The organism is Streptosporangium sp. G12 (genome assembly GCF_052983175.1).
This window is the reverse complement of sequence record NZ_JBRIQO010000031.1, coordinates 1-57,029: the sequence shown is the minus strand read 5'-3', so window position 1 is coordinate 57,029 and position 57,029 is coordinate 1. Positions and strand designations below refer to the sequence as shown.

Here is a 57,029-nt window from a genome sequence, read left to right as displayed (position 1 = left end):
CCAGGAGAGCCCCAACGCCTATCTGAGGCGCGTGGAGGAGGTCCTGTACGTCTGCCCGTGGCAGAGCAGGCTGAGGTCCTGGCTCGCCTTCTCACGCTTTCGCGGGGCGACCCCGCCCAAGCTGATGGAGCGTTTCGTGCCACCCGCCGTCGCGGAGCAGACGGCCGACGACTTCGACCGGTTCAAGCGCCGCACCGACTCCGCCGCGCTGCGCACGCACATCCGCGGTTCCACCTGGCACGTTCCGACCTCGTGGTTCGTCCCCTTCGACGGCAACGAGCGCTGGCTGGTCATCGACGGCGGCGAGGGCAAGGGGGGCACGACCACCACGCGCAACCTGATCTACGTCACCTCCATGGCCCACGCCAGGCGCCGCAGCGCCCGCGCCCTGCAGATCATCAGGAGGCAGGTGGGCGAGGTCTCGGTCACCGCCGAGGTCGAGGACGTGGCGCGCTGGCTGGAGGAGTTCCACCCGCATTCGCTGGTCGAGCTCGACTACGGCGGCATCGTCAACCTCATGGACGACGAGACGCTCCAGGCCGACGAATCCGTGGCGGAGCTCGCGGCGGCGCTGACAGGTCTGGAAAAAGGCGAGGAAGAACTGGCGTTCGCCATGTACCAGCGCGTCATCCTCCGCTGGCGATCAATACAACTTCTCGAATCGGCAAACTGAGTCGCAAATCATCCCTTCGACCTGCGTAAGTAGGTCCGTCGATGACCGGGGATGCACCTACGAACTGAGTAGTTTGCCGTTTTCACTGCGATACCACGAAACGTGTCGCTAGAATCACCGAGCGTGACAACAACACGTGCACAAGAGAGATGAGTCGCTCAAAGACTCGCCAATCGCTCTACGTGGCTGTATGGTCACATCGGGTGATGCCGCATATGGCCCAAACAGCCGCACGCAAGGGCCATAGGCGGACATCCGTGACAAGCGTCAAGTCGCAGGATCGCTGTCGCCGGTCCACATGGAGGAGAGGCCGCACAAATGTCAGCTCGTACACCCGAGGCAGAGCCGCTGCTCACCCCGGCGGAGGTCGCAACCATGTTCCGCGTCGATCCCAAGACCGTGACCCGGTGGGCGAAGGCGGGCAAGTTGACGTCCATCCGCACCCTGGGTGGACACCGCCGGTACCGGGAGACTGAGGTTCGCGCGCTGCTCGCGGGGATTCCGCAGCAGCGCTCAGAGTAAGACGGGGGCCGTCACTGACCTAGGGGGATTGGTGCGCGCTCACCCTTTGAGCGTGTAGGCCACACGGGTTTGTGGGGAGCGGCGTCGCCCGCCCGGCGCCGCCCCAGCACGTACCCCGCCCTCCGGCGCGTGCTCCGAACGACCGAGCGCGTGCTCCGAAGGGCTCGGAAGTATCTTCCAGGGGGTTTCTCTCAGCCGTCCGCCCCGGGCCTCTCCCGGTCCGCAGGGCGGCTCGATCCACCTCTGACCAGGTTGTCCAGCAACTCGCCGACCTGCGAGTCGTGCTCGGCCGCCACGCCGAGCAGCGCCACCATCTGACCGATCAGCATGCGCTCCAGCGCCGGCCGCTCGATGTCGCGGCGCTCCAGCCAGTCGAGGCCCGCGGTCTCGACGGAGGCGATCCACGAGCGCAGCGTGACGCGGAGCACGGGGCCCGGCTCCTCGACCCGCATCTGCTTCATGATCAGTTTGAGCAGCCGGTGCCTGACCGCGTCGACGACCTCCCCGGTCTCACCGCTGCTGTTGGCGGGGCCGCCCTTGAGCAGCGCGGCGAAGCCCGTCGCGTGTTCCTCGACGAAGTCGAAGTAGCGGGTGAGGCCCCCGGTCAGCTCGTCCAGCGGATGTCCGCCCTGAGGTCTGAGCCTCGCCTCCAGCTGGGCCGCGGCGCTCTTCAGCGCGGCGACGTAGAGCTCCTGCTTGCCACCGAAGTAGTGGTAGACCAGGGCCCGCGACGCGCCGGCCGCGGAGGCCACGTCGTCGATCGACACGTATTCGGCGTCACGCCTGCTGAACAGCTCCAGGGCCGCCGCCATGAGCTCCTCGCGGCGCCGGTCGACGGTGAGCCTGCGCCGCGCCGGTCGCGCGCCGCCCGCCGCGGGTTTCGCCCGTTCGGCGGCTCCGGATGTCGACCCCACACCGCGAAGCCTATCGGAGCCGATCCGCCCGGCGCCGGGGTCAAGATCGGAGTTCCCTTCCGCGCAAGCCGTACCCCATTCGGAACTCGATCGTTTTGAGTGACAGGTGCCCATCCACCATCGCGGGGGAGAGCCATGTCAGGACCGCCGGTCAACACCACCGTCACCCGAGCCCGCGGGTTCGCCGAACCCGTTCTGTCCGAGGGGGGCGGCGGGCCACGCCCGAGACCCACGATCCGCAACGTGGCCGAACGAGCCGGTGTCTCCAAATCACTGGTCTCGCTCGTCCTGCGCGGATCGCCCCACGTCAGCGAACATCGCAGGCAGGCCGTGCTCCAGGCGGCCAGAGACCTCGGCTACCGGCCCAACGCGGTCGCGCGCAGCCTGGTCGAGGGCCGCACCCACCTGGTCGGGGCGCTCGTCGCCGACCTGCACAACCCGTTCTACGCGGAGTTCCTGGACGGCCTGCAGGAGAGCCTGCACGGCGACGGGCTGAGACTCCTCATCGGCAACAGCCAGTGGGACCCCGCCTTCGAGGACGAGGCGGTCGAGGCGTTCCTCGAACTGCGCGTCGACGGGCTCGTCCTGCTCGGCATCGCGCCCACCAGCGGGACGCTCATCGAGGCCACCGGCTACACGCCGACCGTGGTGGTGGGCGAGCGCGACATCGACCTCGGCGGCGTGGACATCGTCGTCGACGACGACCAGCTCGGCGCCCGCCTCGCCGTCGACCACCTCGTGGAGCTCGGTCACCGCAGGATCGCCCACATCGAGGCCTCGGGCATCTCCTCCGGGCGCTTCCGGTGCGAGGGCTACCTGGTCGCGATGCGCAGGCACTCCCTGGCGCCGTACATCATGGTCGAGGAGGGCGAGTCCAGCGAGGAGGGCGGCGCGAGGGCGGCGCACAGCCTGCTCACGCGCGATCCCCGGCCCACAGCGATCTTCGCCGCCAACGACCTGGTGGCCATGGGCGTGCTGTCCGCGGCCGCCGAGCTGGGCCTGCGGGTTCCCGAGGACCTGTCCGTGGTCGGGTACGACAACATCCACCGCGCCGGGACCCAGCCGATCTCGCTGACCACCGTGGACCAGCCGCGCCGCGCCATGGGCCGTTCCGCCGCCGCGCTGCTGAACGACCGGATCGGCGACCCCGGCAAGACCTCGCGCCTGCGCCAGGTCGCGCCGCAGCTGGTCGTACGGAACAGCACGAGTTCCGCCGAACGCTAAAGAGCCTGCCTGGAGCGTTACAGCACGCCCAGGCAGGCTCCATGACCTCCCAAAGACCAGGTCAACATCGTGAACGGCGGCGCGCCGCCGGTGTTGACTCTGGCCGAGACGAGGGGGGTAACAATGCGTGATCCGGAACTGGTGTCATGCGCCCAGCGGGCCGCCGCCGAACTCGAGCGGGCGTGGGCGCACTGGCGGGCCGCCCGGGGCCGCAACGGCGACGCCGGGGCCGAGTCCGTGGCCAGCTACGTGGCCCATTCGATCGACCACCCCTGGGGACGGCCTCGCGTGGTCCTCGGGCTGGACGCCGAGGACGCCAGGGAGCTCGCCGCGCTCCTGCAGAAGCTGGAGGTCGGCGAGCACGCCTGGTGACGGGCCCACGCCGCCGCCTTCCGTGACGGAAAGCACATTTGACGGGAAGGCGTCTCTGACGGGGAAGCACCACACGCCTCGTGACAGGCGGGTGAGGGGAGCGCCTCACGCCTCGTAACAGGCGGGCACATATCGCGACAACGGCCGTGTCATGCCCTCAGGCCACGTAAGTTGGGTGGTCGACGACTTCCTTGGGGGCGATGAGCGTGACCGGTAAAGCACTCGCGGCGACCCTTGTCCTGTGCGGGCTCGGCGTCGCCGCCTGCGGTGGAACCGCCGCGGGCGCGGACCTCGCGCGGGAGCGCGGGCCCGTTCCTCCCGCGGCCGGAACGGCCGCGGCCCCGGCGGCCGACGGCACCGCCGGCACCCCGGCAGGCCCGGCGGCCGGCGCGGCGGGCGATCCCGCCGCGAGCCCCGCCACCGGGCGCGGCGGCGAGGGCCGCGAGTCGCTCAGCGGCAAGGTCGTGGTCATCGACCCCGGCCACAACGGGCAGAACTACCGCCACCCCGCGGAGATCAACAAGAAGGTCAACGTCCTGACCCAGTGGAAGGCCTGCGACACCACCGGCACCGCCACCGCGAACGGCTACAGCGAGGCGGCCTTCACCTGGGACGTCTCCCAGCGTCTGGCCAAGATCCTCAAGAGCCGCGGCGCGACGGTGAAGTTGACCCGCGACAGCAACTCCGGCGTCGGGCCGTGCATCACCCAGCGGGCCGCGATCGGCAACAGGGCGAAGGCGGACGCGGCGATCTCGATCCACGCCGACGGGTCGAGCACCGCCAACCACGGCTTCCACGTGATCATGCCGGAGAAGATCGGCGGCCCGGTCGACCCGGTGGTCGGGGCCTCCAGGAAGCTCGGCCTGGACGTGCGGAACGCCTTCAGGCGCGGCACCGGCCTGTCGTACTCCACCTACATCGGCAAGAACGCCCTCGACTACCGCAACGACCTCGGCGGCCTGAACCTCTCCACGGTTCCCAAGATCTTCGTCGAGTCCGGCAACATGAGGAACCCCGCCGAGGCGGCCAAGTTCCAGCAGCCGGCGTTCCGGCAGAAGATCGCGCTCTCCCTGGCCAACGGGCTGCAGCAGTACCTGGGGCGGTAAGCCCCCCGGCCCGGCCCGTGTCAGCGGCCCGGCGGGCCGTCCAGGCCCAGGGCCTCGAGGTTGTCGCGGGCCGGGTGGCGGCGCGCGGCCGGGCCCGCGGCGAAGGCGCGCAGGATGTTCCCCGTCGCCTTGCGGACGAAGGCCCCGGCCCGGTCCGTGACGCCGTGGCCGCAGCGGGCGCCCCGCATGGCGCACACCCAGCGCATCGTGCCCGAGCTGAACACCGCGGCGCCGCTCGGCACGGTGTAGTAGGCGCTGTGCGCGACCGTGGCGCGGCCTCCGCAGTTCACCGGGGACACCGACAGGACCTCCATCGGGCGTGGCACGCCCGCGCCGACCCTGTCGGTCTCCACGCCCACCATCCCGGGGAAGGTGGTGCCGCGCCGCACCCCGGTCCCCCTGAAGATCCAGTTGCCGGGACGCCTGACCACGTAGGCGGACTCGGAGGGAAAGCAGTCGTACATCGGGCCGGTCAGCGAGCTCTCCGGCCTGGCGGTGGCGCGCCACAGGATCGTCCCGGGGTCCTCGGCGGCGTCCTTGTGGCAGACGACCAGGCGGCGCGGGCCCAGGCGCCTCGCGGCGAGGCGGACCCGCCAGTAGACGGCGTTGGCGCCCAGGAAGGCGAGGTTGGTGCCGTGGTCCCGGGCGGCCTCGACGGTGCGGCGCATGCCCGGCGACCAGTACTCGTCGTGCCCCAGGGACACCAGGCCCCTCGCCCCGTCGAGAACGCGCGGGTCGCGGTCCAGGTCCAGGCTCGTGACGTAGGCGAGCGGTACGCCGCGGCGCTCGGCGAGCTCGATGGCGTCGCGTTCCATGTCCAGGAAGAGCCGTGCCCCTGAGGCGTCGTACGGGCGGTCGAAGCTGACCGCCCGGGACCTGTCCCCGAAGCCGCCGGGCCCCTCGTAGAGGCTGCGGCCGCCCCAGCCGTTGTACGCCTGCCAGGTGGTGACCGCGTTGACGACGACCAGGCGCCCCCTGGTGGAGGCGGACCTGACGGTGAGGGGGACGTAGCGCCGTCCCCCGGTGGCGGCGTCCAGCCGGATCAGGTAGGAGCCCTCGGGCCAGCCCGAGGTGTCCACCTCGGGACCGGGTTTCCAGTGGGCGGCGGTCACCGTCCCGGTGGCGGCGATCGTCCTGGGCGGCGCCTGCCTCGTGCCGGGCAGCCCGGCCGCCCGCCAGACCCGCCTGGCCCCCGCTCCGCCGTACCAGCCCATCCGGAAGGCCCTGGCGGTGTAGCGGTCGGCGGTGGTCGAGACGTACAGCCGGAAACGCTCTCCGGGCAGCACGCTCACCCGGTCGGCGAAGCCCTCGATCTCGTGCTCGGCGCCACGCCGGCGCAGCCGCCAACCGGGATCTCCCGCCCTGGCGTTCTCCGCCACGGTGGTGCCGGCCCCCTCGGCGCTCCGCACCGCGGAGGAGGACTCCGAGGGAGTGGGCGAGGGCGGGGTGGGGCTCTCGACGGTGGCGGAACACCCGGCGGCCAGCATGATCGCCGCCGGTACCGCCACCAGGACCGCCGGCGGGGTGCGAGCCGGGTGCCTGGACGCTTGGAACATGAGCAGCAGCATGACCGCGCGAGGGTTCTCCCCCGGCTCTCCCGCGCGGTACTTGGGCGGTTCTTGGTTCCATGTCCGGAGTCGCCAGGGTAAAGGGCTTATTTCTCTGGCGGTTTGGCATGATTCAAGCCATGGACCTCCTGCCGCTTCCCTCCGCTTTCACTCCTGCCAGCGGTTTCCTCGGCCTTCCCCACGGGGTCGTCGTCTCCGGTCCCGCCGAACTGGTGGACGCCGTACGCCTCGCGCTCGCCGTGCTCGATCCGCGTCCCGGCGAGGCGGGGACGATCACGGTGGAGCCCGACGCGTCGCTCGGCCCCGAGTCGTACGCCCTGGACGTGACGGACGGGGGCGTGCGGATCGCGGCCGGAGACAGGGCCGGGGCCTTCTACGCGGGCCAGACGCTGCGGCAGCTGCTGCCCGCGGCGGCGTTCCGCGCGGTGGCCGGTGCCGGGGCGGGCTGGAGCGTTCCCCTCGGCCAGGTGCGGGACGCGCCCCGGTTCTCCTGGCGCGGGGTGCACCTGGACGTGGCGCGGCACTTCATGCCCAAGCGCGAGGTGTTCAGGATGGTCGACATCATGGCGGCCCACAAGCTGAACCGTCTCCACCTGCACCTGGTGGACGACCAGGGGTGGCGGGTCGAGAGCCGCCGGCACCCGCGGCTGCACGAGGTGGGCGCGCACCGCCCGCGCACGATCACCAGCTACTACCGGGAGGAGCCGGCCTTCGACGACGTCCCGCACGGCGGCTACTACACGCTGGAGGACCTCGCCGAGATCGGCGCCTACGCGCGGGCCCGCGCCGTGACGGTCGTGCCCGAGATCGACGTACCGGGACACGCCTCGGCGATCCTCGCCGCCTATCCCGAGTTCGACGCCCGCGCCACCGGCGGGCGCCGGCCCGAGCCCTTCACCGTGCTGGAGCGCTGGGGCATCTCCCCGGCGATCCTGTCCCCGCTGCCGGAGACGGTCGACTTCCTGACCGGCGTGATCGAGGAGATCACCGAGGCGCTGGGCGAGACCCCGTACGTCCACATCGGCGGGGACGAGTGCGTGCTCGACGACTGGGCCGCCTCCCCCGAGATCGTCGCGTTCCAGGTGGAGCTGGGGCTGGAGAGCGTGAGCGACCTGCACGCCTGGTTCCTGCGCCGGCTCGCGGACGAGCTGGCCGAACGCGGCAGCAGGGCGGTGGTGTGGGACGAGGCGTTCGTCAGCGGCATGCTCAGGCCCGACACGATCGTGATGCCCTGGCGCGGGCCGGGGGTGGCCAGGCGTGCCGCCGCCGCCGGGCACGACGTGGTGCAGACCCCGGTCTTCCCGCTGTACTTCGACTACGCCGAGGCCTCCTCCGAGGAGGAGCCCTTGGCGATCGGCGACGCGATCACCGTCTCGGACGTCGCGGCCTTCGCCCCGGCGCCGGAGTCATGGACGGCCGGGGAGCGGGAGCGCGTGCTCGGGGCGCAGTTCCAGCTGTGGAGCGAGCGGCTGCCCGACGGGCGCGCGGTGGACTACCGCGCCTGGCCCCGGGGATGCGCGCTGGCCGAGGTCACCTGGTCGGGCTCGGCCGGGAACGGGTTCGACGCCCGGCTGGAGGCGCACCTGGGCCGCCTCGACGCGCTCGGCGTCGAGTACCGGCCGCTGACCGGCCCGCGTCCCTGGCAGCGGGGCGGGACCGGTCACCGGCGCCACCGCCCGGGGGTCGTCAAGGTGGAGGAGACCATGAAGCACCTGGAGAAGATGACCCACGAGGCCGACTCGACCCGTCCCAGCATGTGACCGGTCTCCCGGCCCCTGAGGGCCGGGACGGCACGGATGACGGGGTGGAGAAGGGCGGTGTCCCGGCCTCCGCCGGGCCGGGCCGGTGCGAGTGACGGGGGCGCAGAGCAGGAACGGTGTCCCGGCCTCCGCGGGACCGGTCGTCGCGAGCGGCGGGGCGCGGAGAAGGAAGGTGTCCCGCGCCGCCCCTGTCAGGCGAGAACCTCGTAGCCCGCTTCCTTGACGGCGGCGCGGACGGCCGCGTCGTCGAAGGAGTCGCCGGAGACGTCGACCCTGCCGGTCTCGAGATCGACGTCGACGCCGGTGACACCCGGGACCTCACCGACCTCCTCCTTGACCGAACTCACGCAGTGGCCGCAGGTCATACCGGTGACGGTGTATGTGGTCGTGCTCATCGTGCCTCCATGTCCTGAAGTTACCCACCCAGGGTATAAGGTGAGCCGCCTTGCGGGCCGATGGGGTGAGGAGTCGGGACCCGCCGCGAAGGTTCGGGCCGCGACGGTTCCGACCGCGCCGCGACCGGGTCAGCTCACGGGGCTCCGGCTCGCGGTACGGCCGATGATCTGGCGGAGGTCGACCACGCCGTGACGACGGAGGCGGCGGGAGAGGTCGCGGTTCACGCGGTGCGCCCAGAGGGGACCCTCGTAGATCAACGCGCTGTAGCCCTGGACGAGCGTGGCCCCGGCGAGCAGGCGCTCCCAGACGTCGTCCACGTCCTCGACGCCACCGACGGAGACGAGCACCAGGCGATCGCCCACCCTGGCGCGCAGCCTGCGCAGGACCTCCAGGGACCGGGCCTTCAGCGGACGCCCCGACAGGCCGCCGCTCTCGTGGCTGTGGTCACGGCCCGCGGGCTCCGCACAGGCCAGTGCCTGCCTGCCGATCGTGGTGTTGGTGGCGATGATGCCGTCGAGCCCGAGGTCCAGGGCCAGGTCGGCGACCGCGTCCACGTCGGCGTCCGCCAGGTCAGGAGCGATCTTGACCAGTAGCGGGGTGCGCTTGGGCGTGGCGTCGGCGACCTCCTTCACCGCGCGCAGCAGCGGGCCCAGCAGCTCCACTGCCTGGAGGTCGCGCAGGCCGGGGGTGTTGGGCGAGCTGACGTTGACGACCAGGTAGTCGGCCAGGGGGGCGAGCTCCCTGGCGCCGGCCACGTAGTCGGCGACGGCCCCCGACTCGGGCACGACCTTCGTCTTGCCGATGTTGACGCCGACGATCGCGGGGACGCCCCGTGGCCTGGACAGCGACCGGGCCGCGGCGGACGCGCCCGCGTTGTTGAAACCCATCCGGTTGATGATCGCCCGGTTTCTCACGAGACGGAACATCCGGGGTCTGGCGTTGCCCGGCTGGGCATGGGCGGTGATCGTGCCGACCTCGACGTGACTGAAGCCGAGCGCGGACACGGCCTCGACACAGCCGGCGTCCTTGTCGAAGCCGGCCGCCAGCCCGAACGGGCCGGGAAAGTGCACGCCGAAGGCCTGCACGCGCAGCGCGGGGTCGCGTGGCGCGAGGCGGCGGTGAACCAGCCGCCTGACCACGGGTGTCACCGAGAGGACGCGGAGAGCGCGCACCGCCATGTGGTGCGCGTCCTCGGGGTCGAGGCGGCGGAGGACCTGCGAGAAGACGAATCGATACATCACCGATCAGGTTAGTGCCCCGGCGGGGTGCGGCTCGCGCCGACCGCGCCTCCGGGGTGCCTGATCAGGAGGTACCGATCGAATTCCAGCAGCCGCAGCAACCGGAGCACCGGCCCTGACGGCCGCACGATGATCATCTCTTGGCCCAGGCCGCGCACGTGTTCGTCGGCCCGCAACAGGGCCCGCGCACCCGCGCAGTCGATGAAGACCACCTGGGCCAGGTCGAGTTCGACCGTCGCCGCGGTGAGCCCACCGAGGACGCGCCACAGTTCGGCGCCCTTGACGGCGTCGAGATCACCGCGAACGGTGATCTCGACCCTGTCCCCGGCGGGTTCGGGCGACGTGAGCAGGATCACCGTATTTCGCCCGCCCCCTCACCGAGCACCTCGGCCGCCAGGTCGGCGACGCGGCGGCGGGTGTCGCGGGCCTGCTTGCGCAGGCCGGTGAAGGCCTGGGTGGCGGTCAGGTCGTGCTTGCCCATCAGGTAACCGATCGCCCGCTCGATGACCACGCGGTAGTCGAGGGCGTACTGGAGCTGGTCGGCCAGGGCGCTCTTCTCCTCGGCGGCCATCGCGGCGGTGAGAAGCTGCTCGATCACGTCCGCGTAGCCGTAGAGCGCCTGGACGTCCGACTCGTCCCACTCGTAAAAATCGGCCTGGTAGACGTTCAGGGTGCCCACCGGCTCACCGCCAAGACGCACCGGCACCCCGGCCACCGCCCGCACCTCCGGGTGAAGCCGGTCGGCGAGCTTCGGCCAGCGCGGATCGACGCGCACATCACTTGAGGTCACCGCGGAATTCTCCTCGTACGCGGAAACGCACGGCCCCTGGCCGAGATGGAGTTGTGCGCCCTCAAGACTGCGTCCCCGCTCATCGGTGGCGACCAAATAGCGGAGATCTTTACCTTCTTCGGCAAACATCAGTCCCGCACCCGCATATCCGAACAGCGAGTTCACCACATCCACGGCACGCTCCAACTGATGGACTATGCCTGTGGTGGACGAGGTCGTCTGAAGCCTTCTCAGGCTCGCGACCAGCGCTTCCGGATCAATGTGAGTCATACGTGTGGCGCCTTTCAGCGTCGACCTGGTTACTTGACGTGCACACTACGGCTTCCCTGGAAAAGGAGGTCTATGAGCCATGGTCTGAAGGACCATCACCATGAGCTCGCCGAGGCGCTCTCCCGTCCGGACTTTCGCGGGCTGCCATTCATGGCTCGTCCGGTCGTAAAAATTCAGCGTGCCGATCAACCGCTCCTCCGCCCGCAGGGGCACGGAGAGCACCGCCCGCACCTCCGAGACCCGCGCGGCCACCCCGGGGAACCCGAACGGCCTGGCCGCCCTCAGGTCGTCGACCGCGACGTCCTCACCTCGGGACAGGGCCTCGATGGCCGGTCCGGCCCCGATCTGCTCCTGGATCAACTCCAGCCGCCGGCCCTGGTCGTCGGACCCTCCGATCGCCCGCAACCGGTCGTGGTCGTCTATCAGCATGAGGGCCGCCCCGTCGGAGCCGAGGACATCGGCGAGAGCGCTCAGGGTACGGTCGACGAGCCGGGAGAATTCAAGGACCTGGGTCATGGGCGGGCTTCCTCCATGTCGAGGTAGCTCCGCGGACACAAGGCGGAATGATCTGCGGATCAGAGCCTAGTGCTGCCCGGCGACTCCGACCAAGCCGCCCGGCCTCGGCCGGGCGGCCGAGGCCGGACATCACCGTCAATACATCGTTAAGCATTCGGCAAACGATGATTGGCAGGGTAGGCGTTATGAACATCCTGTCACGTTCGGCCATCGTCCGGCGACGGCGCACCCTGGCCAACCTCGTGCTCAGCGACCTGGCCGACACCGGTGACGTCACCGTCCCCGCCTGGTGGGACGAGGAGATCCAGCGGGAGTTCGGCGGGCTGGGCGGATTCCTCGCCGAGCTGAGCCGCCAGTGGTGGACGGCCTACGCCGCGCATCTGGACGCGCTGATCGAGCTGGGTCTCGACGACCCCTCCCAGGCGTGGGACGACGTCACCGAGCAGATGCCGTGGCTGCGGGCCGTCCTCGACGCCTACACGGACGACGCGGCGCTCGCCGAGGCCGAGCGGCGGCACTGCGACGTCCTGCGCTGGACGACCCGCCGCGAACCCCGGCACGCGGCTTGACGCACTGACACATGGCATGGGAGGGCCCGGAGCCCGGAGTCCCCGCCTCGGCGGCCCGGAATCCCGGCGATTCACAGCTTCCGTACCCCTGAATTCCGCGCGCTCGGGGCCCCGCCGGCCCGATCCCCCACCTGTCGTGCGAGGAATATTCGCGAGGAATCGGGTAGCCATGAACGATGGTCAGATTTGCCGAGGGTAAACCTCAACCTCACAGAAATCCCGATGATCATGCTGCTGACCTGCGCCTGGGGGTGCGCCTGACGATGGCGCTGGCGGCGGTGGCGGTCTTCACGGTGCCGTTCGTGATCCTGCTCGTGCTCGTGAGGACCTCTTTCTCCCCGCTCACGGAGCTCGACGAGGGCATCGCCCTGAGCCTGCACGCCCACGCGCTGGAGAATCCCGGCTACACCACCTTCCTCAGCGTGGGAACCGAGGTGTTCGGTCCCTGGACGTGGCGCGTGCTGGTGGTGCTGACCGCCGTCTGGCTCTGGCGCCGGGGCGCGCCGCGCCTGGCGATCTGGGCGGTCGCCACGATCACCTTCGGCGGACTGCTGAACCTCGCCCTCAAGATGATCGTCGACCGCGCCAGGCCCGCGCTGCCGGATCCCGTGGCCTGGGCACCCGGCGCCTCCTTCCCCTCCGGGCACGCGATGGGAGCGGCGCTGGGCGCGTGCATCCTCGTGCTCATCCTGCTGCCCTTCCTGCGCGGCACGGCCTCGCGGATCACCGTCTGGGCCGTCGCGGCGGTCATCATGGTGTTCGTCGCGTACAGCCGGGTGGCGCTCGGCGTGCACTGGACCAGTGACGTGATCGCGGGAGTCGCGCTGGGCGTGGCGGTCGTGGTGGGGGCGGCGGCGGGCTTCGAGGCCTGGCGCCGGGGAGAGGGCCGCAGGCCCGCCGAACCGCACATGGAAGGCGTCGAGCCCGAGGCGTTCCGAGGAGGTCGTTCGGGGTAGCTGGCGCGCCATGTCGAAAATGTCGGTGGATTTCAAAGGCGTGGCGCGCCTCATCCTGGCGCCGCTGGCCATCATGGCGGTGCTGACGATCGGCGTCGGACTCCTCATCACCAAGGTCCTGCAGACGACGACCCTCATCGCGAACGACCAGGGGGTCAACGCGCAGCTGGCCGGAGAGCGTACGGCCTACTGGAGTTCGATCACCGATGTGGTGTCGAGCATGTCCGACACCCCGGTGATCATCGCCGGCACCGCGCTGCTGGCCGTCGTCTTCCGGCTGACCTTCAAGCGCTGGAACGAGTCGATCTTCCTGGCGCTGGCGGTCTTCTCGCAGTCGGCGATCTTCCTGCTGGCGACCGTCTTCGCCGAGCGCAAGCGCCCCGCCGTCGAGCACCTCGACCCCGCCCCGCCCACCTCCAGCTTCCCCTCGGGGCACACCAGCGCCGCGGTCGCCTTCTACTGCGGCATCGCCCTGGTGCTGACCGTCCACACCCACCGCTACAAGATCCTGAACGTGCTGTGGTGGGTGGTCGGCCTCGGCATTCCCCTGGGCATCGCCTACTCGCGCATGTATCGCGGCATGCATCACCTGAGCGACGTGAGCTGGGGCTTCCTGCTCGGCGTGGTCTGCATCGCGGTGGCGGCCAACGCCTTGCTGTTCCGGTCGGTGATCGAGGAAAAAAAGAAAAAAGTTCTGAGCACGTAGCGATCCCCGGCCGTGCCGGGGCTCCGGGGGCGGCGAAGATCGCTGGGACGAGGATCGGCGGGGGTGAGAGAGGGACATTCACCACCCGCCGGGTCGCTTCACATGAGACCGTTGTGAAGCAGCACCACCAAGGTTCAACCTGTCACCTCGTGTGGCTCAAAGATCACAATGTGCTACGAAGTAAGATGGAAACCTCGCCGGGAGATTCAAGTCTTCCCGTCGGGGCACGAGCAGCCAGCCGGCCGGACCGAGAGACGTTCGACGGCTACCCTCAAGGAAGGAAGCCGGCCATGGATCGCCAGTCCGTCGTCTGCCATAAATGCACGGGCGTTCTCCTCGCCACCGACTCTCGCACCTACACGGCGCAGCGAGGCCGCCTGATCGTGACCAACGGCTACTGCACCTGCCCCGCCGAGCAGGCTCCCGTGGAGCAGGCCGCCCAGCGGCAGCAGCAGCCCCAGCCCGCCGTGGAGCAGCCCACCTCGCACCGGCAGCCCACCCACCCCCAGCAGCACCCCCAGCAGCAGAGCGCGCCCGCGGGACAGAACTCGATGGTCGTCGCCTAACGTCCGCTCGGGGAGCGGTCGCGGCGTCGCAAGGGCGCACGCGACGGCTCGGCCTCCGGCGACCGCGCGCCGCCACCGCGACCTCGCAGGCCGTCCCCTCTGACTGATCTGGTCATATTCGCCGATCAGCCGCTGTCACGGATCCGGACACCTCTTCGGTCGTCCACCCTCTCGGATCCGGACACCTCTCCGATTCTCCGATCGTCCGCCTTCTCGTGTCTCTCGATCCGGACACCTCTCCGGTCGTCCCACGAGTCCGGACGCACTCGCCGATCGGTCGCCCTCCCGGGACCTCCCGGAACCGGCCGCCGAGTCCCCGGCGACGTCACGCGGTGGCGCTCAGCCGCTCAGCCCCCAGGCCAGCACCACGGACAGACCGCTCGTCGCGAGCAGGCCGACGAGCACCACTATGGCAATCACCCGACGGTTCATGCTTGAAAGCCTAACCAGGCATCCGGGTGGTCTCGCACGCCGGCGCACCCGGGGACCACGCGGGGCCCGGGGGAGAGTACGAGATCACGACGGCCAGCCCGTCGAGGGGACCTGCCCGCTCTCGGCGCGGATGATGTGGATGACCGCGTTGATGAGCGCCAGGTGGGTGAAGGCCTGGGGGAAGTTGCCGAGGTGGCGTCCGGTCACCGGATCGATCTCCTCGGCGTAGAGACCGAGGGCGCTGGCGAAGGAGAGGACCCTCTCGCAGAGCCTGCGGGCGCGGGTGTGCTCCCCGATCTCCGTCAGTGCCGAGACGAGCCAGAACGAGCAGATCGCGAAGGTGCCCTCCTCCCCGGTCAGGCCGTCGTCCGTGCTCTTCGTCTCGTAGCGCAGGACCAGGTCGTCGGCGGTCAGCTCGTCGGCGACGGCCAGCACGGTGGCGCGGACCCTGGGGTCGTCGGGCGGCAGGAAACGCACCAGCGGGATGAGCAGGAGCGACGCGTCGAGGGCGTCGGTGCCGTAGTGCTGCCTGAAGACCCCGTGCTCGCTGACACCGTGGGCGCACACGTCGGCGTGGATGTCGTCGGCGACCGCCTGCCAGCGCGCGGCCAGTTCCGGCTCCTCCCTGAGCCGGGCGAGCCTGGCGCCCCTGTCGGTCGCCACCCAGCACATGACCTTCGAGGAGGTGAAGTGCTGGGGCTCTCCGCGTACCTCCCATATGCCACGGTCAGGCTCCCGCCAGTGCCTGATGGCGGACTCGACCTGCCGCTTCAGGATGGGCCAGATCCGCTCGTCCAGGCGGTCCCGCGACCGGGTGTGGATGTAGAAGGAGTCTAGGACGGATCCCCAGACGTCGTTCTGGCGGTGCCGGTACGCGGCGTTGCCGACCCTGACGGGCCTGGCGCCCTCGTACCCGTGGAGGTGGTCGAGGATGTGCTCGTCCAGCTCGCACTCGCCGTCGATGCCGTACATGACCTGGAGTTCCTCGTCCCGTTCCGCCACGTCGGCGATGAACCAGAAGAAGTCGTCGGCCTCCCAGTCGAAGCCCAGCGTGTACAGGCCCCAGAGGGCGAAGGTCGAGTCCCTGATCCAGGCGTAGCGGTAGTCCCAGTTGCGGTCGCCGCCCGGTGTCTCGGGCAGTGAGGTGGTCGAGGCCGCGATGAGGGCACCCGTGGGGGCGAAGGTCAGGCCCTTGAGGGTGAGGGCGCTGCGCTCCAGGTACCTCCGCCAGGGGTGGTCGGGGAAGACGCCCCTGGCGAGCCAGTGCTGCCAGTGGTGGGCGGTCCACACGAGCCGCTCGTAGGCCTCCTGGAAGGTGTACGGCGGCTTGTGCGGGGTCCACGACAGCGCGCAGAAGCGCGTGTCGCCCTCCTTGAGGAGGGTGCGCGCCGTCGCGCGCCCGGCCTCGAACCCCATCCGCATGTCGGTGGTGAGCCGCAGTTCCAGGGGCTCCCCCTCGGCCGTCGCGACGCCCTGGTGATAGCCCCTGTCGGCGTACGACCAGCGCGCGGGCCTCCGGCCGTAGTCGAAGATCGGCTCGCAGTCGAGCGTGATCTGCACCTCTCCGCTGACGCAACGCACCGTGCGGAGCAGCACGTGGGAGGCGTCGTAGTCGGTCGGCGCCCTCCTGTGCGTGTGGGAGAGCTCGTCGTGGTGGTGCCAGGGCCCCATGAGCAGCAGGTCGCGCACGATGATCCAGCCGGTGGGGGTGCCCCAGCTCGTCTCCAGGATCATGGTGCCGGGCAGGTAGCGGCGCGCGGCGGGCACCCTCAGGTCGGCGGGACCGAGCCGGAAGCCCCCCGCGCCCCGGTCGAGGATGGCGGCGAAGACGCTGGGAGAGTCCATTCGCGGCAGGCAGAGCCACTCGACGTTCCCGCTCGGGGCGACCAGGGCGGTGACCTCGCAGTCGGACAGGAAGCCGTAGTCGGCGATGGGCGGGAAGGGGGAGGGGCCGGGCAGCGCATCCGCCGTCGAATTCGGTGTCATCGGCTCTCCTTGAGCGTGGAGACCCCCGCCCTCGAACGGAGATGTCCTCGAACGGAGAAGAACGTTAGGCGCCCTTCCTACCCCGGCTACCGGGGTCAGGCACGTCTTTCCGCTGATCGGGCGTGCCCTCGCACTCTCCTCCCCTCACGAGGGGACCGTACTCCGCCACGGCGCGGGCGGACTCCCTTGACATGCCTGTCCGTCCGCGTCCGCCGTCGGTACGGGAGCGGGCTCCCCTTCTCGGCTCCCCGCCCCGGATACCCGCCGCTCAGCGAAGAATGGCGCGGTCCATTCCCGATCCGCCGCTTGACCCCATAAGTCACATTATTCCCAGCTGTACGTGAACTTTTCGGACAAGTTGCTGTCGAATCTGCTATCAAGATGCCCGACCAAGGTTCACATCAGAGAGGGTCATCGTGGGGCGCGACGATATCCAAGGACCGTACGAGGAAGATCCTCGCGAGCAGACCGGTCCCCTCGGACCGGCGCAGTACGAACCCGAACGTCCCGCCGGCGACGTGTTGTCGGACGGCTGGAACGAGATCGACTTTCCGGAGCTCACGCCGGGCGACGGGTCACAGGTGATCGTCCACGTCGACGGGTCCCGGGAGATCGTCCGGGCCGACGGGTCCCGGGAGATGGTCTACCTCGACGAGCGTCGTGACATAGGGGACACCGACATCACGTCCGACGGCCCCCTCTACCGCGAGGAGGACGAGGCGACGCCGTCGCGCGGTTTCCTGGGGTCGGGCTGGCGTGAGGACCCCGATCCCCACGAGGAGCGCCGCCGCAGGGGCAGGAGCAGGAGCAGGATCCTGCTGGCGGTCGTGGGCGGCGTCGTGATCGCCGGGGTCGCGGGCGGCTGGCTGCTCTCCGCATCCCTGGACGAGAAGACCGGCACCACGTGCTCGCCCGGCGTACGGTGCTCGGTGGCCGACCTGCCGCAGGCGCCTTCGGAGACGCCGACGCCCCTGCCCGAGGAGGAGACGGCGGGGCCGTCCGACGAGCCGTCCACGGCCGACGAGCCCCCGACCACCGCTCCCACCAGGGCTCCCCGGACCCAGGAGCCCTCCGGCCGGCCGTCGCCGACCCGCAGTACCTCACCGAGGGAGACCCGTCCGACGGCGTCCTCAGAGGACGCCGAGCAGGAGGAGACCTCGCGGCAGGACCCGGCCCCGAGCTCGCGGATCACCTCCGAGCCCGCGCCCTCGCCGACGAGCCAGACCCCCACGGAGGACGCCACCCCGAGCCAGCAGCCGACGACGGCACCGCCGCCGCAGGACACCGGGACGAACGGCGGCTCGGGCAACGGCGGCTCGGGCGGCGGCCGGGGCGGCCTGCTCGACTGGCTGTTCTGACCGTCACGGCGCAGACGTACCGTGAGCGCGACTCGGCGGCTCCGGCGGTCCCGCGGCCTCCGGTGGACCCCGGCGGGCCGCTGAGGGCTTCAGAGGGCTCCGGGGAGCGCCGCCGGCTCGGCGGGTCTCCGGGCGCGTCGACCGGCGGGCCGGGGCTCGCACCGGCCCGCCGGGACCTACCGCGCGGGCGTGCCGGCGGCGTGGTCGCTCCGGGGACCCTGGGAACGCCGGACCCCGGCGCGGTGCTCCTGGGGGCTGACGCCGCGTTCGCGTTTGAAGGCGGCGCTGAGCGCGAACGCGCTGCCGTAGCCGACCTGCGTGGCCACCGCGCCGACGGTGGCGTCGGTCTCGCGCAGCAGGTCGGCGGCCATGGCCAGCCGCCAGCCGGTGAGGAACGTCATGGGCGGCTCGCCCACCAGCTCGGTGAAGCGGCGGGCCAGGGCGGCACGGGAGACGCCGGACCCCGCGGCCAGCGTGGCCACCGTCCAGGGGTGCGCCGGGTCGCCGTGCAGCATACGCAGGGCCTTGCCCACCACGGGGTCGCTGTGGGCGCGGTACCAGGCGGGGGCGCCGGCCTCCGGGCGGGAGAACCAGGCCCGCAGGACGGCGATGAGCAGCAGGTCGAGCAGCCGGTCGAGCACGGCCTCCTGGCCCGGCTCGTCCTTGACGATCTCGTCGCCGAGCAGCGGGATGACGGGGCAGTCCCAGGCGTCCTCCGGGAGGACCAGCAGCGGCGGCAGCGCCTCCAGCAGACGGCGGCTGATCTCCCCGCGCATCTGGTAGGTGCCGGTGAGGAGCACCGTCGACCCGTGGGGGTCGTTGCCCCAGGTGCGGACGCCCAGGTGCATCTCCTGGGCGAGGCCTCGCCCGTCGAGGGTGGTGCAGTGCTGGCCCGGATGGATCACCACGTCGGGCGGTGTGGCCGGATCGTCGGCGACCGTGTAGGGATCGGGACCGAGGATGATCGCGACGTCCCCCGGACCCAGGCGCACCGGGGCGGCGTCGTCGAGGACCACCCACGCCTCACCCCGCACCATGGCCGTCAGGGCGAGCGGCGCCCGGTCCTGGATCCGCAGGGACCAGGGCGGGTTCAGGATCGAGCGGAGCAGGAACGCTCCCCTGGCCCTCGGACCGTCCAGGAAGTCGGTGAGTGCGTCCATGACTTCACCGTAGACGCTGAAATATGGAATTGCGCTTCTCGACCATGGCCCGTCTCACCTCTGGCCAGTTCACTGGTCCTGTGACAGAAAACACCCATGAGAAGAACACGGCGCCGGTCCTCGGTGGCACGGGCGAGACCGGCCGCCGCGTGGTGGAGCGGCTCACCGCGCGCGCTCTGGGGCTGACGGCAGGACTCCCCCAACGGCCGAGGAGAATGTGATGTTGATGTTCCGAGGCGTCGCGCTGGTCGCGGCGGCCATCACCACGGGACTCGTGGCAGGTCTCTTCTACGCCTACGCCTGCTCCGTCATGCCCGGTCTGGCCCGGGCGGACGACCGGACCTTCGTCAGCGCGATGCAGCGGATCAACGTGGCGATCCTCAACGGCTGGTTCGCCCTCTGCTTCGGCGGCGCGCTGGTGCTGACCGTCCTGTCCGCGGTACTCCACCTCCGGGCGGACGGGCGGCCCGTGCTGCCCTGGATCGTGGCCGCGCTCGTCCTGTACGTGGTGATGCTCGCCGTCACGATGGGGATCAACGTGCCGCTCAACAACGCGCTCGACGCCGCCGGGGACCCCGACCGCGTCGCCGACCTCGCGGCGGTGCGCGAGCGGTTCGAGGCGGCGTGGGTCCGCTGGAACCTCATCCGCACGCTGGCGTGCGTGGCCGCCTTCGGCTGCATCACCTGGGCCCTCGTCGTGTACGGGCGTACCGGCCTGCCGAACGGGTCATGACCGCGGAGACCCTGACCACCCGTCCTGACCACCGACACGCACGGGAGCCCTCCGATGACCGGGTACCGGATTCTCGCCGCCGACGACGACCCCGCGATCCTGCCGTACGCGAGCGGCCCGCCCGCCGCCCGAACCCACGGGGGAACATGAGAACGACCGGCATCACCCATCGCCTGCGAGGACCCGTCGTCGCGACGATCGCCGCGCTCACGCTGGCCGGCTGGGCGGTCCCGGCCCGCGCCCTGCCCCTGGCGGCGCCGATCCCCCTCACGCGGGCCGCGCCGGACGTCGCCGAGGCGGGCTCCTTCGACCTCGTACGGCCGTCGGCGCGCCCGGTCGAGCTGCGGAGCGCCCCGAGGCGGCTCTCGGTGACCTACGCCTACGAGGGAGACGAGCGCACGTTCGACGACTTCCTCGCGCGAACGAAGACCAACGGCCTCGTCGTCCTGGACGGCCGGCACATCGTGGCCGAGCGCTACGTCAAGGCCGATCGCGGTACCCGGTTCCAGTCCTGGTCGATGGCGAAGTCCTTCACGTCGACCGCGATCGGCATAGCCCTGCACGAGGGCCGCATCCGCTCGATCGACGACCCGGTGACCCGCTACCTGCCCGAACTGCGCGGCTCGGGCTACGACGGGGTGTCCATCCGGAACCTGTTGCGAATGTCGTCGGGAATCGCCTGGGACGAGCGCTCCGACGTGCCGAAGGTGCAGATGGCCGCGAACCGGGGCCGGCCGGTCGGGGAGCTGGCGGCACGGCAGGTGCGCGGCTGGGAGCCCGGCAGCAGGTTCGAGTACACGAGCATGAACTCCTTCGTGCTCGCCAAGCTCGTCACCCGTGCCACGGGCATGCCGTACCACCGGTACGTGGAGGAGAAGATCTGGAAGCCCGCCGGCATGGCGTCCACGGCGCGCGTCGACAAGGACTCCGGCGGCGACAGCCTCGGTTACTGCTGCTACCACGCCACCGACCGCGACTTCGCCCGGTTCGGCCTGCTCTACCTCCGTGAGGGGAAGGCGGGAGGGCGCCAGGTCGTGCCGCGTTCCTGGGTCAGGACGTCGACCACGCCCTCCGCCTCCTTCAACCCCGGCTACGGGCTGCACTGGTGGCTCGGTGACGGCGACCGGGGTGACTTCATGGCCGCCGGATTCGGCGGGCAGTACGTCTACGTCTCCCCCGAGCGGGGGGTGGTGATCGTCAAGTCGTCCCTCTCCGCGTCGGCCAACGACCGGCGCGAGGCGCTGACCGCTTTCCGCGCCGTGGCCGCCGAGGTGGCGAGAACCCGCTGACGGGCGCGGTGACAGGCGCGGTGACGGGCGACGCTAGCGCGGTTTCCCGCGCAGCAGCTCGACGACGGCGCCGATGTCCGCGTCACCCCAGCCGCGCCCGGCCGCCTCCTCGTAGCGCCGCTCGACCAGCCGGGCGATCGGCAGGTCGAGGCCGCCCGACTCCGCCATGTCGATGGCGAGCCGCACGTCCTTGGCGGCGAGCCTGGTCGTGAACCACCCCTGGTGGTCACCGCTCAGGATGTCGTCGACCCGGTTGTGCAGGGCCGGCGCGACGGTGGGCCAGGTGAGGAGGAAGTCGTGCAGCAGCGTCTCGTCGAGATCCGCCGCCAGGCCCGTGGCGGCCGCCTCGGAGAGCGCGGCGATCCCGGTCATCAGCAGGTAGTTGTTCAGCAGCTTGAAGGCGAGCGCCGCGCCGGGATCCCGGCCGCAGTAGGAGTAGGAGGCGAACACCTCCGACCACACCGGCTTCAGCACGTCGGCGACGTCACGCTCGCCGCCCATCAGGACCGAGGCCCGTCCCTCGGCGACGGCCGGCGGCCAGCCGATGACGGGCGCGGCCACGAACCGGCCCCCGGGCGCCATGTCCCGCAGCGCGCGGGCCGTGTCCGGGGCGACGGTGCTCGTGTCGGCCACGACGGGCCCGTCGGCGCCGATTCCGGTCAGCTGGGACATCACATCGCGAACCGCCTGGTCGTCGGCGAGCGACATCAGCACCCCTTCGGCCTCCCGCACGGCCTCGGCGGGCGAGGCCGCCTCGACGGCGCCGAGGCCGACCAGCTCCTCCGCCCGCCCCTGTGTGCGGTTCCACACCGTGACCGGGAAGCCGCGCACCAGCAGCCGCCGGGCCAGTGCCTGCCCCATCATGCCCATCCCGAGTACAGCGACGCGCATAGATCATCCCCCCTCACGCCATTGTGCCCCCGCGGGTCCGGGCGGCCTGGGCCGCCACGCGGGTGACCTGCGGCATCTCGGCGCTCGTACGGGCGGGAACATGGCGGGGGCCGTACGGGCGGGCGGTGCCACAGGGGTTCAGGCCGGATGGGCGTGGGTCGCGAGAGCCCGCGCCGGGTGAACGCGGGGGGCTCAGGCCGGGTAGGCGTGGGTCTCGGTGGCCTTGACGGCAGCCCAGATCCGCTGTCCCGAGGTCAGGTCGAGGTCCGCGACGGCGGCGGGGGTGACGTCGGCCGAGGCGGTGATCGGCCCCTCCAGGTGGATACGGACGTTGTCGCCGTGCCGCTCGATGCCCTCGATCGTGGCCTCCCAGAGGTTGCGCGGGGTGCCGTCCGGGCGGGTCCGGTAGAGCGCGACCGCTCCGGGACCGAAGGCGACGAACGCGGGACCGTCCAGATGCTCGGCGACGCTGAAGCTCACCTCGCCGACGGTGACCTGTCGTCCCGCGGCGAGCCCCCGGTAGAGATTGAGGCCGACCAGGCGGGCGACGTAGTCGGTGCGCGGGCGCCGGGCGACCTCGGCGGGGGTGCCGCGCTGCACGACGGCGCCGTTCTCGATGACGACCAGCTGGTCGGCGAGCACCATGGCGTCCAGCGGGTCGTGGGTGACCAGGACGGTCGCGCCGCCGAAGTCGGCCAGGTGGCGGCGGAGCCCTGAGCGGATCTCCAGGCGGGTGTGGGCGTCGAGGGCGGCCAGCGGCTCGTCCAGCAGCAGCAGGCGGGGCCCCACGGCGAGGGCGCGGGCCAGGGCGACGCGCTGGGCCTGACCGCCCGACAGCTGCCGGGGTTTCGCCGCGGCGTGCCCGGCCAGGCCGACGCGCTCCAGCCAGGCGGCGGCACCGCGCCGCGCCTCCGTTCTGGAGGCACCTCGGCAGCGGGGCCCGAAGGCGACGTTGTCCAGGGCCGACAGGTGCGGGAAGAGCAGGTAGTCCTGGAAGACCATGCCGATCGGGCGACGTTCGGGCGCCAGGGTGTGCAGCGCCTCGCCGTCCAGGGTGATCTCCCCTCCGGACAGGGCGGTGAGCCCGGCCAGCGCGCGCAGCGCGGTGGTCTTGCCCGCGCCGTTGGGGCCGAGGAGAGCGACGACCTGGCCGGCGGCGACCTCCAGTTCGATGTCCAGGTGGAAGCGGGGCCGGGTGACGACAAGGTGGGCGTTCAGGGTCACGGGCCGCTCACCCACCGGTCGCGCAGGCAGGCCAGGATGATCACCGAGACGGCGAGCAGGACGAGGCTGAGCACGATCGCGGCCTCGGGTTCGGTCTCCAGGGCGAGGTACACGGCCAGCGGCATCGTCTGGGTCCGGCCGGGGAAGTTGCCGGCGAAGGTGATGGTGGCCCCGAACTCGCCCAGCGCGCGGGCCCAGCACAGCACGGCGCCCGCGACGATGCCGGGGGTGATCAGCGGCAGCGTGACGCGGCGGAAGATGGTCCAGCGAGAGGCGCCCAGCGTCGCGGCGGCCTCCTCGAAGCGCAGGTCGGCGGCGCGCAGCGCGCCCTCGACGCTGATGACCAGGAACGGCATGGCGACGAACGTCTCGGCGACGACGACTCCGGCCGTGGTGAACGGCAGGGTGATACCGAAGGTCGTGTCGAGCCACTGGCCGACCAGGCCGCGCCGCCCCAGGACGAGCAGCAGGGCGACCCCGCCGACCACCGGGGGCAGCACGAGGGGGACGGTGACCAGCGCCCGCACCAGGCGGCGGCCGGGAAAGGCGACACGGGCCAGCAACCACGCCAGCGGTACGCCGAGCAGCAGGCACACCACCGTGGCCACGGTCGCGGTCACCAGCGACAGGCGCAGCGCCTCCAGCACCTGCGGCTCGCCGAGCCTTTCCGCCAGGGTGGACCAGGGCGCGCGCACCAGCAGCCCGGCCAGCGGCAGCGTCAGGAAGACCATGCCCGCCACGGCGGGCAGCACCAGCATCCAGGGCAGGCGGCCCGCCACTCCACCGGACGGACCACCGAAGGAACCACCGGACCGGCCGCCCGCCGCATCGCGCGGCACACCACCGGCCGGCTCCCCCGGCACGCCGCCGGAAGGACCGCGTGACACGCCGCCGGACGGACCACCCGTAACGTCACCGGACGGACCGCTCACGGCGCCGTCAACCCGTCGTGCGGGCGTGGTCGGCGATCTCCACGACCACGTTGGTGGACTTGATCACGGCGACCGCCCTCACCCCCACCTCCAGGCCCAGCTCGTCGGCGGCCTGGCGGCTCATCAGCGACACCACCCGGTACGGTCCCGCGGCGATCTCCACCTGGGCCATCACCGCGTCCCTGATCACCTCGGTCACGATCCCGCGAAGGCGATTGCGGGCCGACGAGTGCCCCGTACCGTTCTCGGACTCGATCTGGGCACGCGCGAACGCCGCCAGATCGGTGCCCTCCACCATCCGATGCCCGTGCTCGTCCCGCCGGGCCGCGAGCCGCCCGGCGTCCACCCATCGGCGGACCGTGTCGGAGCTCACCCCGAGCAGCGCGGCGGCCTCGCTGATCCGAAACGTCGTCACGAACAATCACCATACCTTCGCGTATTCACGCCCTTATGCCCCTCCTCCATGGCAGTCGCGCCGCGATCCGCCACTCCGTCGCCGCTCCTGCGAGCTCGAACGACCTGGAGGACCCTTTCCCCGCGCCGGGGACCCGCTCACACCGGCGCGCCGAAGCGCCGGCACACCGGAGCGAGGAGCGCCGCCGCGGCGAAACCGGCTCGCTCCGGCGGGACGCGCCTCCCGCCGGTGGGCGCCCGGGGCGGGAACGTCCTACTCCGGAATCCGGTGGGCGGGGGCGGGACCGGACCAGTAGGGGGTGGCGAGCCCCCGCGTGCCGACGTCCGCGAGGAAGACGCGCCCGGCGTCCGGATGGCGCGCGGCGTCCGCCGGCGTCATCCCCACGCGGGCGGACGTGATGAGCAGCGTGTCGAGCCGCGGGCCCACGAAGGCGACGCTCGTCACGTTGGGAGCCGCGACCTCCACGGTCGCGAGATGCTCGCCCCGGGGCGAGTAGCCGCGCACCTGGCCGGCACCCCAGAGCGCGAGCCACAGGTTGCCGTCGACGTCGGCGCACAGCCCGTCCGGCGTACCGTCGGAGATCTCCAGCAGCACGCGGCGCTCACCGTACGCGCCGGTGACGGCGTCGTAGGCCCTCGCCCAGATCGTTCCCGGGACGCTGTCGACGCTGTACATCGTCGACAGGTCCGGAGACCAGGCGAGACCGTTGGAGAGCGCGAGGTCGGTGTCGAGGGTCGTGACGGTTCCGTCCGCCTCGTACCGGTACAGGCACTCCTGGCCGTGCCGGTCGTCGAGGGCGAGGCTCCCCACGAGAAAGCGTCCCCCGGGATCGCACGCCCCGTCGTTGAGGCGGCTGTCCTTCCCCTCGGAAATCAGGTCGACGAGGTACGCGCGCTCGCCCCGTTCGCCCTCCGAGGCGGGCGGTCCCCCGTCCTCCGCGGCGGACGGCCGTCCCGGCCCGCCCCCGCCCGCCACGGTGAGCAGTCCCTTCCGCCCGGCGACGAGCAGCCTGCCGTCCCGGTCGCACACGACGGCGCCGACGGTCTCGCCGAACTCGTGCCTGCGGTCCACGCGAACGGAGTCACCGGCGAGCCGTCCCTCGAAGACGTGGCCGGCGTCGATGTCCACCCACAGGAGGCGCTCCCTCGCTGCGTCCCACACGGGCCCCTCGCCCAGCAGGTGCGCGTCCGCGCTCGCGACCCGCGCCTCGAAGCGCCGGATCTCCCGCCTCACGACGCGCCTCCGCCGGTCTTCCGCACGGCGGTCACGTTCGCGGCGGGGTGGACGGGCACGGCCGGACGGCCGCCGTTCCCGGGTCTCACAGGTGCTTGGGGTCGCATGAAACCCACAGTGTTCCAGATGACTGGTTCCTCCGGATACGTCCACCTCGCCGGTCACCGGTCACGGGCTCACCGCGTACTCGCCGGGTGCCCGCGGGACGCCCGCCCTTCCCGGTCGGCGGAAAGGGCGGGCGCGCGGAACCTCGTGGCGACTACGGCTGCTGGGAGATCCGGAACGACTGGGCGGCGCCTCCGTTGCAGGTGCTCTGCACCAGCTGGACGCTGTCGGCCGTCGAGGAGCCCGGCACGCTCAGGCACTTGGCGCTGAGGCGGCTGACGAAGCGGTAGTGGCCGTCGCCCTCGGACACCGCCTGCCACTGCTGGTTGTTGCCTCCGGAGTACGTCCACAGCTGGAGCGGGGCGCCGTCGGCCGTGGAGACGTCGGTCACGTCGACGACCTGGGCACTGTTGAGGCGGCTGTTGAGCCGCGCGAAGCCGCCGCTGGTCGGCTGGACCTGGAACCGCTGGGCGAGGGTGCCGTTGCAGGTGTACTGCTGGATCACGGTGCCGTTCGCCGAGGCGGCCGCGCGCGCGTCCACGCACTTGCCGTTGGCGCGGTTGGCGAGGCTGTACCACGCGGTCGGCGAGATGGTGTCCGGCGGGGGCGGGGTGCTCCCGCCGCCCAGCCACAGCAGGCCGTCGATGACGAACCGGTTCTGCACCTCGCTGGCGAACGTGGACGACAGCGGGGTGTTGTTGCTGTAGTTCATGGCGTTGTGACCGAAGTTCGCGTACAGCATCTTGTAGTTCCGGTTGGTCCACATGAGCGGGTAGTAGCCGCTGTACCAGGTCTGGTTGGGGTCCGTCCCGACCGGGAAGCTCGACGGGTCGATGGACCCGAGGATCCTGATGTTCGGGTTGTTCCTCAGGTCGTTGGCCCAGCTGTACCACTCGCTGACCGACGAGGTGAAGGTGGCGGGCAGCCGCGCCGTGGAGGCGTGCGCCCCGCCCTCCGTGCGCATGACCACCGAGGTGGGTCCCCAGGTGTTGGACCTGAACGCGCCGGTGCCGAGGAGCTCGTTGTGGTACCACGACCAGCTTTGGGCGTCGGTGTTGAACGCGCTCACGTGGAAGCCCATCCACGCCCCGCCGTTGCGCATGTACTGCTCGAACGCCGAGCGCTGGGCGGCGTTCTGCGGCAGGTCGTCCAGGAAGATGACCACCTGATACTGCTGGAGGTTGCTCGCGTTCAGCTGGCTCCAGTTGTTGGTCGCGGTGTAGGTGAAGTTGTTCTGCGCGGCTATCTGCGGGAACCAGCGGTTGGCCTCCTGCACGAAATTGACGTGGGCCGCGTCGTACGCCCCGTTGTAGAAGGCGATCACTTTGAAGCTCGGGGCGGCCGAAGCCCCCGCGCTTCCGCCGGCCGGAAGGGTGGTGAGGCCGAGCGCGAGAGCGAGCACGGCGAGTAACCGCACCCACGTCCGCGTCGAGCTGACCATGTTTTCCCTGGTCATGTGTGTTTCCTCTGTCTCGCGACGAACGACAAAGGCGAAGCCCGCCCCGCCCACGGGCATAACGGAGACCGGCGTTACCAACAACTTCGGCAAGCCGAGGACGGTTCTTGTCTGACTTAATTCAAGTTATGTGAAGAAAAAATGTCAAGAAGATCGCGGAGCCGGGAAACGTCCGTACGGGCGGCGCCCGCGTCGGCCGATGTCATCGTCCGACGGTCAGTCGGCGGCGGGGGCGGCCTCGTAGTGGAGGCCCGCGCCGAGGCTCAGCGCGAGCCTGCGGGCGAGCCCGGTGTTGCGGCGGTGGTCCAGCCGGCCGACGGCCATCTCCAGCGCCTTGCGCTCGCCGACGACGACCACCCACGACCGGGCCCGGGTGAGCAGGGTGTAGAGCAGCTTGCGGCGCAACATGACGCCCCCGGACTCGGTGACGAGCGGCGCGACCACGAAGGGATACTCGCTGCCCTGGGAGCGGTGGACGCTGATGGCGTACGTGTGGGTCAGCTCGTCGAGCTCGCCGAAGCCGTACTTCACGGTCTGCCCGTCGTCGGTGCGGATCTCGACGAGCCGCTCCTCCGGGGTGATGGCGGTGACCGTACCGGTGTCGCCGTTGAAGACGCCCTTGTCGTAGTTGTTGCGGATCGGCATGACACGGTCGCCCACCCGGAAGGCGGAGGCCCCCGACCAGTGCTCGGCGACTCCCTCGCGCGCCGGGTTGAGCCGCTCCTGGATCATGCGACCGAGCTCGGTCGTCCCCGTCAGGCCCCTGCGCATCGGGCACAGGACCTGGACCTGGTCCGGGCTCACCCCCTGCTTGCGCGGGATCGCCACCGTCGCCAGGTGCATCACCCGCTCGGCGACCCGCTCGGGATCGTCGACCTCCTCGAACCAGAACCCGCCCCCGCCGGGGATCGCGGGCACCTCGCCCGCCCTGACCCGGCGGGCGGCCTGGATGATGCCGCTGCCCTCCGCCTGGCGGAAGACCTTGGTCAGGCGCATCCGCGCGATCGCCTCGACCCGCAGCAGGTCGGCCAGCACGCTGCCGGGGGCGATGCTGGGAAGCTGGTCGCTGTCGCCCACGATCAGCAGGTGGCTGCCGGGCGGGATGGCCGCGGTGAGCCGGGTGGCCAGGCTCAGGTCCAGCATGGACGCCTCGTCGACCACGATCAGGTCGGCCTGCGCGGGCGTCTGCTCGAACAGCGTGCCGCTGTCGGGGTCGGGCCGGTGGGCCAGCATCCGGTGCACGGTCATCGCGGGCAGGCCGGTGAGCTCCGACAGGCGCTTGGCCGCCTTGCCGGTCGGCGCCGTGAGGGTCACCGTGCCGCCCATCGCCCGCACCGTCGCCGCGACGGTCTTGACGGTGTGGCTCTTCCCGCAGCCGGGACCGCCGGTGAGGATGGACACGGTGCTGGTCAGCGCCATGTTCACCGCCGCCCGCTGGTCCTCGTCCAGCCCGGGGTCCTCCTGGAACGGGCGCATGGGCAGCGTCGAGGCGGCCTCCCAGAGCCTGGTCAGCTGATCGGTCAGCGTGAGCTCCCGGCTGTGCGTCTCCTTCAGATAGACCACGGCCGTTCCCCGGCCGTCCGGCGACGCCTCGACGACCACGCGGCGGTCGGCGACGAGCGCGTCGACCATCTGACCGACGAGTTCGTGGTCCTGCTCGACGAGTTCCGCGGAATGGGCGATCAGCGCGGTCAGCCGTACGTAGCAGTGCCCGTCGCGGCTGGCCGCCGTCTCCAGCCTGTCCAGGATCGCCGCCTTGACCCGCTGCGGGCTGTCCTCGGAGACCCCCGACCGCAGGGCGATCCTGTCGGCCGTGGCGAACGCGATGCCCCTGACCTTGCCGATGAGCCGGTACGGGTCGGAGGTGAGGACCTCCCCGGAGTCGGCCCCGAAGACCTGGTAGATCTTCGCCGCGAGCAGCGGGCTGATCCCGAAGCCCTGCAGGACCACCATGAGCTCGGCGATCGCCTTCTGCTCCTCCCACGCGTCGGCGATCTGGGCCTGCCGCGCGGGGCCGATGTTGACGACCTCGGTGAGCCGCCCGGGCTCGGTGTCGATGACCGTCAGCGTCGCCTCGCCGAAGTGGCTCACGATGGCGTGGGCGAGCCTCGGCCCGATGCCGCGGATCAGGCCGGAGCCCAGGTAGATGCGGATGGCCCGGACCGTGGCCGGTACCAGCCGCTCGCACGCGACGACCTCGAAGCGCCTGCCGTGACGAGGATGCTCGCCCCACTCGCCGACGAGTCTGAGCGTCTCCCCCGGCTGGACCCCGCCCAGGGCCCGGCCGGAGGCGACGAAGCCGGGCATGCCCTCGGCGCTCATCCGCGCGATCGTGTACTCGTCCTCGCGGACGTACACCAGCTGCTCGACAGATGCCTCCACGGCAGAAAGCAACCCCTCCGTACTGGCCTCACCTCATCCTTCGCACATCAGACCAGCTCACCCGGTGTCCCCACAAGCCGTCGCGGCTCGCCCCCGGGCCGCCGTCGTGGCGTCCCGGGGGCGATGAACGGTGCCGGGCACACCGGGGTCGATGGATGTGACGTACGGTCGGCGGCGCGGGCGAACCGCCGCCCGGGGTGATGGCCGGGTCGCTACACGCCCGACCCGAGGTGCCTGCCGCCGTCGAGGCTCAGATCCCGCCGGCGGAGGTGCTTCCCACCTGGCCCGCTATCGGCCAGGCCGGCCTGGGTCCCGGGTACGGAGGCCGCGGACCCGGGTACGGAGGCCGTGGCCCCGGGTACGGAGGACGCACGCCCGGGTACGGAGGACGCCAGCCCGGGTAACCGCCCGGGTACGGAGGACGCCAGCTCGGGTAAGGGGGCCGCCAGGTCGGGTACGGAGGCCGCCAGCCCGGATACGGCGGCCGCCAGCCCGGGTACGGAGGACGCCAGCCCGGGGGGTACGCGCCCGGATAGCCGCCCGGATAGCCACTGGGGTAACCGCCCGGGTAACCACCGGGGTAGCCACCCGGGTAACCCGACGCGGGCACGCAGTCGTACTGCGGGCACGGCGTGGTGAAGCACTGCTTGGGCGAGGGGACGCAGACGCGGCCCGGACCGCAGTTGACCGCCGCGCACGGCGATCCCGGGCTGCACGTACCGGCCGCCTGCACGGCGGTGGCCGGCTGGGCCGCCGGAGCGGCCGGCGCCCTGTCCGCCCAGGCCGTGTTCGCGATGGCCGGTGACCCCGCCACCACGACCGCGGCCAGGACCGGGGCCAGTTTTCGAAGCATTTTTCCCCCAGATGTCATGATCGGTTCTGACTCTTCGACGATGCTTGCACCGGCCTTACCTGCTAACGGCAAACTGGATCCCAGCAAGTCGGATGGCTTGTCGAGAGTCGGGTGGCGACGCTGCCGCATCGATGGAATCGATCGGTTTCGCCCCTTTTTGCGGCGCCGATCCGGGGAAGACTCCTCGCCGTCGCCTCCCGTCGGCGCTGGTTATGCTGACGGCAGGGACACGGCTACCAGGGGGCGCACATGGCTCGGCCCGGGACGCGCGCGACCGTGCGCGACGTCGCGGCGGAGACGGGCCTGTCGATCGCCACCGTCTCGCGGGTCCTGAACGGGCAGGCCAATGTCGCCCCGCGCACCCGGGAGCTGGTGTTGCGGGCCATCGGCCGCCTCGGGGACCAGGCGCCCCGGCCGCGCGCCGGGCAGGAGGCGACGGCCGGCGGCACGATCTACGTGCGCTGCCCCTACCTGCTGACCGACTACTTCGGGCTCATCGTCTCCTCGGTCGGCGAGACCATCGAGCTGCACGGCGGTCAGATGATCCTGAGCACCGGGGAGTCCGCCCGGCACGCCCCGGCGATCGCAGGCCTGCCCGACCGCCCCGGCATCGCGGGCGCGATCCTGATCCTTCCCCCGGAGCCGGGCGAGGAGCTCGTACGGCTTCGCGACCGGCGGTTCCCCTTCGTGGTGATCGACCCCAGGACGCCGCCTCCCAAGGACATCGTGGCGGTGTCGGCCGCGCACTTCGCGGGCGCGCGCAAGCTGATGGCGCACGTGGTCGAGCTCGGTCACCGCCGGGTCGGCATCGTCGGCGGTCCGGTGGAGTGGCTGCCCAGCGAGGCCAGGCTGGCGGGATACACCGCGTCGCTGGCCGACGTCGGCGTCCTGCCGTCGGCCGAGCTGCTGCGCAGCGTGCGGGAACCCAACGCGGAGAACGGCTACCGCGCGGCCTGCGAGCTGCTGGACCTGCCCGAGCGGCCGACGGCGCTGGTCGCGTTCAACGACAAGATGGCGGTCGGCGCGCTGTGGGCGGCGGCCGAGCGCGGCCTGAACGTCCCCGGCGACCTGTCGGTCGCGGGTTTCGACGACCTCGACCTCGGCCGGGCGACCCTGCCGACGCTGACCACGGTGCGCCAGCCCCTGCAGGAGATGGGCCGGATGGCGGTCACGCTGCTGATGCGGCTGCTCAGCCGGCACACGCTGGAGGCCCTGCACGTCTCCCTGGGGACCGATGTGATCGTCCGCGGTTCCACCGGTCCCGTTTCCCGCTGAGGGCTTTTGTTTCATTTGTTTCATCAGCGACGGGCGCCCCGAATATCGCATGGAATGCGCTAATCCTGGTATTTCCGAACCTTGACAACCGATTTCCACGTGTGTTGTCCTGTCCTGCAACAGAAAAGTTTCTTATCTGTTACATCGGTTACAGCGACGGTTCCCCGGGGCGACGCGTGTACCCTGACGCGGACGGACCGGGGCGTCGCGGGCCCAATCGCACCCCCCGAAAGGACCCCCTGCCGTGTTCCGACCACCTCGCCGGGCCCTCACCCTCGCCCTGGCCTGCGCCGCCGCCCTGTGGGCGACGGGACCCGTCGCCGCCACGCCCGCCCTGGCCGCCAACGAGCCCGTGAACATCTGGCTCACCACCACGTCCGACGCGGGCGGCCGGACCGTCACGCGGGGTCTTCAGCAACAGTCCCCCATCGCCTTCGGCCCCGCCGGAGGCAGTGCCAACCACACCATCACCGTGAACGAGGGCACCACCTACCAGCAGTTCGAAGGCGGTGGAGCCTCGATCACCGACACCACCGCCTACCTGCTGCGCGGCGGCCCGATCAGCGCGGCCACCCGCGACGCCGTGATGCGCAGGCTCTTCCACCCCACCGACGGCATCGGCCTGTCGTTCGTGCGCAACCCGATCGGCGCCTCCGACCTCTCGCGGCCCGGCAACGTCTCGCTCGACGACACCTGCTGCGACCTCAACGACTTCGGCGCCAACGGGTACGACACCAACGTGCGCCTGCTCACCCAGCAGGCCAAGTCGCTCAACCCGGCCCTGCGCGTCAAGGGCGTGCCGTGGAGCGCCCCCGGCTGGATGAAGGACAACGGCCGGATGGACCAGATGGGCTGGCTCAAGTTCGAGCACTACCCCACCTACGCCCAGTACCTGGTGAAGTACGTCCAGAGCTACCAGAACGCCGGCATCCCGGTCGACTACATCTCGGTGCAGAACGAGCCCAACTGCTGCCAGGCGGGCAACCCGACCGCGATGAACTATCCCGGCATGAGCTGGAACTCCTCCGGACTGGCCGAGTTCACCAAGAACCACGTCTACCCGGCCTTCCGCGCCGCCGGCATCACCACCAAGGTCCTCGTCCACGACTGGAACTACGGCGACTACGCCACCATGGGCGCCGGCGTGCTGAACGACACGGGCGTGCGCAACGACCCCCTGTTCGGCGGCATCGCCTGGCACGGCTACTTCGGCGACCCGGCGGTCGGCACCCAGGTGCACAACCAGTATCCGGCCGTACGCCAGTTCAGCACCGAGCACTCGGGCGGCACCTGGATCGGCAACCAGCACAACGAGGACCTCGCCGACATCGTCAACTACGCCCGCAACTGGAGCGGCAGCCTCGTCAAGTGGAGCCTCGCCCTCAACCAGAACATGGGCCCGCACAACGGCGGCTGTGACGTCTGCACCGGCCTGGTCACCGTCCAGGAGGGCGGCCCCCGCGCCGGCCAGGTCGACAACACCATCGAGTACTACACGACCGGCCACCTCACGAAGTTCGTCAGGCCCGGGGCGTTCCGGATCGACTCCACCGCCAACGCCACGATCCAGAACGTCGCCTGGCGCAACTCCGACGGCTCCAAGGCCCTGATCGCGCACAACCGCGGCACCTCGGCCCAGTCCGTCCGGGTCAACTGGGGCGGCCAGTCGTTCGTCTACTCGCTTCCGGCCCGCACCACCGCCACCTTCACCTGGTCCGGCACGCCGAGCGGCAACCCCGGCGACCCCGGTGGCGGCGCCATCACCGGCCTGGCCGGCAAGTGCATGGACGTCGCGGGCGCGAGCAGCGCCGACGGCACCGCCGTCCAGCTCTACTCCTGCAACGGCACCGCCGCCCAGCAGTGGACCCGCCCCGGCGACGGCACGCTCCGCGTGCTCGGCAAGTGCCTGGACGTCGTCGACAACGGCACGGCCAACGGCAGCCGGCTCCAGCTGTGGTCGTGCTTCGGCGGCCCCAACCAGCGGTGGACCTACAACCCCACCACCAGGGACCTGGTGAACCCCGCCGCGAACAAGTGCGTGGACGTCACGGGTAACACCAGCGCCGACGGCACCCGCCTCCAGCTGTGGGAATGCACCGGCGGCGCGAACCAGAAGTGGACGATGTCCTGACCTGAGCGGAACACGGGCGCGAACCCTCCGCAGGGGGTTCGCGCCCGTGGCCTTCCCGGGTCCTCCGAGCTCCGGACGCCCCGGTGGCGGCGTTCTCGCCGCGGTCCGTCGACGCCGCTCCCTCAGCCTCCGCCGGTGGCCCACGACCCTTGACGTCAACTTTAAGCATCGAGGTGATTACCCACAGTGATTACGGTGCATGAGGTCACATGCCAATCAACCCTCAGCACCAACGGGAGCACCCCATGCACACCCGCACCACCGCAACGGCACTGGCCGCTCTCGGCCTTCTCGCCGCCCTCACCACCGTCGGCGCGAGCACCGCCTCCGCCTCCACCTCCGCCCCGGCCCCCTGCGCGCGGGAATATCTCGCGCTGATGAACGCCGAGGACGCCCTCACCAACGTCGAAGCCCTTCCCGAGGTCAAGGCCGCCCACGCCGCCCTGATGAAGGCCGGCGCCGCCGCCAACGTCGACCAGCTCTCCCAGAAGGCGGCTCTGCAGCAGCTCGGTGTCAAGGCACCGGGACTGGACCCCGCCGCGAAGAAGATGGTGGAGGCCTACAACGCCGCCGGAGCCAAGTACGTGCAGGTGCGCGACGCGGCTCTCCTGAAGATCGCACCGCAGCGGCAGAACTCCAGGAACACGCTCAAGAAGTGCCTGAACGCCCACTCCTGACCATGGAGATGTGACGCGGCCGGAGTTCCCGGTGCCACGACCAGGGCGGTACGCCTCCTGGTGATCGGGGACCCCGGCCGCGTCCGGCGCGGAGGACCGCGGCCCGACGACGACCACCCGGCAGGCTCGGCACGCTCAGAGAGCACGCGTTCAAAGGGCACGCGCTCAGAGAGCACGCGCTCAGAGAAGGCCGGCGTCCGGTGTTCGGCGGGGAGCGACCGCCGCCCGGACTCCGGGCGAATCCCGGCGAAGGCGCCGGCGGGATCGCCGGCGCCTTCGCGGATTCATCTGCCGAACGCGGTGCGCGTCACGACGTCAGCGGGTGGTTCAGAAGGAATCGCGGTGGTAGTTACCCCAGTCGAAGTCGCCGGAGCGGCCTTCGCCGATGCGGACGCGGAAGCCGTCGAAACCGCCCTTGGCGCTGTAGCTGAACTTCCACTCGTGGTGGCCGCCGGTGTTGAAGCGGCGGTTGTGCCAGCCACGGTCGTCGTGGTAGTAGAAATCGATGAAGGTGTTCTCCCGGTCGCGGTCGCGGTCCCAGGTGTTGATGTCGAAGTGGTAGCGGCCGTTGGAGTAGTACCAGTAGCCCTTGTAGTAGGAGCGCTCGCCGCGCGACTCACCACGGCCGAAGCTGGAGTAGCCGGAGAACCAGTGCTTGGTGTACTGCGCCTGGGCGACCGCGGCCGTACCCGCGGTGGTCGCGGTGGCGGCCTGGGCGGGGGCGGCGACGATACCGGCCGCCAGGGCGCCGGCCAGGGCCGTGCCGACAAGGACGCTGCGAAGCTTACGCATGAGGGATTTCCTTTGATCGAGGGTGTTCGGGAACAACCCGTGTGACCTGTGCCCGGTGCGCCTTTTCGGTGCCGCGCTCCGGACAGCACTGACATTAGGCAGAAGAAAAGTCCCGTTCTGCGTACAAACGCACATATAGCGCCGAGCGTGCACTACGACACACAAAACCTCGGTTCCCCGCTGGATCGGGCACCTCGCCACAACCGGACACCCTCCGGCGCGCCGCCGTTCAGAGCCGGCGGCCGGGCGCGGTGAAGGCCAGGTGGGCGGGTTCACGCGCCGGCGAGATGGCGGCGTCGAAGAGCTCTCCGGCGACGGCCGCCCCGGCGGGGAAGGTCACAGCGTCCCGTCGTCCCACCGTCGTCAGGCCGGCTGTTCCACCGACCGGGTCTCCTCGGCCTCCTCGGTCTTGCCGGTCTCCTCAGTCTCGCCGACCTTGTCGGTCTCTTCGGGCTTGCCGGCGTTGTCCGCCCGGGCGGGCAGGAGCAGGGCGGCGACGACCACGGCCAGGGACAGCACCGCGCCGATGATGAAGGCCAGCCGCATGCCGTCGAGGTTGGCGAGCGTCTCCGTGACCCCCGCGGCTCTCAGGTTGTCGGTTCGCGCGCTCATCACGGTGATCACGAGAGCGATACCGACGGCCCCGGCGACCTGTTGCAGCGTGCTCAGGATCGAACTGGCGTGGGAGTAGAGCGGCGGCGGGACCGCTCCGAGCCCGAGGGTGAACACCGGGGTGAAGACCGCGGCCAGCCCCACCATCAGCAACGCGTGCAGACCGAGAAGCTGCCAGAACGGCATGGTCATCGTGACCTGGGTGAAGCCGGTGAGCGCGAGCGTGATCCCGATCGAGCCGGGGATGACCAGAACCCGGCCACCGAACCGGTCGAACAGGCGGCCGACGGTCGGACTGAGCAACCCCATCGCGAGGCCGCCCGGCATCACGAGGAGCCCGGTCTGCAGGGCGCTGAGCCCGCGGACGTTCTGCAGGTACAGCGGCAGCAGGATCATCGAGCCGAACATCGACATGAAGGCCACCGCCATCAGGATCAGCGCGACCGTGTAGGTGCGGTAGCGCAGGGTGCGCAGATCCAGCAGCGGCACGCCGCGCTTCTGCAGCGACAGCTGGCGGAAGACGAAGACGGCGATGGCGACCAGGCCGGCCGCCACGATCGCGACGGCGACGCGGGCGTCACCGCTCTCGAACCGGCTCAGCCCGTAGACCAGGCCGCCGAAGCCGCCGCCCGCGGTCACCACGCTCAGCCAGTCGACGGTGCTGAACTGCGGCTCTCCGACGTTCTTGAGCTGCTTCAGGCCGCCCCAGGTGATCAGGGCGGCGATGGGGAGCACCACGGCGAACAGCATTCGCCAGGACCCGAACTGGAGGATCACCCCCGAGACCGTCGGGCCCATGGCGGGCGCGACCGAGATGGCCAGGGAGACGCTGCCCATCACCCGCCCTCGGTCGCCCTCGGGCACCACCTGCATCAGCGTGGTCATCAGCAGCGGCATCATCACGGCCGTCCCGGCCGCCTGGATGATGCGAGCGCCCAGCAGCACCCCGAACGACGGCGCGACGGCGGCCAGCAACGTACCGAGCAGGAACAGGCCCATCGCGGTGGTGTAAGCGCCGCGGGTGGAGACCCGCTGCAGGAACCACCCGGTGATCGGGATGACAACGGCCATGGTCAGCAGGAAGGCGGTCGAGAGCCACTGCGCGGTCTGCTCGGTGATGTGCAGCGCGCTCATCACCTGCGGGATCCCGTTGATCAGGATCGTCTCGTTGAGGATGACCACGAATGTGGCGAGCACCAGCAGCCGGATCACAGCCGGGGTGCGACCTGGGGCGGCTGTCGCGGGCTTGGCGGGTGAGTCGAGCTGTGGGCTGTGCACGGAACCTCGATCGGGGGTTGTCGGATATGACACGTGGTCATCGCTGGCGTTCCAGCCTTGGGTCTCACGAGAAGTCGTGGTCTGCAAAGAATGACCGATACCACCGACAAAACTCATCGCCCGTCCTCAGCATTCCGGCAGGCGATGTGAAACGCCACCCGATTTTCACCGGCGAACGACGATCCCCAGATCGCGCACGGGAACCTTCAAATCCCCCCTGACCTGGGCTAACACCTCGCGCACCCGCCCCGAGGGGCCGGGCACCACTGTGACGAGCGCCACGGATCGGGAAAGGTCGTCGATCCCAGGCGACCGGCTCGTTTCGGCCCGGTTCATACGTCTGAACCAGCCGCCACCACCGCGTCAGGATGCCGATCAGGCCTGGGCGACCCGCGTCCGGCGGCGCCGCTTCCAGGCCAGGGTCGCGGCCTGGATGACGAAGAAGGCACCCCCGGCCGCGGTGTACATGATCAGCGCGGTCAGGCCGGGGTCGTCGCCGACGGCGGCGGGCAGGTAGGTGAGACCGGCGATGACCGACAGGGCGCCGGCGACGAGCATCGGCCACTGACGGCCGAGCTCGGGGCCGCGGCGGCGGATGGCCACGGTCAGCTGGGCGGCACCGGAGACGATGGCCCAGAGGCCGAACACGAACAGCACCGCGCCGACACCGCTGATGGCGGCGAGGCCGAGACCGGCGGCGGTCAGGGCGCTGAGCGCCGTGTTGAACACCTGCAGCCTGCGGGCCGGAGTCCCGGGATCCTCACGGACGTCGAACAGCGAGGCGACGACGTCGATGACCGGGTACGCGATGAGCAGGATCACCGAGGCGGCCGTCAACGAGTCGTGGACGGCGGCGAAGCCGACCGACCAGGCGATCGCGATGAGGCCACGGACGAGGTAGATGCGAAGGAGTGACGACATCAGGGATTTCCGCTTTCTTTCCGGCTTCCCGGCGTTCCGGGGTACGGGAATCACTCTGACCACCCGTACCGGCCGGCCGCCCCGGGGAGAGACCCTGGGCGGGACACTGGTCCCCGGCCGCAAGGCTCACCAGGTACCCCCGGGTGGCGAGGTGCCGGTCCGCCGCTTCGGGCAGCGGCGACGGCCGTCGGCGGCGAGGCCGATCATCATGGTCTTCCGGCACGCCGGTCCGGCGTTTCGGCACGTCACGAAGTTTGGTGCCACTTGTCCGTCGGGGAATCAGGAGTGTTGTAACCTCCCCGGCAGGGGGATTACGTGCCGATCAACACCAGGACTTCCGCGCTGCGGGGGCGGCGACGCGAGCAGGAGGCACTCGACCGGCTGCTGCGTGACGTCCGCGCCGGACGGAGCCGGGTGCTGGTGCTGCGCGGCGAGGCCGGAGTGGGCAAGACCGCCCTGCTGGACTACCTTGCCGAGGCCGCGTCGGCCGGCCAGGTGACCCGCGCGGCAGGGGTGGAGCCGGAGACCGAGATCGCCTACTCGGCGCTCCAGCAACTCTGCGCGCCGCTGCTGGGCCATCTCGACCGGCTGCCCGAGCCGCAGCGGGACGCGCTCGCCACCGGGTTCGGCCTCAGCGCCGGTGATCCGCCGGACACGTTGCTCGTCGGGCTCGCCGTGCTCGGGCTGTTCGCCGAGGCCGCGTCGGAGCGGCCGCTGGTCTGCGCGGTGGACGACGTGCAGTGGATGGACCGGATGTCGGAGGTGATCCTCACCTTCGTCGCCCGCCGGCTGGACTCCGAGTCGGTCGCCCTCGTCTTCGCGGCGCGCAGCCCCGGCGACGAGCGGATCCTCGGAGGACTGCCGGAACTGCGCGTCGAGGGTCTTCCCGACGCGGACGCGCGGGCGCTGCTGGCCTCCGTACTGCCCGGCCCTGTCGACGCCCGCGTACGCGACCGGATCGTCGCCGAGACCCGCGGCAACCCGCTGGCCCTGCTCGAGCTGCCGCGCGATCTCACGCCGGCGGAACTGGCGTTCGGGTTCGGCGGACACAGCGCGAAGCCGCTGGTGAGCCGGGTCGAGGAGGGCTTCCAGCGGCGCATCGCCGCGTTGCCTCCGGAGACCCGCACACTGCTGCTCACCGCCGCCGTCGAACCGGTCGGCGACGTGCCACTGCTGTGGCGCGCGCTCGAACGGCTGGATGTCGGCACGGATGCCGCGGCACCCGCGGCGGCCGCGGGCCTGGTCGAGATCGGGACCCGGGTCCGGTTCCGGCATCCGCTGGTCCGCTCGGCCAGCCGGCGCTCCGCCGAGCCCGCCGGGCTGCGCGCGGTGCACCGGGCGCTCGCCGAGGTGACCGATCCAGAGCGGGAGCCCGACCGCCGTGCCTGGCACCGGGCGCACGCCGCGCCGGGGCCGGACGAGGAGGTCGCCGGCGAGCTGGAGCGGTCGGCCGGCCGGGCGATGACCCGTGGCGGCCGGGCGGCGGCCGCGGCCTTCCTGGAGCGCGCGGCGGAGCTCACCCTCGATCCGGCGAAGCGCGCCGGGCGCATCCTGTCCGCCGCGACGGCCCGATTCACCGCCGGAGCCCTCGCCGAGGTGCCGGACCTGCTGGCCGCCGCCGAGCTCGGTCCGCTGGACCCGGTGCAGCGGGCCGGAGTGGAACGGCTGCGCGCCAAGGTCGCGTTCGCGCTCAACGCCGGGCGGGCGGCCGTGCCGCCGCTGCTCTCGGCCGCCCGCCGCCTGGAGGCGCTGGATCCCGCCGCGGCCCGGGAGACCTACCTGGCGGCGATCGGCGCGGCCGTGAACGCGGGGTGGCTCGGCGGCGGCGACCTGCGCCGGGCGGCCGAGGCCGCCCGCGGCGTTCCCGCGGGCGAGGAGCCGGCCGGTCTGCTCCTCGCGGGGCTGACGGCGTGGATCCTGGAGGGGCACGCGGCGGCGGTGCCGCTGTTCACCCGCGCCCTGGCCGCGGTCCCCCCGGACAACGACCTGGACCTGGTCTGGCTGAACGGGATGGTCATGCACGAGGTGTGGGACGACGTGGCGTTTCTCACCAGGACCGAGCAGGCCGTCCGCCACGCCCGCGAGACCGGCGCGCTGTCCCTCCTGCCGAGCGCGCTGACCTTCCGCGCCACCGCGCTGATCTACGCCGGCCGCTTCGCCGACGCGTCGGACCTGGTCGACGAGGCCGAGGCCCTCGGGAACGCCACCGGCTCGTCCCCGCATCCGGCCACCGCGGTCATCCTGGCCGCGCATCGCGGACGCGAGGAGCCGGCGCTGGAACTCAACGAGGCTCTGGTCGGGAACGCCGAGGCGGGCGGCCTGGGATGGTTGCTCGCCGTCGCCGGATACAGCAGGGCGGTGCTGTTCAACGGGCTCGGCCGGTACTCGGCAGCGCTGGAGGCGGCCCTCGATGCGGCTCGGCACGAAGACCCCGCCGTCCTGCAGTGGACGCTCGGTGAGCTGGTCGAAGCCGCCGCACGCGCCGGGGCGGGCACCGTCGCGGCCGAGGCGCGTGACCGCCTCGCCGCCCGGACGCGTGTCGTCGGCACGAACTGGGCACGCGGCGCCCAGGCTCTCGCGGACGCGCTCGCGGTCCCGGCCGGGCCGGTCGAGAAGCACTACCGGGAGGCGATCGAGCGGTTCGCCGCGACTCGGCTCGGCCTGCAGGCCGCCCGGGCCCGGCTGCTCTACGGTGAGTGGCTGCGACGGGAGAACCGGCGGGCCGACGCCCGGACGCAGCTGCGGATCGCCCACGAGGCGTTCACCACGATCGGTGCGGACGGTTTCGCCGAGCGGGCCGGCCGGGAACTGGCCGCCACCGGCGAGACGGTGCGCAAGCGGACCCCGGGGGTACGGGAGGAGCTCACCCCCCAGGAGGCGCAGATCGCGCGTCTGGCCGTGGCGGGGCGTACCAACCCGGAGATCGGCGCCGTGCTGTTCCTCAGTCCGCGTACGGTCGAATGGCACCTGCGCAAAGTCTTCACCAAGCTCGGCATCGGTTCCCGCCGCGAGCTGTCCTCCGCCCTGCGCGACAGGTGATCCCAGGGCCGCCACCAGGGTGTCGCCCTGGGGCGAACGCCCTGCTCCGCACATGATTGTGAATGCCGGATGCCGAACGGCACCGCCGTGATCATGGAGGAGTGGGGACAATGGTGGACTACATGCTTGAGGTGATCGTGCTGCCGGTGGCCGACGTCGACCGGGCCAAGGAGTTCTACAGGCGGATCGGTTTCCGCGAGGATCTCGACTACGTCGCCGATCAGGACTTCCGGGTCGTGCACTTCACCCCGCCGGGCTCCCACTGCTCGATCATCGTGGGCAAGGGCATCGGTACCGCCGCGCCCGGGTCGACGGAGAACGTTCACCTGATCGTGCGTGACATCGAGGAGGCCCGGGCCGACCTGGTCAGCCGCGGTGTCGAGGTCAGCGAGATCTTCCACGACGAGGGCGGCGTCTTCCACCACGCGGGCACCGAGAAGCGGGTTCCCGGCTTCTACCCCGGCCGCCCCTCGTACGGCTCGTTCGCCTCGTTCAGCGATCCCGACGGCAACGGCTTCCTGCTGCAGGAGGTCACCGAGCGCTTCCCCGGCCGCTGAGGCCGGGCCATGGGCGCCGACCGGGTGACGGCGGCGACAGGCGACGCGCCGGGCCCTCGCCTGCCGGGCCGGGCGGCGTCGCCGTGAGCGTGGGCGAGTCCGGCGGGCGGGCATGGGGCGGCGGCCCCGGCGAGAGCGCCGGGGCCGCCGCGTCGTTCGGACGAGGTCAGGCGGTGACGCAGCGGTAGTTCGCGGCCGAGGCCGTGTCGCCGTGGCCGGTGTAGCGGGCCACCATCGGGTAGCGGCAGACGTCGCGCGTGACGGTCTCGCCGCCGGGGCCGGAGGCCGAGGCGGCGAGGGTGGCCGGAGCCTGGCCCTTCTCCACCCAGTTGACCAGCGCGCCCAGGTCGTCGGTCGGGTACGGGCCGGGGCCGCCGGCGCAGTGGTTCACGCCGGGCAGCAGGAACAGGCGGTAGAAGTCGTCGACCCGCTTGTTGCCGCCGAGGACCCGGTTGACCCGCTCGCGGTAGGCGATCGTGCCCTGGGTGGGGACCAGCTCGTCGTTCTGGCCGTGCCAGCTCAGCAGCTTGCCGCCGGCCTTCGCGAACGCCGACAGGTTCGGGTCGTCGGTACCGATGACGTCGTTGAACCGCAGCTGCGACGCGCGGAAGATCTGCGCGAACGACGTGTAGGTGAGCTTCGTGGTGTCGAACGACGGGTTCCGCTTCACGAAGTACTTGACCCAGCTGTCGGCGACGGTGAACGGCGTGCCGGGAGTGGCCAGGGCGTCGAGGCTCGCGCCCTTGTTCGGCCCGTACCAGAGCCTCCGGCCGGAGGAGGAGACCGGTCCGGCCCAGATCTTGCGCACCGCGTCGGCGGTGGCGCGGGAGATCGTGATCTTCTTGCCGTCACAGTCGATCTTGGTGCCGGCCAGCCGCCGGGCGTCCCAGCGGCACTCCCGCGGGTCGTCGATGATGCCGTCCTTGACCCCGTCGAGGGTGTCGCAGGCCTTGACCGCGGCGGTGTTGAACGCCGCCAGCTCACACGGGGTGGGCGCGACCTTCTCCTCGGTGAAGACGGCCTGCGACCAGAGCGTGGCGACCGCGAACCGGTCCCAGTTGATCGCCGGCGCCTTGGCCAGGATCCCGTCGAAGTCCGTCGGGTGATCCTGGGCCTCCGCGTATCCCTGGCGGCCGCCGGTCGAGCAGCCGTTCCAGTACGCGTAGCTCACGGGCCGGTCGTAGAACCTCTTCGCCACGTCCTTGCCGATGACGGCCATGTCGTGCAGCGAGCGGGAGGCGAAGTTCTCCAGCAGCGGGGTGTCGACCTTTCCGGCCGGGGTGAGCGCCCAGCCGCTGACGTCGAGCGGGTTCGCGCCGACACCGGCGTCGGTGGCCGCGGCGACGTACCCGGCCTTCACCGCGCCGACCAGCGAGGAGCCGCTGAAGTCACCGGCGAGGTAGGCGCTGCCGCCGAGCGCCTGGAACCTTCCGGTCCAGTTCTCCCTGTCCTGGGGCAGCGAGATCTTGATGTTGACGTGGTCGTTCGCGCCCGGGTGGCTCACCGTGACGGTGAAGTCGCACCAGGCCGGCACGTCGGTGAGCGTCTCCTCCTGGGGATGCAGCGGAGGAGCGGCGGGGAACGTGACGGTTCCACCGGCGTTGGCGACCGCCTTCACCGACTCCACCTTGGTGCCGGAGGGCGCGGAGACGGGAACGGCGGCACAGGTCGCGGCCACGGGGCCGCTGTCGCGGGAGACGGCGTCGGCAGCCGTCGGCGCCAGCGCCGCCACCGCCGATACCGCCGCCGCCATCAGGACGATCAAGCGTCGTTTCATGCCCGACACCCTCACGTGAGACCCGCGGGCCTCGCCCCAGGGAAACACCCTGGGGCGCCCCCTGGCCGGGACGTTCACCAACCGGCCGTCGTCGTGGCAACCGGAGACACGTTCCCCCTTGGGCGCCGCGGTCACCGGATGAGCGTCGAGGACGCTGAGCGTGACCAAGGAGGCGGCGAGCGATCAGAGCGGCTCCCGCGTCTCGGGGGTGAGCAGTCGCCGGTTGAACGCCTCGGTGACGGCGGCGGCGCGGTCCCCCACGCCGAGCTTGGCGTAGATGTTCAGCAGGTGACTTTTGACCGTGGCCTCGGTGATGAACAGCCGGGCGGCCGCCTCACGGTTGGTGTTCCCGGCCGCCACGAGTTCGAGGACCTCGAGTTCCCGCCGGCTGAGCAGTTGCGGGGCGGGTGTCCTGACCCGGCTCATCAACCGGGCGGCCACCGAGGGAGAGAGGACGCTCTCGCCCTTGGCGGCGGCCCGCGCACCGCGCAGCAGGTCCTCCCGGGGAGAGTCCTTGAGCAGGTAGCCGGTCGCGCCCGCCTCGATCGCCGGCAGTACGTGGGTGTCGGTGTCGTAGGTGGTCAGAACCAGCACGCGCGCGGCGACGCCGAGCCTGGTCAGCTCGGTGATCGCGGTCAGCCCGTCCATGCCCGGCATGCGCAGGTCCATCAGGATCACGTCGGGCTGGAGCTCCTTGGCGAGCCGCACGACCGCGGCGCCGTCCGCGGCCTCGCCCAGCACCTCGAATCCGGGCGCGGAGGCGAACATGCTGCTCAGCCCGTCCCTGACGATGGGATGGTCGTCCGCGATCAGCAGCCGGATCGGGGGCTCGGCTGCCGGCTCGGCCGTGCGATCGGTCATGTGCGGCTCCCGGCCGGCAGGATGGGGATGCAGGCCGAGATCCCGGTGCCGGCGCCGGGCTCGGACTCGATCCGCAGGCTCCCGGACAGCCCTTCGACGCGCTGTCGCATGATGGTCAGGCCGAACCCGCCGCGGGACGGCGGTTGCGACGCGCCGTTCCCGGCCGCGCCTGCTTCGAGACCCGCGGGTTCGAAGCCCCTGCCGTCGTCGCGTACGTCCAACGCCACCTCGTGTTCCAGGTAGGACAGCGTCACTCCGACCCTGGTCGCGCGCGCGTGCTTGGCCACGTTGGCCAACGCCTCCTGTGCCGTGCGCAGCAGCGCGAACTCGGTCTCCGGTGTCATCGGCCGTACCGTGCCGGTCGTCGTGACCTGGACGGCGAGCCCGTGCAACCTCGACCACCGGTCGGCGACGTCGGTGAGCGCGTCGCTCAGGCGCGCGGTTTCCAGTGGCTCGGGCCGCAGCGCGTCGACCGAACGCCGGGCCTCTGCCAGGCTCTCCCTCGCCAGCGTCTTCACGGCTTCGAAGGGGCGGTGCCACCGCTCCGGGACGTCGTGCATCTGCTCGGCGGCCTGGAGTTGCGTGATGATCCCGGTGAGTCCCTGCGCCAGGGTGTCATGGATCTCGCGAGCCATCCGCTGGCGCTCGTCGAGGATTCCCGCCTCCCTGGCCTGGGCGAGCAGCTGGGTGTGCAGGCCGGCGTTCTCGGCGAGCGTCGCCTCCAGCAGCCGGTTCGTCCGGCTCAGCTCGGCGAGGGCCTGGACGCGCCGCTCTCTCTCCTGCTCGGCGAGCTGGAGGAACCAGGCGGTGACGCACATCATGACGATGTTGACGACAACGATGATCACGGAGATCGTCAGGCCGAGAGCGGTCGTCTTGGGCACGTCGGATGCCTGTGCGACGCCGGCCACGACCGCCACGGTGGCCACGCCCAGCAGCCGCCACGGCCAGCGAAGGATGGTGAAGGCGTAGATGTAGGGGGCGGGGGTGAACAACCCGAACACGGGGTCCCGCGCCACCAGGATCGCGGTGATCACCACCAGGCCGGTGAAGAAGACCCCCATGATCAGTGGGCGCTCCCACCAGGCGGGACGCAGGGTGAACATGACGAGCATCCACCCCGCGGCCAACCCGCACAGGCCGAGATCGACGAGCAGGGAGTCGTCGCCCGCCGGCCGCTCCACGATCACCTTGAAGATGACGAGGGCGGCCAGCAACGTGTACGGCACCACGGTCACCAGCAGAAAGGGGGGCCGTCCCTGCTCCGCGTCACAGGACTCCGGCATCTGCCCGCTCACATCCCTCTCCATTCGTCCCGAGTCTATTCCCGGTGAAACCGGCGAACCGCTCTATTCCCAGCGGAACCAGCGGACCGCGATGACCGCGCACACGACCGCGTAGCCCGCCAAGGTCGCCAAGGGCTGGGCGGACGGGAAATGGCCCTGGAAAGAAGCCTCCTGGAACGCCTGCATGCCCGCGCCGAGCGGGGTGTAGTGGCTGATGTCCTGCAGCAGCGGGGGCATCTGCGCGATCGGCACCCAGAGCCCGGCGAAGAACATCATCGGGAAGAACAACACCGTGCCGATCGCCGTGGCCGGGCCACGTCCGGGCGCCAGCGCGGTGATCAGCAGGCCGATCGAGAGCAGCGCGGCGGCCGCGAGCAGCCAGCCGACGGCGAAGCCGGCGAGATTCTGCGGCAGGCGGACGCCGAAGCCGAGCCCGGCCACGGTGAGGAACAGGGTCACCGCGACGACCGCGATGGAGAGGTTGGCCACGAGCTGGGCGGCGAGCACGCGGGCCGGGCCGATCGGCGTGGTCCGCATGCGCCGTAGCACGCCGTTCTCACGGTATCCCGCGAGTATCGTCGGCAGTGCGGTCAGCGCCAGGATGGCCAGGTTGAACAAGATGATGACCGGCACGTAGAGGTCGAAGTACGTCAGGCCTCCGCCGGCCTCCATGGGCTCCCGCAGGATGGGGACGTTGCCGAGGATGACCAACAGGACCAGCGGGAAGCCGACCCCCCAGAGAGGACCGGTCTTTTCGCGGACGCAGAGTTTGATCTCGGCTTTGGTGAGCCTCCACGTTGCGGAACCGCGCTTGGCGGTGAAGGGCGCGGCCGTGTTCAGGGCTGACATGGGTATGGCTTCCTCTCTGTGGACGGGCTGCATCGGTTCGGATCGCTCGGATCATGCGGATCACGAGGTGGCATCGGGGCGTTTCCCGGTCAGCTTGACGAACGCGTCCTCCAGGCTCGCCTGCTCGACGCGCAGCCGTTCGGCCACTATCTGGTTGCGGGCCAGTACGGCGGTGACGGCGTTGAGCGCGTCGCTGTTGCCGCTGACGATGACCAGCTCGCCCCGGCGGGTGACGCCGGAGACCTCGGGCAGGCTCCTCAGCAGCTCGTCGTCCATCTGCCTGGACGGGCGGAACTGGATCCGCTGCTCGATACGGGCCCGCTCGGCCAGACCGGCCGGGGTGTCCACCGTGACGACGCGGCCCGCGTCGATCAGGGCCAACCGGTCACACAGCCGCTCGGCCTCCTCCATGAAATGGGTGACCAGCACGATCGTCACCCCGCGGGAGCGCACGCCCTCGATCAGGTCCCAGGTGTCGCGCCGTGCCTGCGGGTCGAGGCCGGTGGTGAGCTCGTCGAGTATCGCCACCTGAGGGCTGCCGACGAGCGCCAGCGCGATGGAAAGCCGCTGCTTCTGGCCACCGGACAGCTTGGCGTACCTGGTCCTCGCCTTGCCCGCCAAGCCGAGGCCGTCCATCAGCCCGCGCCAGTCGGCAGGCTTGGGATAGAAGGAGCTGTAGAGCTCCAGGGCCTCGGCGACCTCCAGCCGCTCCTGGATCTGCCCCGCCTGCAACTGCACACCGAGCCGCCGGGTCAGCTCGGCGTGGTCCCGTCGGGGATCGAGCCCGAGTACCTTGATCTCGCCCCGGTCCGGCACGCGGAGGCCCTCGATGCACTCCACGGTCGTCGTCTTGCCGGCGCCGTTCGGGCCGAGGATCCCGAGGATCTCGCCCTCCTGGACGGTGAGCGACACGTCGTCGACCGCGACATTGTTTCCGTAGCGCTTGTGGAGATTGCGTACCTCGATGACCGGTGGCATGCGCGTGTCCTCTCGGGCTCGACCCTGTCGGCGACTGGCTATGTCCACCCTTCTACGGCGGCGCTCGTTCCGACATTGACCAGTGGACGGGACCTGGCCGCCGTTCGGCGGGGGGATCGGCTCCACCGGGTGGTGGTCGCGATCCACCGATCGGTTGATCGCGACCCGGACGAGCGGAACGGGGAGACCGGCGGGACCGGTCTCCCCGAAGGTGACGGGTTCCGGCGTGACGAAGGACCGGGATCCCTCATGCCGGCAGCGTCGGAGGACGGTCTTCTCCGATCCACGGCGACGCGAATACGCTGGGTCCGTGCCGCCGTGTCTCGACGTCTACGTGTGGGTTCCAGACCCCGGCTCCGAGGTCTTCGGGCGATTCATCGACGAATACGTCAACATGGACGCCCCCGGCGACGAGCGGTTTCACGCTTTCAGGCGGGTTCGTGTCCTGGGCATCGCGAGCGACGCGGACGGCGAGGTCCTCGACGAGTTACTCCGCGACGGGGATGACGCCTTCACCCTCTACCTCAGGGCTCGCGACCACTACCAGGCCATCATCACGGTCACTCGTGACGGGGCGACGGTTCTCGGCCTCAGCGTCGAGGCCCCGGACGACCTGCCGGAGACGCTCAGGCAGGCCGAGCAGCTCATGGAACGGCTACGACGACAGTTCTCCGCCCCGGCCGGACTCGCGGGGGTTGAACTACCTCCGGCCACAGACCGCTCCGAATGGCACGAAGAAGGCCTCGTACTGCTTCGCACGGGTGAACTCCCCACACCCTGATCCGGGATCTGATCGGTGGGGAAGGGCGGCTCCAGGATGCCCCACCCCGATCACTCCTGCGCCGGATGCGAATACCGCCAACGGACGAGACCCAGGAGGGCGACACCGCCGAAGTAGGCGACCAGCACCGTCACGGGCAGGCCCACCGGTCCGTGGTAGCCCAGGCCGGCCAGAGCGAGGGACAGAAGCCCGGCGAGCACGGCACCGACCCCGGCGATCGTCAGTGCGGTGGGCCACACGCCTTTCACCGTCCCCACGAGATCGGCCCGCGGCCCCGTACGCTGCTCGAAACGCCCGAACACCGCGACGAGAAGGGCGAGAACCAGCGCCAGACAGGCGAGCCAGGGAAGGCGCAGGAGCAACCAGAGTGCCGACCCGGGCGTGGCGTCGGGCATCACCGCCGTTCCGTAGAGCACCAGGACGCCGATCACGACGGCGGTCATGTGCCAGAGGAAAAGCGTCATGATCACCAAGTTGATCGCCACGACGACGGTCCACGGGCCCGGCCGTCGCAGCCACCGGTTCCCCCGGTCACGCGTCCACAGGGCGATTCCCGTCTGGGTGACGGCCAGAGCCAGGAGGGCCAGCGTAGGTGGAGAGGTGTTCCGTATCTCCTCCCCCCCGAACCCCACCATGCTGACCGGATAGGGGCCGACCACCGTGAGCAGCACGAGGGCGATGAACCCGACCGCCGCCATCGGTAGAGCCACGCTCCGCCGGGACGGCAGGCGCCCGTCCTGCCAGGCGAAACCGAGTTGATGCACGGCCAGCCAGGCGAGCAGGAAATTCGCCTGGCCCACGTAGGGAACGGTCAGCACCAGACGGGCCAGGTCGCCCCCGCCGACCAGGACCGCCAGGATGATCGGCACGGCCAGACCCGCACGCCGGTGCAAGGCGTACATCGGCGGGGTGAGGACCATCACGGCGATGTAGGCGACCAGGAACCACAACGGGATCGAGGCCAGCCAGACCGCCACGCCGATCAGGTCGGGCTCGGCACCCAGAACCCCGGCCGTCAGAGCCGCCACCGCCAGCCCGCCCAGCAGCATCGTCGTCGGGCGCAGAAGCCGAGCGGTCCGGCCCAGCACCCAGCCCATGGCATTGCCACCCCGCCCGAGATGGGAGGTGAAGGACATGGCGTTCGCGAAGCCGCCCACCAGGAAGAACAGCGGCATCACCTGGAACAGCCACGTCAGCGGATGGGTCCACGAGGCGACCTGGAGGATGCTCGCGCCCTGGAAGCCCTCGCCGTCGCGGGTCACGTAGATCGCCAGCCAGTGCCCGACGACGACCGCCGTGATCGCGACGGCGCGCAGCAGGTCGACATGGCGCTCCCGCTGCGGCGGTGTTCGCTCGGCCAGTTGCCGCACCTGCCGCGTCATCCGATGAACGACCCGGACAAGGTGCGCTGCCATGTCACCGACGCTCGACATGATGAGAACGTTCCTCCATCCACGTCATGTCAAGCGGCTTCTCGTCCATGAGGATCGATGTGATCCACCGGCACACGGCAGTCCACGGGCAACGGCCCTACAGCGGCCCCACGGAAGGTATGTACGGCGAGGGCGTGGAGCGAGCGGCGGCGCCGGCCGGTGACGGCGCCGGGCAGAAGCGGTCTCGCCCGGGCAGTGCCCCGGTGGCGAGGAAGGAGTTCATCGCCTCGTCGGCGCAACTGCCCAGCCCGACGACGCCGTGGCCACCCTGGTCGACCGTGATCATGACGGCCCGCCGTCCGAGCGCGGCGCGCAGGCCGCGCGCGCCCGCCAGGGACGTGGAGGGATCGCGGGTGTTCTGCAGGATCAGCACGTTGCGCGGCCCGTGACCGGTGACCGTCACCGGCGGCTCCACCGGCCGGCTGTGCCAGGCCGCGCACGGCCAGAGGTTCGAGGGCATGCCCGCCGTCACCGGCCACGCCCGCCGGTCGGCCGCGACCTGCCGGGCGTGCAGCGCCACGCTGCGCGGCCAGGCCGCATCATCGCAGATCACCGCGTAGAAAGCGGCGATATGGTTGTCCGCCGGTATCCCCGCCCTCCCCGCGCCCCCGCCGACAGACCCAGGCCGGTCCAGCCGCGTCAATATGGCGGTGTCCACGGTAGAGCCTGAGACGGCGGCCGCGACCTCCTGCCACAACTCGGCCATGGAGGGGAAGTAGCCGTCGAAGTAAAGCCTCATTCGGGTGATCTCACGCAGGGCGTTGCCGTCGAGTACGAAGCCGCTCGGGTCCGGCAGGGGTCGCCGGTCGAGGGCCGCGGTCAGCCGATCGTAGGTGCGCCTGACCTCGTCCGGCGTCGCGCCGAGGTGATAGACGGCGTCCCGCTCGGCCGCGAAGGCGAGCAGGTCGGGCAAACGCGCCGCGACCGCCTCGTTCCAGTTCCGCAACATGTCCCGCCAGACCATGCCCGGATCGACGGCGCTGTCCAGCACGATCCGATCGCCGCGTCCGGGGAACAACGAGAGGTAGACCGCCCCCAGGTAGGTGCCGTAGGAGAGGCCGAAGTAGGACAGTTTCGGCTCACCGAGCGCGGCTCGGATGCGGTCCATGTCCCGGGCCGTGCTGGCCGTGGTGATGAACGGAAGCAGATCGCCGGAATGCTCGGCGCACGCGGCCGCGGTGTCTCGTGCGAAGGCGATGTTGCGCTCGATGCCACCATCGGGCGCCGGGTAGGGCAGCAGCAGCGTGAACTGCTTCACGAGATCGAGACCGCAGGTGACCGGGGCGCTGTGGCCGACCCCTCGCGGATCGAAGCCGATCAGGTCGTACTGATCCAGGACCTCGGGCGGCAGTACGACCGCCAGCCGGCTGGGCAGGTCCAGGCCGCTGTCGCCCGGGCCTCCCGGGTTGGACAGCAGGATCCCCCGGCGCGACCCGGGTCGCGCCGTGCCGATCCGGGAGATCGCGATCTCGATGTTCCGCCCGCGCGGGGCGCGGTAGTCCAGCGGCACCCGCAACGTCGCGCACTGCTGGCGTGGGTCGCGCGTGATGCCGCCGGGCGCCGTCGGCGGGCACTCGCCCCAGATCGGAGCCGCTCCCCCGGCTTCGGCCACCGCCGGTTCCGGCGCGCCTGTCCTGGGCTCGGCCGACGTGGGCGCGCCTGCCGCCACGGTGGCCACTGTCGCCGCGGCGATGAACACCGTCAGTCTTGATCGCAGAATTAATCGCACTGATACCCCTTTTCGAAAGGAACAGATGCTTTCTCGATTGCCATGAACTCGGCACCGCCGGATACGCGAGACCCTTCGCTCGATCACGCGGAGAAACGGGGACCGTGGTTCACGGTGGGAGTCGAGCGGGCGGACGCCGCCCGTGACGCCCTTCGTCCAACGATCCGGAGCCCCGCTCTGACAGGAGCCTCGCCTTGATGAGAGTCGGCCGGGAGAACGACCGATGCCATGGAGGTTTTCGTGCGTTCGGCGGCTGGTGGAGATGGCGGCCGCCACCGCTCAAACGATCCGGTCGCCACCGCCACCCGTGATTCGACCGCTCCCAGCAGGTCACGGGGCTTGACCGACAACGGAACGGTCAGTGGCGTCAGCAGGCCGACGCGGGCGGAGTCGCCGCCATCCACCGTTCCGGCCCCGAACTCCCATGGTTACGGCGAGCCGCCACCCGGATGGATCGATCGGTCAGACGCCCGCGCCTTTCACGAACCGGTTTCCTTCACGGCGACCGGAACGGGCGGCGGGGTTGGCGCGGGATTTCCGGAGCAGCCGATGCGACGGCTCGGACGCCGCCTGATCAGCCGCTACGCGGACGTCGCGTGCCCGGCGACATGACCCTCGCGGCCGGGTCGTGGTCGTGACGAGGCCGGTGCCGCCGCGCCGGAGGTCAGGGCCGCCTGGATGATGCGGATCGCCTCGCCCGTGTCGATGCCGACGCTGGCGATCACGGCCGCGTAGTCGGCGGCGGCCCGGCGGGCCCGCTCCCGGCCCTCCTCGCCGGCGGCCGACACGAACGAGCCGGCCCGCCCGCGCGTCTCGATCAGTCCCGCCTCCTCCAGCTCCCGGTAGGCCCGGCCGACCGTGTTGACGGCCAGGCTGAGGTCGGCCGCGAGGTGGCGAATGGTCGGCAGCCGGGCGCCCACGGCCAGCGTGCGGTCCTGGATCTGCCGGGCGAGCTGGGCCCGCAGCTGCTCGAACGGCGGCACCGGCGAGGCCGCGTCGATGACGATCATCAAATGCTCATGGCTCGCCGGGCCACCGTCGCACTCGACGGCATCCTGGCGTGGAGCACGACGAACGCGACCAGGCCCAGGATCAGGTAGACGAACGCGGCGGCACTCCACCAGCCGGGCGCGGTGCCGAACAGCAGCACCATGGGCAGCGACCACTGCACGCTGGGTGTGGTGAGCTCGCGGGCGTCCTCCACGCGCATGATGACGTCGGCGGTCAGCGACTCCTCGTCCTGTGCCACGACCGGGTGCCTGAGCAGGTGGCGCAGCTGCATGGCGGTGATGGCCGTCGCGCCGAGCAGGCCGATCAGCAGCACGACGGCCAGCTGCCGCACGGTGGGGTCGGGAATGGCCAGGGCGCTGCCGGCCAGCGCCATCGCACCGACGAACGTGGCGACCGCGAAGACGGCGTACGGCTGGCCGAGCACGGCCCGCCAGCCGGGCTGGATCGAATGGGCGGCCCTGCGCGACAGTGTCGCGCCCGCTTGCTGGTCGACGCGTCGCACCCACCGGTCGAGCAGTGACTGTGCCAGCAGTAGCCCGACCACCAGCGTGGCCAGGGCCAGCAGCGGCAGCGGGCGATGCGTCGGGGGGCTGCCGAAGGTGGAAGCGGCGGCGAGCGAGCTCGCGAGGATCAGCACGGCCAGGAGGATCTGAGCGATGAGGCGAGCGCGTCTGCGGACCGCCAGCCGGATGGCCAGCAGCGGGGTCGGGTGAGCGTCGGCCAGATCGTGGCGAGCCAGCCACTCGCCCGCCAGTCGCAGATCGGCCGCACGCGCCGACGGGCCGGCGTCCGGTAACGGTTCATGGGTCATGGCGCCTCCTTTGTCGCAAGCTTTGTAGCAACATGGTGCGTCATACCTTGCGACAAAGTCAACGCCCCGTGGGTTCTCGTCGTCCCGCGGGCTCTCGCCGTCCCGTGGTGCGAGCCCCGGCTCAGCGGCGGGTCGTCGCCGTGGAAGGATCACGGGCTCGTCCTCCCTCTCGCCGCGGTACGCCCATGGAGCCGGACAACCTGCGACGGAGCTGGGCGGAGATCCGCGCCACGGCCGGCCTTGGAGCCGTACGGCTTCACGACAAAAAGCGCCCCGGCCATAAGTGGCTCGGGGCGCTTGTGCTGCTCAGCTGCTGTGGTCAGGGGCCGGGTCGAACCGCCGACCTTCCGCTTTTCAGCCAGGCGGAGCGATCACCCTGCTCCTCTCGACGGACACAAGGCCAGAAGGCGGTGGACGGTTGCCAACGCGTGCTCGCGGTGGCCGATGTTGTCGTCAGCCCCACCTCTCGTAGCCGGCGGTGGAGGCTCGAAGCATTCAAAGACTCTGCGGTGTCAACCCCACCAGCTCATGCCGGCCGCGAAAGTGCGAGTTGCTGGTCTACTTGTCGTCGTCTGTGGTCGTTCCTAGCCGCTCCTCGGCGCGGCGTATCCTCGTTGTGCCTTTAGGACTGTCTGCCAAGGAACCGCTCCTCACCCTGATCTTGTCGGTCTCGTCGTGAAACTTTGAAACGATGGCTGTTTGGGGCCGCACAGGTTTCACGTCACTCTCCACATACCAGAGTTCCTCTCGGACCTGCTGGCGGATTTCCCCTGCCAGTCTAATCTGAGCCTCATAGTCGTCCTTATCGGCGCTGAGACGCCACGCCTCGGTTAGTTCTCGCGCCTTCGCACTGCCGAAGACTTGAACCCCGATGATGGCCTCCACATGCATTTGAATGCGTTGCCCCTGGGCCGGAATTTTTCGACCTCGGCCAACTTCTGATGCTTGTCTTGCTGCTCGCAGCGCTGGCGGCGTAAATCCAAGTCGATGACCTTCAACGCATTCAAATAGGCATCTCTTCGTTCCTTGAGCCTCCATACATGCAGTTCTTCGTCCCTGGCCTTCGAGACCATACGTTCCATGTGCGCTTGCGCTCCAGCGAACCACGTGAAGAAGACGCCAACGACTCCAGAAGTTCCCGCCACAACCGGTGCCCCCATTCCCAAGCCATGTGAGAAATCTTCCCCTGGAGGGCTTGGCCTGGCCAGATTGAACCGCGCCGGTTTGTGTGGAGACCATTGGCGATACTTCTTATGCGGTCGATGCGGCTGAACGGTCTACGAACACTATTTGGGATTGTCAAGCGAACTAGCTGGTCAGCCGCCTCAAACCCGTTAAGACAAGGAGGGCGACCGCAGCCACCGCGCCGTTGAATCGCCGGGCGGTCCATCAGTCGCGGAGACGCACGCGCGAGGAGTGGATGGTCCTGGGACCTGTGGGGCGGGTCGTCGCCGCCGTGGAGGCTCAGATAGTGGCCGGCGAGAAACCGTTGGTGCGGCGTTCATGCTGGCCGCCGGGCGCGAACGGCGTCCGGCGCGATGTACGGAATAAGGCACCCGAGTCGTGCAACGGTCGTGCGGGGCAATCGTCTGCTCGACGCGTCTTCGTGATCGCTGTCGTACGCGACAGGCAGCCGACATCCCGTACATGGCACCCGGTTCTCTGGCCTCATCGTCACGCCCAGGCCGGTGCGCAAGCGCTGTGGTGGTGGGCTCATGCTGCCGTGGATCATCGCCGCAATCTCCGAGTCGGTTAGGACTCCGTAGCCGGCATGAGAGTGGCCAGATGAGGCCAGATAACGGCGCCGCTTACGGTGTCTCCTTTCGGTGCCGGTGGGGCGAAAGCGGCAGATGTGTCTTCGGTGGGATCAGAGTGTGACGGGTGAACCCTTACCCTCGCCCTTGGACCTGCGGCTTCACTTCCAGTCGAACAAAAGGGGATGTGGACGGCATCCGGTTGCACTGGGGAAGTCAAAGGGGCGAACGAGGTAGTCCGTAACGAAATCGGGTGTTAGTGCTGTTTGTTTCGGTCTGACCTGACGTATAGCGGTCATTGTGGGTATCGGAACGGTCTCTTAGCGTCAATGGGTGTGGGCCCTCAAGGCCCGGCCAGGAGGCGCACACGATGGGGTTCATGCGGGCCGAGACCACCGGATTCTCCGCGGTCGTCATGAATTTGGGCAACCGATGGGTGATGTGGTTCCCTGCGCGGGGAGGAGGCCGCTCGGATCGACGCACAGGCGTTGCAGTGCAGAAGCCGCTCACCGAAGCGTTCAACGGAGCGTTCGCCAGTCTGCCCGAGCCGTTTGCCAGCTGCAGCGACGGCGCGTTCGACCTCAGCAAGAAAGGGACCGGGTACACGGTCTTCCTCACCGGTGACCAGTGCCTGAAGTGGCAATGGGGCATCGAAGCCCTCTACCAGGGGCCGATCGACACCGACACCAGCATCGAACAGCTCGGCGCGGTCGTGGCCACCACCCTCGACCCCACCACCGACGCCGGCGTCGACAACATCACCCTGAACGAGACCATGCGCCGCCTGGCCCACGCCCACACCCACGCCGGCGACCTCAAGGAAGCCGACATCGTCCTGGACCAGCTCGTGGAGACCTTCCGTGACAAGGACGTCCCGGAGCCGGTGCTGGCCACCATCGTCGAGCAGGTTGAAGCCGCCCGCACCGAGCTGCACAACCAGGCCTGACAACTCCCCGGGCTTGCACCGTCCCCGCGGGCGGCGCAGGCCCACCAGGCGGCGACGACCTCGCCGACCTCGATGCCCCCCTCTCTGGCAAGGCGCCGGCTTGCGGAGAGGTGATAGGCGCTCCTGAGAGGTACCGACCGACTGTCCGAGGGTGGACAAAGGCGGCATCCGGCGGATTCAACAGGCGGCAGAGCTCCACCCGCCGCCTGTGTGAATCCGCGATGGGCAGCGAGCGTGACCGCCCGGCGTCCCCACCACCGTTCGAAGGATGTCTCATGACAGGAACCCGGCCCGCCCTGCCCGACGCCACCACCCCGGAGTTCCAGGCCGAAGCGCTCGCCGAGGCCAACGCCTACCGCACCAAGCACCACGCGCCGCCTTTGGTCATGGACGCCGAACTCAACGCCTACGCACTGGAGCGGGCCCTGTCCCGTTCCGAGCAGGAAAAGCTCGCGGCCGGCCACACCGGCCTGCGCGCACAGACGGGCGAGAACATCTTCTGGGCCGGCGACGCCGAAGCCCTTCCCGGATCCAGAGCGGTCAATAAGTGGTACGACGAGATCACCGCCTACGACTTCGCCGCCGCCCAGTTCTCCCCCAGCGCCGGCCACTTCACCCAGCTGGTCTGGAAGGCCAGCACCAAGGTCGGCATCGCGCGCGTCGCCGGCCAGCCCGGTGAGTACTTCGAGACCTACATCGTGTTCGTCTTCGAAGAGCGCGGCAACATGCGCGGCGCCTTCGCCGACAACGTGCTGCCCGCCTGACCAATCCCCACAACGCCGTCCTGCCCACCTGAAAGAAGGCACCCGGAGCCGAACGCTGGCGTGGATCCCCGCACCACGCCAGCCGGAGCTCCACACCTAGGAGCTGTTCGAGGTTCGGATCATGTGGTTGAAGTGAGGAGTTTCAGCCACATGATCGAGCCTCGGAGGTGGA

Annotated in this window: 50 protein-coding genes (1 of these 50 running past the window's edge); 21 read left to right on the top strand and 29 right to left on the bottom strand. The window is 70.6% G+C overall.

Annotated elements, in window-relative coordinates; genetic code table 11:
* Together ACVCAG_RS37635 and bldC are read left to right on the top strand one after the other, a co-directional pair.
* On the top strand, positions 1–673 hold the 3' portion of the coding sequence (locus tag ACVCAG_RS37635) for a hypothetical protein (protein ID WP_440087769.1). It extends 185 nt beyond the left edge of the window; 673 of the gene's 858 nt are visible here — the last part of the coding sequence; its start codon lies off the left edge, out of view; the stop codon is at positions 671–673.
* A gap of 318 nt (positions 674–991) precedes the next feature.
* The gene (gene bldC, locus ACVCAG_RS37630) at positions 992–1,195 is read left to right on the top strand and encodes a developmental transcriptional regulator BldC (RefSeq protein ID WP_013133571.1); all 204 of its coding nucleotides are present in this window, start codon (positions 992–994) and stop codon (positions 1,193–1,195) included.
* Between the two features lie 191 nt (positions 1,196–1,386).
* Here bldC and ACVCAG_RS37625 read toward each other — a convergent pair whose 3' ends face one another.
* Positions 1,387–2,109 carry a TetR family transcriptional regulator gene (locus ACVCAG_RS37625; RefSeq protein WP_440087768.1) on the bottom strand — a complete coding sequence of 241 codons (723 nt, stop codon included), beginning with the start codon at positions 2,107–2,109 and terminating at the stop codon, positions 1,387–1,389.
* Positions 2,110–2,244: 135 nt separating this feature from the next.
* On the opposite strand from ACVCAG_RS37625, the gene ACVCAG_RS37620 reads away from it, so the two are divergent.
* From ACVCAG_RS37620 to ACVCAG_RS37610, 3 genes are all read left to right on the top strand, one after another.
* Positions 2,245–3,333, top strand: a complete 1,089-nt coding sequence (locus ACVCAG_RS37620; RefSeq protein ID WP_362695684.1) for a LacI family DNA-binding transcriptional regulator — start codon at positions 2,245–2,247, stop codon at positions 3,331–3,333.
* A gap of 123 nt (positions 3,334–3,456) precedes the next feature.
* Entirely contained in the window at positions 3,457–3,705 is a 249-nt protein-coding gene (locus tag ACVCAG_RS37615) for a hypothetical protein (RefSeq protein WP_362695682.1), read from the top strand.
* A gap of 200 nt (positions 3,706–3,905) precedes the next feature.
* On the top strand, positions 3,906–4,811 hold the full coding sequence (locus ACVCAG_RS37610) for an N-acetylmuramoyl-L-alanine amidase (protein ID WP_440087767.1): 906 nt from the start codon (positions 3,906–3,908) through the stop codon (positions 4,809–4,811).
* Positions 4,812–4,831: 20 nt separating this feature from the next.
* Here the strand turns inward: ACVCAG_RS37610 and ACVCAG_RS37605 are convergent, their stop codons facing one another.
* Entirely contained in the window at positions 4,832–6,379 is a 1,548-nt protein-coding gene (locus ACVCAG_RS37605; protein WP_440087766.1) for a N,N-dimethylformamidase beta subunit family domain-containing protein, read from the bottom strand.
* Positions 6,380–6,498: 119 nt separating this feature from the next.
* On the opposite strand from ACVCAG_RS37605, the gene ACVCAG_RS37600 reads away from it, so the two are divergent.
* Complete coding sequence (locus tag ACVCAG_RS37600) at positions 6,499–8,139, top strand: family 20 glycosylhydrolase (protein ID WP_440087765.1); 1,641 nt, start codon at positions 6,499–6,501, stop codon at positions 8,137–8,139.
* Between the two features lie 191 nt (positions 8,140–8,330).
* On the opposite strand, the gene ACVCAG_RS37595 is transcribed toward ACVCAG_RS37600, so the two are convergent.
* The 5 genes from ACVCAG_RS37595 to ACVCAG_RS37575 form a co-directional block, all read right to left on the bottom strand.
* Positions 8,331–8,534 carry a cation transporter gene (locus ACVCAG_RS37595; RefSeq protein ID WP_440072063.1) on the bottom strand — a complete coding sequence of 68 codons (204 nt, stop codon included), beginning with the start codon at positions 8,532–8,534 and terminating at the stop codon, positions 8,331–8,333.
* 129 nt (positions 8,535–8,663) lie between these two features.
* Positions 8,664–9,773, bottom strand: a complete 1,110-nt coding sequence (locus ACVCAG_RS37590; protein ID WP_440087764.1) for a quinone-dependent dihydroorotate dehydrogenase — start codon at positions 9,771–9,773, stop codon at positions 8,664–8,666.
* Between the two features lie 11 nt (positions 9,774–9,784).
* Entirely contained in the window at positions 9,785–10,129 is a 345-nt protein-coding gene (locus ACVCAG_RS37585; protein WP_447191286.1) for an STAS domain-containing protein, read from the bottom strand.
* Complete coding sequence (locus tag ACVCAG_RS37580; RefSeq protein ID WP_440087762.1) at positions 10,126–10,833, bottom strand: ANTAR domain-containing protein; 708 nt, start codon at positions 10,831–10,833, stop codon at positions 10,126–10,128. Before ACVCAG_RS37580 ends, ACVCAG_RS37585 begins: the two co-directional genes overlap by 4 nt.
* A gap of 45 nt (positions 10,834–10,878) precedes the next feature.
* A complete protein-coding gene (locus ACVCAG_RS37575; protein ID WP_440087761.1) occupies positions 10,879–11,349 on the bottom strand; it encodes a GAF domain-containing protein in 471 nt (156 codons plus the stop codon).
* Between the two features lie 185 nt (positions 11,350–11,534).
* Here ACVCAG_RS37575 and ACVCAG_RS37570 point away from each other — a divergent pair, with 185 nt between their 5' ends.
* From ACVCAG_RS37570 to ACVCAG_RS37555, 4 genes are all read left to right on the top strand, one after another.
* Positions 11,535–11,918: a hypothetical protein gene (locus ACVCAG_RS37570; RefSeq protein WP_440087760.1), complete on the top strand. Its 384-nt coding sequence runs from the start codon at positions 11,535–11,537 to the stop codon at positions 11,916–11,918.
* 251 nt (positions 11,919–12,169) lie between these two features.
* Complete coding sequence (locus tag ACVCAG_RS37565; RefSeq protein ID WP_447191285.1) at positions 12,170–12,874, top strand: phosphatase PAP2 family protein; 705 nt, start codon at positions 12,170–12,172, stop codon at positions 12,872–12,874.
* A 40-nt stretch (positions 12,875–12,914) separates the two neighbouring features.
* Positions 12,915–13,580 (top strand): phosphatase PAP2 family protein, encoded by a 666-nt coding sequence (locus ACVCAG_RS37560; protein WP_440087758.1) that lies wholly within the window; start codon positions 12,915–12,917, stop codon positions 13,578–13,580.
* Positions 13,581–13,870: 290 nt separating this feature from the next.
* Positions 13,871–14,146 (top strand): hypothetical protein, encoded by a 276-nt coding sequence (locus tag ACVCAG_RS37555; protein ID WP_440072055.1) that lies wholly within the window; start codon positions 13,871–13,873, stop codon positions 14,144–14,146.
* A 516-nt stretch (positions 14,147–14,662) separates the two neighbouring features.
* On the opposite strand, the gene ACVCAG_RS37550 is transcribed toward ACVCAG_RS37555, so the two are convergent.
* Positions 14,663–16,564: a glycoside hydrolase family 15 protein gene (locus ACVCAG_RS37550; RefSeq protein ID WP_440087757.1), complete on the bottom strand. Its 1,902-nt coding sequence runs from the start codon at positions 16,562–16,564 to the stop codon at positions 14,663–14,665.
* Positions 16,565–16,980: 416 nt separating this feature from the next.
* Between ACVCAG_RS37550 and ACVCAG_RS37545 the strand changes: the two genes are divergently transcribed.
* Positions 16,981–17,922, top strand: a complete 942-nt coding sequence (locus tag ACVCAG_RS37545; RefSeq protein ID WP_440087756.1) for a hypothetical protein — start codon at positions 16,981–16,983, stop codon at positions 17,920–17,922.
* Positions 17,923–18,098: 176 nt separating this feature from the next.
* Here the strand turns inward: ACVCAG_RS37545 and ACVCAG_RS37540 are convergent, their stop codons facing one another.
* On the bottom strand, positions 18,099–19,082 hold the full coding sequence (locus ACVCAG_RS37540; protein ID WP_447191284.1) for an AraC family transcriptional regulator: 984 nt from the start codon (positions 19,080–19,082) through the stop codon (positions 18,099–18,101).
* 220 nt (positions 19,083–19,302) lie between these two features.
* Between ACVCAG_RS37540 and ACVCAG_RS37535 the strand changes: the two genes are divergently transcribed.
* Positions 19,303–19,815, top strand: a complete 513-nt coding sequence (locus tag ACVCAG_RS37535) for an anthrone oxygenase family protein (protein WP_440087754.1) — start codon at positions 19,303–19,305, stop codon at positions 19,813–19,815.
* Between the two features lie 146 nt (positions 19,816–19,961).
* Positions 19,962–21,104 (top strand): serine hydrolase domain-containing protein, encoded by a 1,143-nt coding sequence (locus ACVCAG_RS37530; RefSeq protein ID WP_447191283.1) that lies wholly within the window; start codon positions 19,962–19,964, stop codon positions 21,102–21,104.
* A 33-nt stretch (positions 21,105–21,137) separates the two neighbouring features.
* Here the strand turns inward: ACVCAG_RS37530 and ACVCAG_RS37525 are convergent, their stop codons facing one another.
* The 7 genes from ACVCAG_RS37525 to recD2 form a co-directional block, all read right to left on the bottom strand.
* The gene (locus tag ACVCAG_RS37525) at positions 21,138–21,995 is read right to left on the bottom strand and encodes an NAD(P)-dependent oxidoreductase (RefSeq protein WP_447191282.1); all 858 of its coding nucleotides are present in this window, start codon (positions 21,993–21,995) and stop codon (positions 21,138–21,140) included.
* A 192-nt stretch (positions 21,996–22,187) separates the two neighbouring features.
* Complete coding sequence (locus tag ACVCAG_RS37520; RefSeq protein ID WP_440087751.1) at positions 22,188–23,219, bottom strand: ATP-binding cassette domain-containing protein; 1,032 nt, start codon at positions 23,217–23,219, stop codon at positions 22,188–22,190.
* Entirely contained in the window at positions 23,216–23,977 is a 762-nt protein-coding gene (gene modB / locus ACVCAG_RS37515; protein ID WP_440087805.1) for a molybdate ABC transporter permease subunit, read from the bottom strand. The genes ACVCAG_RS37520 and modB overlap by 4 nt, the downstream gene beginning before the upstream one ends.
* 181 nt (positions 23,978–24,158) lie before the next feature.
* Positions 24,159–24,566 carry a TOBE domain-containing protein gene (locus ACVCAG_RS37510; protein ID WP_362844357.1) on the bottom strand — a complete coding sequence of 136 codons (408 nt, stop codon included), beginning with the start codon at positions 24,564–24,566 and terminating at the stop codon, positions 24,159–24,161.
* 252 nt (positions 24,567–24,818) lie between these two features.
* A complete protein-coding gene (locus ACVCAG_RS37505; protein WP_440087750.1) occupies positions 24,819–25,799 on the bottom strand; it encodes an SMP-30/gluconolactonase/LRE family protein in 981 nt (326 codons plus the stop codon).
* Between the two features lie 259 nt (positions 25,800–26,058).
* Positions 26,059–27,360, bottom strand: coding sequence for a ThuA domain-containing protein (locus ACVCAG_RS37500; protein WP_440087749.1), 1,302 nt, complete (start codon positions 27,358–27,360; stop codon positions 26,059–26,061).
* A 216-nt stretch (positions 27,361–27,576) separates the two neighbouring features.
* Complete coding sequence (recD2, locus tag ACVCAG_RS37495; RefSeq protein WP_447191281.1) at positions 27,577–29,742, bottom strand: SF1B family DNA helicase RecD2; 2,166 nt, start codon at positions 29,740–29,742, stop codon at positions 27,577–27,579.
* A gap of 1,102 nt (positions 29,743–30,844) precedes the next feature.
* On the opposite strand from recD2, the gene ACVCAG_RS37490 reads away from it, so the two are divergent.
* From ACVCAG_RS37490 to ACVCAG_RS37480, 3 genes are all read left to right on the top strand, one after another.
* Positions 30,845–31,870, top strand: coding sequence for a substrate-binding domain-containing protein (locus ACVCAG_RS37490; RefSeq protein WP_440087747.1), 1,026 nt, complete (start codon positions 30,845–30,847; stop codon positions 31,868–31,870).
* 244 nt (positions 31,871–32,114) lie between these two features.
* Positions 32,115–34,001 (top strand): ricin-type beta-trefoil lectin domain protein, encoded by a 1,887-nt coding sequence (locus tag ACVCAG_RS37485; RefSeq protein ID WP_447191280.1) that lies wholly within the window; start codon positions 32,115–32,117, stop codon positions 33,999–34,001.
* A gap of 209 nt (positions 34,002–34,210) precedes the next feature.
* Positions 34,211–34,678 (top strand): hypothetical protein, encoded by a 468-nt coding sequence (locus ACVCAG_RS37480; RefSeq protein WP_440087745.1) that lies wholly within the window; start codon positions 34,211–34,213, stop codon positions 34,676–34,678.
* Positions 34,679–35,005: 327 nt separating this feature from the next.
* Here the strand turns inward: ACVCAG_RS37480 and ACVCAG_RS37475 are convergent, their stop codons facing one another.
* From ACVCAG_RS37475 to ACVCAG_RS37465, 3 genes are all read right to left on the bottom strand, one after another.
* Positions 35,006–35,470, bottom strand: coding sequence for a hypothetical protein (locus ACVCAG_RS37475; RefSeq protein WP_447191279.1), 465 nt, complete (start codon positions 35,468–35,470; stop codon positions 35,006–35,008).
* A 363-nt stretch (positions 35,471–35,833) separates the two neighbouring features.
* A complete protein-coding gene (locus ACVCAG_RS37470; protein WP_447191278.1) occupies positions 35,834–37,360 on the bottom strand; it encodes an MDR family MFS transporter in 1,527 nt (508 codons plus the stop codon).
* Positions 37,361–37,735: 375 nt separating this feature from the next.
* Positions 37,736–38,281, bottom strand: coding sequence for a DUF308 domain-containing protein (locus ACVCAG_RS37465; RefSeq protein WP_440087742.1), 546 nt, complete (start codon positions 38,279–38,281; stop codon positions 37,736–37,738).
* Positions 38,282–38,596: 315 nt separating this feature from the next.
* Between ACVCAG_RS37465 and ACVCAG_RS37460 the strand changes: the two genes are divergently transcribed.
* Positions 38,597–41,320, top strand: coding sequence for a BREX system ATP-binding domain-containing protein (locus ACVCAG_RS37460; RefSeq protein ID WP_440087741.1), 2,724 nt, complete (start codon positions 38,597–38,599; stop codon positions 41,318–41,320).
* Positions 41,321–41,430: 110 nt separating this feature from the next.
* On the top strand, positions 41,431–41,877 hold the full coding sequence (locus tag ACVCAG_RS37455) for a VOC family protein (RefSeq protein WP_440087740.1): 447 nt from the start codon (positions 41,431–41,433) through the stop codon (positions 41,875–41,877).
* Between the two features lie 166 nt (positions 41,878–42,043).
* On the opposite strand, the gene ACVCAG_RS37450 is transcribed toward ACVCAG_RS37455, so the two are convergent.
* From ACVCAG_RS37450 to ACVCAG_RS37430, 5 genes are all read right to left on the bottom strand, one after another.
* Complete coding sequence (locus ACVCAG_RS37450) at positions 42,044–43,654, bottom strand: tannase/feruloyl esterase family alpha/beta hydrolase (RefSeq protein ID WP_447191277.1); 1,611 nt, start codon at positions 43,652–43,654, stop codon at positions 42,044–42,046.
* 183 nt (positions 43,655–43,837) lie between these two features.
* Positions 43,838–44,515 carry a response regulator gene (locus ACVCAG_RS37445; protein WP_440087738.1) on the bottom strand — a complete coding sequence of 226 codons (678 nt, stop codon included), beginning with the start codon at positions 44,513–44,515 and terminating at the stop codon, positions 43,838–43,840.
* Positions 44,512–45,813 (bottom strand): sensor histidine kinase, encoded by a 1,302-nt coding sequence (locus ACVCAG_RS37440; RefSeq protein ID WP_447191276.1) that lies wholly within the window; start codon positions 45,811–45,813, stop codon positions 44,512–44,514. Before ACVCAG_RS37440 ends, ACVCAG_RS37445 begins: the two co-directional genes overlap by 4 nt.
* Positions 45,814–45,864: 51 nt before the next feature.
* The gene (locus ACVCAG_RS37435) at positions 45,865–46,650 is read right to left on the bottom strand and encodes an ABC transporter permease (protein WP_447191275.1); all 786 of its coding nucleotides are present in this window, start codon (positions 46,648–46,650) and stop codon (positions 45,865–45,867) included.
* 60 nt (positions 46,651–46,710) lie between these two features.
* Entirely contained in the window at positions 46,711–47,628 is a 918-nt protein-coding gene (locus ACVCAG_RS37430) for an ATP-binding cassette domain-containing protein (protein WP_440087735.1), read from the bottom strand.
* A gap of 310 nt (positions 47,629–47,938) precedes the next feature.
* Here ACVCAG_RS37430 and ACVCAG_RS37425 point away from each other — a divergent pair, with 310 nt between their 5' ends.
* Positions 47,939–48,409: a hypothetical protein gene (locus tag ACVCAG_RS37425; RefSeq protein WP_440087734.1), complete on the top strand. Its 471-nt coding sequence runs from the start codon at positions 47,939–47,941 to the stop codon at positions 48,407–48,409.
* A gap of 50 nt (positions 48,410–48,459) precedes the next feature.
* Here ACVCAG_RS37425 and ACVCAG_RS37420 read toward each other — a convergent pair whose 3' ends face one another.
* From ACVCAG_RS37420 to ACVCAG_RS37400, 5 genes are all read right to left on the bottom strand, one after another.
* Positions 48,460–49,824: an acyltransferase family protein gene (locus ACVCAG_RS37420; protein WP_440087733.1), complete on the bottom strand. Its 1,365-nt coding sequence runs from the start codon at positions 49,822–49,824 to the stop codon at positions 48,460–48,462.
* A gap of 115 nt (positions 49,825–49,939) precedes the next feature.
* Entirely contained in the window at positions 49,940–51,571 is a 1,632-nt protein-coding gene (locus tag ACVCAG_RS37415) for an alpha/beta fold hydrolase (RefSeq protein ID WP_440087732.1), read from the bottom strand.
* Positions 51,572–52,152: 581 nt separating this feature from the next.
* Positions 52,153–52,581 carry a GntR family transcriptional regulator gene (locus tag ACVCAG_RS37410; RefSeq protein WP_447191274.1) on the bottom strand — a complete coding sequence of 143 codons (429 nt, stop codon included), beginning with the start codon at positions 52,579–52,581 and terminating at the stop codon, positions 52,153–52,155.
* The gene (locus ACVCAG_RS37405) at positions 52,581–53,393 is read right to left on the bottom strand and encodes a hypothetical protein (protein ID WP_447191273.1); all 813 of its coding nucleotides are present in this window, start codon (positions 53,391–53,393) and stop codon (positions 52,581–52,583) included. The genes ACVCAG_RS37410 and ACVCAG_RS37405 overlap by 1 nt, the downstream gene beginning before the upstream one ends.
* Before the next feature lie 558 nt (positions 53,394–53,951).
* Positions 53,952–54,278 (bottom strand): hypothetical protein, encoded by a 327-nt coding sequence (locus tag ACVCAG_RS37400; protein WP_447191272.1) that lies wholly within the window; start codon positions 54,276–54,278, stop codon positions 53,952–53,954.
* Positions 54,279–55,526: 1,248 nt separating this feature from the next.
* Between ACVCAG_RS37400 and ACVCAG_RS37395 the strand changes: the two genes are divergently transcribed.
* Positions 55,527–56,093 carry a hypothetical protein gene (locus tag ACVCAG_RS37395; protein ID WP_447191271.1) on the top strand — a complete coding sequence of 189 codons (567 nt, stop codon included), beginning with the start codon at positions 55,527–55,529 and terminating at the stop codon, positions 56,091–56,093.
* A 275-nt stretch (positions 56,094–56,368) separates the two neighbouring features.
* On the top strand, positions 56,369–56,857 hold the full coding sequence (locus tag ACVCAG_RS37390; protein ID WP_440087727.1) for a CAP family protein: 489 nt from the start codon (positions 56,369–56,371) through the stop codon (positions 56,855–56,857).
* Positions 56,858–57,029 lie beyond the last annotated feature (172 nt).

Excerpts from the sequence above, each read along its gene's own strand:
- bldC (WP_013133571.1), top strand. The coding sequence starts at position 992 with ATGTCAGCTCGTACACCCGAGGCAGAGCCGCTGCTCACCCCGGCGGAG.
- ACVCAG_RS37620 (WP_362695684.1), top strand. The coding sequence starts at position 2,245 with ATGTCAGGACCGCCGGTCAACACCACCGTCACCCGAGCCCGCGGGTTC.
- ACVCAG_RS37615 (WP_362695682.1), top strand. The coding sequence starts at position 3,457 with ATGCGTGATCCGGAACTGGTGTCATGCGCCCAGCGGGCCGCCGCCGAA.
- ACVCAG_RS37610 (WP_440087767.1), top strand. The coding sequence starts at position 3,906 with ATGAGCGTGACCGGTAAAGCACTCGCGGCGACCCTTGTCCTGTGCGGG.
- ACVCAG_RS37605 (WP_440087766.1), bottom strand. The coding sequence starts at position 6,379 with ATGCTGCTGCTCATGTTCCAAGCGTCCAGGCACCCGGCTCGCACCCCG.
- ACVCAG_RS37600 (WP_440087765.1), top strand. The coding sequence starts at position 6,499 with ATGGACCTCCTGCCGCTTCCCTCCGCTTTCACTCCTGCCAGCGGTTTC.
- ACVCAG_RS37595 (WP_440072063.1), bottom strand. The coding sequence starts at position 8,534 with ATGAGCACGACCACATACACCGTCACCGGTATGACCTGCGGCCACTGC.
- ACVCAG_RS37590 (WP_440087764.1), bottom strand. The coding sequence starts at position 9,773 with ATGTATCGATTCGTCTTCTCGCAGGTCCTCCGCCGCCTCGACCCCGAG.
- ACVCAG_RS37580 (WP_440087762.1), bottom strand. The coding sequence starts at position 10,833 with ATGACTCACATTGATCCGGAAGCGCTGGTCGCGAGCCTGAGAAGGCTT.
- ACVCAG_RS37575 (WP_440087761.1), bottom strand. The coding sequence starts at position 11,349 with ATGACCCAGGTCCTTGAATTCTCCCGGCTCGTCGACCGTACCCTGAGC.
- ACVCAG_RS37570 (WP_440087760.1), top strand. The coding sequence starts at position 11,535 with ATGAACATCCTGTCACGTTCGGCCATCGTCCGGCGACGGCGCACCCTG.
- ACVCAG_RS37555 (WP_440072055.1), top strand. The coding sequence starts at position 13,871 with ATGGATCGCCAGTCCGTCGTCTGCCATAAATGCACGGGCGTTCTCCTC.
- ACVCAG_RS37550 (WP_440087757.1), bottom strand. The coding sequence starts at position 16,564 with ATGACACCGAATTCGACGGCGGATGCGCTGCCCGGCCCCTCCCCCTTC.
- ACVCAG_RS37540 (WP_447191284.1), bottom strand. The coding sequence starts at position 19,082 with ATGGACGCACTCACCGACTTCCTGGACGGTCCGAGGGCCAGGGGAGCG.
- ACVCAG_RS37535 (WP_440087754.1), top strand. The coding sequence starts at position 19,303 with ATGTTGATGTTCCGAGGCGTCGCGCTGGTCGCGGCGGCCATCACCACG.
- ACVCAG_RS37530 (WP_447191283.1), top strand. The coding sequence starts at position 19,962 with ATGAGAACGACCGGCATCACCCATCGCCTGCGAGGACCCGTCGTCGCG.
- ACVCAG_RS37525 (WP_447191282.1), bottom strand. The coding sequence starts at position 21,995 with ATGCGCGTCGCTGTACTCGGGATGGGCATGATGGGGCAGGCACTGGCC.
- modB (WP_440087805.1), bottom strand. The coding sequence starts at position 23,977 with ATGCTGGTGCTGCCCGCCGTGGCGGGCATGGTCTTCCTGACGCTGCCG.
- ACVCAG_RS37500 (WP_440087749.1), bottom strand. The coding sequence starts at position 27,360 with ATGACCAGGGAAAACATGGTCAGCTCGACGCGGACGTGGGTGCGGTTA.
- ACVCAG_RS37490 (WP_440087747.1), top strand. The coding sequence starts at position 30,845 with ATGGCTCGGCCCGGGACGCGCGCGACCGTGCGCGACGTCGCGGCGGAG.
- ACVCAG_RS37480 (WP_440087745.1), top strand. The coding sequence starts at position 34,211 with ATGCCAATCAACCCTCAGCACCAACGGGAGCACCCCATGCACACCCGC.
- ACVCAG_RS37475 (WP_447191279.1), bottom strand. The coding sequence starts at position 35,470 with ATGCGTAAGCTTCGCAGCGTCCTTGTCGGCACGGCCCTGGCCGGCGCC.
- ACVCAG_RS37465 (WP_440087742.1), bottom strand. The coding sequence starts at position 38,281 with ATGTCGTCACTCCTTCGCATCTACCTCGTCCGTGGCCTCATCGCGATC.
- ACVCAG_RS37455 (WP_440087740.1), top strand. The coding sequence starts at position 41,431 with ATGGTGGACTACATGCTTGAGGTGATCGTGCTGCCGGTGGCCGACGTC.
- ACVCAG_RS37450 (WP_447191277.1), bottom strand. The coding sequence starts at position 43,654 with ATGAAACGACGCTTGATCGTCCTGATGGCGGCGGCGGTATCGGCGGTG.
- ACVCAG_RS37445 (WP_440087738.1), bottom strand. The coding sequence starts at position 44,515 with ATGACCGATCGCACGGCCGAGCCGGCAGCCGAGCCCCCGATCCGGCTG.
- ACVCAG_RS37435 (WP_447191275.1), bottom strand. The coding sequence starts at position 46,650 with ATGTCAGCCCTGAACACGGCCGCGCCCTTCACCGCCAAGCGCGGTTCC.
- ACVCAG_RS37430 (WP_440087735.1), bottom strand. The coding sequence starts at position 47,628 with ATGCCACCGGTCATCGAGGTACGCAATCTCCACAAGCGCTACGGAAAC.
- ACVCAG_RS37420 (WP_440087733.1), bottom strand. The coding sequence starts at position 49,824 with ATGGCAGCGCACCTTGTCCGGGTCGTTCATCGGATGACGCGGCAGGTG.
- ACVCAG_RS37410 (WP_447191274.1), bottom strand. The coding sequence starts at position 52,581 with ATGATCGTCATCGACGCGGCCTCGCCGGTGCCGCCGTTCGAGCAGCTG.
- ACVCAG_RS37405 (WP_447191273.1), bottom strand. The coding sequence starts at position 53,393 with ATGACCCATGAACCGTTACCGGACGCCGGCCCGTCGGCGCGTGCGGCC.
- ACVCAG_RS37395 (WP_447191271.1), top strand. The coding sequence starts at position 55,527 with ATGCGGGCCGAGACCACCGGATTCTCCGCGGTCGTCATGAATTTGGGC.
- ACVCAG_RS37390 (WP_440087727.1), top strand. The coding sequence starts at position 56,369 with ATGACAGGAACCCGGCCCGCCCTGCCCGACGCCACCACCCCGGAGTTC.